The 57257-nt window shown below is 71.4% G+C and carries 47 protein-coding genes and 5 pseudogenes (1 of these 52 running past the window's edge); 24 read left to right on the top strand and 28 right to left on the bottom strand.

Annotated features, from left to right (window positions below):
- Positions 1–615, top strand: the final stretch of a protein-coding gene (locus ACXJMZ_RS16490; RefSeq protein WP_457030794.1) for an RICIN domain-containing protein. 1860 nt of this gene lie to the left of the window's left edge; 615 of the gene's 2475 nt are visible here — the last part of the coding sequence; the start codon falls outside the window, past its left edge; it ends in the stop codon at positions 613–615.
- A gap of 140 nt (positions 616–755) precedes the next feature.
- Here ACXJMZ_RS16490 and ACXJMZ_RS16485 read toward each other — a convergent pair whose 3' ends face one another.
- From ACXJMZ_RS16485 to ACXJMZ_RS16470, 4 genes are all read right to left on the bottom strand, one after another.
- Positions 756–1817 (bottom strand): LacI family DNA-binding transcriptional regulator, encoded by a 1062-nt coding sequence (locus tag ACXJMZ_RS16485; protein WP_457030793.1) that lies wholly within the window; start codon positions 1815–1817, stop codon positions 756–758.
- Between the two features lie 251 nt (positions 1818–2068).
- Positions 2069–3103 (bottom strand): ABC transporter permease, encoded by a 1035-nt coding sequence (locus ACXJMZ_RS16480; protein ID WP_457030792.1) that lies wholly within the window; start codon positions 3101–3103, stop codon positions 2069–2071.
- Entirely contained in the window at positions 3100–4572 is a 1473-nt protein-coding gene (locus ACXJMZ_RS16475; RefSeq protein WP_457030791.1) for a sugar ABC transporter ATP-binding protein, read from the bottom strand. The genes ACXJMZ_RS16480 and ACXJMZ_RS16475 overlap by 4 nt, the downstream gene beginning before the upstream one ends.
- Positions 4573–4721: 149 nt before the next feature.
- Positions 4722–5771 carry a substrate-binding domain-containing protein gene (locus ACXJMZ_RS16470; RefSeq protein WP_457030790.1) on the bottom strand — a complete coding sequence of 350 codons (1050 nt, stop codon included), beginning with the start codon at positions 5769–5771 and terminating at the stop codon, positions 4722–4724.
- A 535-nt stretch (positions 5772–6306) separates the two neighbouring features.
- On the opposite strand from ACXJMZ_RS16470, the gene ACXJMZ_RS16465 reads away from it, so the two are divergent.
- The 6 genes and pseudogenes from ACXJMZ_RS16465 to ACXJMZ_RS16440 all read left to right on the top strand — a co-directional run bounded on the left by ACXJMZ_RS16465 (position 6307) and on the right by ACXJMZ_RS16440 (position 13215).
- On the top strand, positions 6307–7257 hold the full coding sequence (locus ACXJMZ_RS16465; protein ID WP_457030789.1) for a carbohydrate ABC transporter permease: 951 nt from the start codon (positions 6307–6309) through the stop codon (positions 7255–7257).
- Complete coding sequence (locus ACXJMZ_RS16460; protein WP_457030788.1) at positions 7254–8147, top strand: carbohydrate ABC transporter permease; 894 nt, start codon at positions 7254–7256, stop codon at positions 8145–8147. The genes ACXJMZ_RS16465 and ACXJMZ_RS16460 overlap by 4 nt, the downstream gene beginning before the upstream one ends.
- A 59-nt stretch (positions 8148–8206) precedes the next feature.
- A pseudogene (locus tag ACXJMZ_RS16455) lies at positions 8207–9178 on the top strand (ABC transporter substrate-binding protein); the annotation flags it as partial.
- Positions 9179–9578: 400 nt separating this feature from the next.
- A complete protein-coding gene (locus tag ACXJMZ_RS16450) occupies positions 9579–11330 on the top strand; it encodes a glycoside hydrolase family 35 protein (protein ID WP_457030787.1) in 1752 nt (583 codons plus the stop codon).
- A 281-nt stretch (positions 11331–11611) separates the two neighbouring features.
- A complete protein-coding gene (locus ACXJMZ_RS16445; protein ID WP_457030786.1) occupies positions 11612–11908 on the top strand; it encodes a hypothetical protein in 297 nt (98 codons plus the stop codon).
- Positions 11909–12495: 587 nt separating this feature from the next.
- Positions 12496–13215, top strand: a complete 720-nt coding sequence (locus ACXJMZ_RS16440) for a hypothetical protein (RefSeq protein ID WP_457030785.1) — start codon at positions 12496–12498, stop codon at positions 13213–13215.
- Positions 13216–13371: 156 nt separating this feature from the next.
- On the opposite strand, the gene ACXJMZ_RS16435 is transcribed toward ACXJMZ_RS16440, so the two are convergent.
- The 4 genes from ACXJMZ_RS16435 to ACXJMZ_RS16420 all read right to left on the bottom strand — a co-directional run bounded on the left by ACXJMZ_RS16435 (position 13372) and on the right by ACXJMZ_RS16420 (position 15415).
- Positions 13372–14187, bottom strand: a complete 816-nt coding sequence (locus ACXJMZ_RS16435) for an alpha/beta fold hydrolase (RefSeq protein ID WP_457030784.1) — start codon at positions 14185–14187, stop codon at positions 13372–13374.
- A 220-nt stretch (positions 14188–14407) separates the two neighbouring features.
- Complete coding sequence (locus ACXJMZ_RS16430; protein WP_457030783.1) at positions 14408–14734, bottom strand: DUF1048 domain-containing protein; 327 nt, start codon at positions 14732–14734, stop codon at positions 14408–14410.
- Position 14735: 1 nt separating this feature from the next.
- Entirely contained in the window at positions 14736–15092 is a 357-nt protein-coding gene (locus tag ACXJMZ_RS16425; protein WP_457030782.1) for a DUF1048 domain-containing protein, read from the bottom strand.
- The gene (locus ACXJMZ_RS16420) at positions 15089–15415 is read right to left on the bottom strand and encodes a PadR family transcriptional regulator (protein WP_457030781.1); all 327 of its coding nucleotides are present in this window, start codon (positions 15413–15415) and stop codon (positions 15089–15091) included. Before ACXJMZ_RS16420 ends, ACXJMZ_RS16425 begins: the two co-directional genes overlap by 4 nt.
- A 513-nt stretch (positions 15416–15928) precedes the next feature.
- On the opposite strand from ACXJMZ_RS16420, the gene ACXJMZ_RS16415 reads away from it, so the two are divergent.
- The 4 genes from ACXJMZ_RS16415 to ACXJMZ_RS16400 all read left to right on the top strand — a co-directional run bounded on the left by ACXJMZ_RS16415 (position 15929) and on the right by ACXJMZ_RS16400 (position 22206).
- Positions 15929–18445, top strand: coding sequence for an ATP-binding protein (locus ACXJMZ_RS16415; protein WP_457030780.1), 2517 nt, complete (start codon positions 15929–15931; stop codon positions 18443–18445).
- A gap of 966 nt (positions 18446–19411) precedes the next feature.
- A complete protein-coding gene (locus tag ACXJMZ_RS16410; RefSeq protein WP_457030779.1) occupies positions 19412–20233 on the top strand; it encodes an SDR family NAD(P)-dependent oxidoreductase in 822 nt (273 codons plus the stop codon).
- Positions 20234–20251: 18 nt separating this feature from the next.
- Positions 20252–20326 (top strand): 50S ribosomal protein bL37, encoded by a 75-nt coding sequence (locus ACXJMZ_RS16405; protein WP_380150481.1) that lies wholly within the window; start codon positions 20252–20254, stop codon positions 20324–20326.
- A 323-nt stretch (positions 20327–20649) separates the two neighbouring features.
- Positions 20650–22206 (top strand): Na+/H+ antiporter, encoded by a 1557-nt coding sequence (locus ACXJMZ_RS16400; RefSeq protein WP_457030778.1) that lies wholly within the window; start codon positions 20650–20652, stop codon positions 22204–22206.
- On the opposite strand, the pseudogene kdpB reads toward ACXJMZ_RS16400, so the two are convergent.
- The 3 genes and pseudogenes from kdpB to ACXJMZ_RS16385 all read right to left on the bottom strand — a co-directional run.
- Positions 22207–24244: pseudogene (gene kdpB, locus ACXJMZ_RS16395) on the bottom strand (potassium-transporting ATPase subunit KdpB).
- A gap of 376 nt (positions 24245–24620) precedes the next feature.
- Positions 24621–25115, bottom strand: a complete 495-nt coding sequence (locus ACXJMZ_RS16390) for a GNAT family N-acetyltransferase (RefSeq protein ID WP_457030777.1) — start codon at positions 25113–25115, stop codon at positions 24621–24623.
- A gap of 112 nt (positions 25116–25227) precedes the next feature.
- A pseudogene (locus ACXJMZ_RS16385) lies at positions 25228–25503 on the bottom strand (cupredoxin domain-containing protein); the annotation flags it as partial.
- A 239-nt stretch (positions 25504–25742) separates the two neighbouring features.
- On the opposite strand from ACXJMZ_RS16385, the gene ACXJMZ_RS16380 reads away from it, so the two are divergent.
- The 5 genes from ACXJMZ_RS16380 to ACXJMZ_RS16360 are packed head-to-tail and all read left to right on the top strand — an operon-like array spanning position 25743 to position 29616.
- Positions 25743–25985 (top strand): SHOCT domain-containing protein, encoded by a 243-nt coding sequence (locus ACXJMZ_RS16380; protein ID WP_457030776.1) that lies wholly within the window; start codon positions 25743–25745, stop codon positions 25983–25985.
- A gap of 51 nt (positions 25986–26036) precedes the next feature.
- On the top strand, positions 26037–26273 hold the full coding sequence (locus ACXJMZ_RS16375; protein WP_457030775.1) for a DUF2933 domain-containing protein: 237 nt from the start codon (positions 26037–26039) through the stop codon (positions 26271–26273).
- A 35-nt stretch (positions 26274–26308) separates the two neighbouring features.
- On the top strand, positions 26309–26695 hold the full coding sequence (locus ACXJMZ_RS16370) for a hypothetical protein (protein WP_457030774.1): 387 nt from the start codon (positions 26309–26311) through the stop codon (positions 26693–26695).
- A 57-nt stretch (positions 26696–26752) separates the two neighbouring features.
- On the top strand, positions 26753–27028 hold the full coding sequence (locus ACXJMZ_RS16365) for a hypothetical protein (protein ID WP_457030773.1): 276 nt from the start codon (positions 26753–26755) through the stop codon (positions 27026–27028).
- Positions 27025–29616, top strand: coding sequence for a cation-translocating P-type ATPase (locus tag ACXJMZ_RS16360; protein ID WP_457030772.1), 2592 nt, complete (start codon positions 27025–27027; stop codon positions 29614–29616). The genes ACXJMZ_RS16365 and ACXJMZ_RS16360 overlap by 4 nt, the downstream gene beginning before the upstream one ends.
- Before the next feature lie 312 nt (positions 29617–29928).
- Here ACXJMZ_RS16360 and ACXJMZ_RS16355 read toward each other — a convergent pair whose 3' ends face one another.
- Positions 29929–32865 (bottom strand): cation-translocating P-type ATPase, encoded by a 2937-nt coding sequence (locus tag ACXJMZ_RS16355; RefSeq protein WP_457030771.1) that lies wholly within the window; start codon positions 32863–32865, stop codon positions 29929–29931.
- 2 nt (positions 32866–32867) lie between these two features.
- On the bottom strand, positions 32868–33728 hold the full coding sequence (locus tag ACXJMZ_RS16350; RefSeq protein WP_457030770.1) for a universal stress protein: 861 nt from the start codon (positions 33726–33728) through the stop codon (positions 32868–32870).
- Positions 33729–34137: 409 nt separating this feature from the next.
- Here ACXJMZ_RS16350 and ACXJMZ_RS16345 point away from each other — a divergent pair, with 409 nt between their 5' ends.
- Entirely contained in the window at positions 34138–34293 is a 156-nt protein-coding gene (locus ACXJMZ_RS16345) for a hypothetical protein (RefSeq protein WP_457030769.1), read from the top strand.
- A complete protein-coding gene (locus tag ACXJMZ_RS16340) occupies positions 34293–34940 on the top strand; it encodes a CBS domain-containing protein (RefSeq protein ID WP_457030768.1) in 648 nt (215 codons plus the stop codon). Before ACXJMZ_RS16345 ends, ACXJMZ_RS16340 begins: the two co-directional genes overlap by 1 nt.
- Before the next feature lie 37 nt (positions 34941–34977).
- On the opposite strand, the gene ACXJMZ_RS16335 is transcribed toward ACXJMZ_RS16340, so the two are convergent.
- Positions 34978–35229 (bottom strand): DUF1918 domain-containing protein, encoded by a 252-nt coding sequence (locus ACXJMZ_RS16335; RefSeq protein WP_457030767.1) that lies wholly within the window; start codon positions 35227–35229, stop codon positions 34978–34980.
- Positions 35230–35423: 194 nt separating this feature from the next.
- On the opposite strand from ACXJMZ_RS16335, the gene ACXJMZ_RS16330 reads away from it, so the two are divergent.
- From ACXJMZ_RS16330 to ACXJMZ_RS16320, 3 genes are all read left to right on the top strand, one after another.
- A complete protein-coding gene (locus ACXJMZ_RS16330; RefSeq protein ID WP_457030766.1) occupies positions 35424–36149 on the top strand; it encodes an ABC transporter ATP-binding protein in 726 nt (241 codons plus the stop codon).
- Between the two features lie 3 nt (positions 36150–36152).
- Complete coding sequence (locus ACXJMZ_RS16325) at positions 36153–39077, top strand: ABC transporter permease (protein ID WP_457030765.1); 2925 nt, start codon at positions 36153–36155, stop codon at positions 39075–39077.
- 66 nt (positions 39078–39143) lie between these two features.
- Positions 39144–39581, top strand: a complete 438-nt coding sequence (locus tag ACXJMZ_RS16320) for a universal stress protein (RefSeq protein WP_457030764.1) — start codon at positions 39144–39146, stop codon at positions 39579–39581.
- A gap of 13 nt (positions 39582–39594) precedes the next feature.
- Here ACXJMZ_RS16320 and ACXJMZ_RS16315 read toward each other — a convergent pair whose 3' ends face one another.
- Positions 39595–40140, bottom strand: a complete 546-nt coding sequence (locus ACXJMZ_RS16315) for a flavodoxin domain-containing protein (protein WP_457030763.1) — start codon at positions 40138–40140, stop codon at positions 39595–39597.
- Positions 40141–40329: 189 nt separating this feature from the next.
- Between ACXJMZ_RS16315 and ACXJMZ_RS16310 the strand changes: the two genes are divergently transcribed.
- Entirely contained in the window at positions 40330–40839 is a 510-nt protein-coding gene (locus tag ACXJMZ_RS16310) for a flavodoxin domain-containing protein (protein WP_457030762.1), read from the top strand.
- 318 nt (positions 40840–41157) lie between these two features.
- Complete coding sequence (locus ACXJMZ_RS16305) at positions 41158–41799, top strand: Rv1733c family protein (RefSeq protein WP_457030761.1); 642 nt, start codon at positions 41158–41160, stop codon at positions 41797–41799.
- Between the two features lie 21 nt (positions 41800–41820).
- Here the strand turns inward: ACXJMZ_RS16305 and ACXJMZ_RS16300 are convergent.
- The 10 genes and pseudogenes from ACXJMZ_RS16300 to ACXJMZ_RS16255 all read right to left on the bottom strand — a co-directional run.
- A pseudogene (locus tag ACXJMZ_RS16300) lies at positions 41821–42128 on the bottom strand (nicotinate phosphoribosyltransferase); the annotation flags it as partial.
- Positions 42129–42151: 23 nt separating this feature from the next.
- Positions 42152–42382, bottom strand: coding sequence for a hypothetical protein (locus ACXJMZ_RS16295; protein ID WP_457030760.1), 231 nt, complete (start codon positions 42380–42382; stop codon positions 42152–42154).
- A 101-nt stretch (positions 42383–42483) separates the two neighbouring features.
- On the bottom strand, positions 42484–44874 hold the full coding sequence (locus ACXJMZ_RS16290; RefSeq protein ID WP_457030759.1) for a glycoside hydrolase family 65 protein: 2391 nt from the start codon (positions 44872–44874) through the stop codon (positions 42484–42486).
- Positions 44875–45062: 188 nt separating this feature from the next.
- Positions 45063–45584, bottom strand: a complete 522-nt coding sequence (locus tag ACXJMZ_RS16285) for a flavodoxin family protein (RefSeq protein ID WP_457030758.1) — start codon at positions 45582–45584, stop codon at positions 45063–45065.
- A 48-nt stretch (positions 45585–45632) separates the two neighbouring features.
- Positions 45633–46526 (bottom strand): universal stress protein, encoded by an 894-nt coding sequence (locus ACXJMZ_RS16280; protein WP_457030757.1) that lies wholly within the window; start codon positions 46524–46526, stop codon positions 45633–45635.
- A gap of 247 nt (positions 46527–46773) precedes the next feature.
- The gene (locus tag ACXJMZ_RS16275; RefSeq protein ID WP_457030756.1) at positions 46774–47040 is read right to left on the bottom strand and encodes a metal-sensitive transcriptional regulator; all 267 of its coding nucleotides are present in this window, start codon (positions 47038–47040) and stop codon (positions 46774–46776) included.
- A gap of 107 nt (positions 47041–47147) precedes the next feature.
- On the bottom strand, positions 47148–49316 hold the full coding sequence (locus ACXJMZ_RS16270) for an MMPL family transporter (RefSeq protein WP_457030755.1): 2169 nt from the start codon (positions 49314–49316) through the stop codon (positions 47148–47150).
- A gap of 105 nt (positions 49317–49421) precedes the next feature.
- Positions 49422–49811, bottom strand: a complete 390-nt coding sequence (locus tag ACXJMZ_RS16265) for a DUF302 domain-containing protein (protein ID WP_457030754.1) — start codon at positions 49809–49811, stop codon at positions 49422–49424.
- Positions 49812–49929: 118 nt separating this feature from the next.
- The gene (locus ACXJMZ_RS16260; protein WP_457030858.1) at positions 49930–51186 is read right to left on the bottom strand and encodes an NAD(P)/FAD-dependent oxidoreductase; all 1257 of its coding nucleotides are present in this window, start codon (positions 51184–51186) and stop codon (positions 49930–49932) included.
- A 21-nt stretch (positions 51187–51207) separates the two neighbouring features.
- Positions 51208–51750, bottom strand: a pseudogene (locus ACXJMZ_RS16255) (GNAT family N-acetyltransferase); the annotation flags it as partial.
- A gap of 377 nt (positions 51751–52127) precedes the next feature.
- Between ACXJMZ_RS16255 and ACXJMZ_RS16250 the strand changes: the two are divergent.
- Positions 52128–54185 carry a DUF7927 domain-containing protein gene (locus ACXJMZ_RS16250; protein ID WP_457030753.1) on the top strand — a complete coding sequence of 686 codons (2058 nt, stop codon included), beginning with the start codon at positions 52128–52130 and terminating at the stop codon, positions 54183–54185.
- A gap of 707 nt (positions 54186–54892) precedes the next feature.
- On the opposite strand, the gene ACXJMZ_RS16245 is transcribed toward ACXJMZ_RS16250, so the two are convergent.
- The 3 genes from ACXJMZ_RS16245 to ACXJMZ_RS16235 all read right to left on the bottom strand — a co-directional run.
- On the bottom strand, positions 54893–55363 hold the full coding sequence (locus ACXJMZ_RS16245) for a hypothetical protein (RefSeq protein ID WP_457030752.1): 471 nt from the start codon (positions 55361–55363) through the stop codon (positions 54893–54895).
- Positions 55360–56610 carry an IS256 family transposase gene (locus ACXJMZ_RS16240; RefSeq protein WP_457030751.1) on the bottom strand — a complete coding sequence of 417 codons (1251 nt, stop codon included), beginning with the start codon at positions 56608–56610 and terminating at the stop codon, positions 55360–55362. The genes ACXJMZ_RS16245 and ACXJMZ_RS16240 overlap by 4 nt, the downstream gene beginning before the upstream one ends.
- Positions 56611–56760: 150 nt before the next feature.
- Positions 56761–57257, bottom strand: a 497-nt coding sequence (locus ACXJMZ_RS16235) for a pyridoxamine 5'-phosphate oxidase family protein (RefSeq protein WP_457030750.1), incomplete at its 5' end; no start/stop codon positions are given.

Below are 57257 nucleotides of genomic sequence, written 5' to 3'. Positions count from 1 at the left end.
GCCTCCTCCGGTTCCTCCGCCCAGCAGCTGTGGATGCTCTCCGACACCGGCAACGGCCACCGCACCCTGGTCAACAGCGCGACGGGCACCCTGCTCGACGTCTCGGGTGCGGCCACCAACGACGGCGCCCCGGTCGGCGTCTTCCAACCGACCACGGGCAGCAACCAGTCCTGGCAGCTGCGCGGCGCGGCAGCCGACAGCTGGAAGGCGCTGCGCCTGCGGCACAGCGGCAAGTGCGTCGAGGGGCAGAACGCCTCGCCCGCGGCCGGCGTGCCCGTCGTGCAGGACACCTGTGACGGCACGGCCGCCCAGCAGTGGTCGCTGCGCGCGGGCAGCAGCCCCGGCTACGTCTCGGTGGTGGGACGCAACGGCGGCCAGTGCCTGGACGTCTCGGGGATCGCCACCTGGGACGACGCCCCGGTCGTGCAGTACACCTGCAACGACGGTGCCAACCAGCAGTGGTCCGTGCGCACCACCGCGGTCGGGTACGTCACCCTGATGGCCCGTCACAGCGGGAAGTGCCTGGACGTCCTGGGCGCGTCGACCGGCGCCAACGCGCAGCTCGTGCAGCGTCCCTGCACCGGCGGCAGCAGTCAGCAACTCCAGCTCGGCTGACGGCGCCCCGTCGCCACGGTGCACCGCCCGGCCGGGCGGTGCACCTTAGACCCTCCGGCAATTGGGGGGCGTTGCGGCGTCGGGGCACGCACCTCGACGCCGCTCCTTCTCCCACCCCCCCAATTGCCGGGGGGTCTTGCTCATGCTGGGAGGTGGGCCGGCGGGGGAGCGGAACTGGACCGGACGACCAACTCGGGTGTCACCGAGATGAGTCGGGCGGCGGGACGCTCGCCGGGGGGCGCGTCGACCTGGTCGAGGAGCAGCTCCACGCACTGGCGGCCGACCTCCTCGAAGTCCTGCCGGACGGTGCTCAGCGGAGGCGCGAAATAGGCCGACTCGGGCACGTCGTCGAAGCCGACCACGCTCACGTCCTCCGGCACCCGGCGACCCGCCTCGCGCAGGGCCAGCATCAGGCCCAGCGCCATGTGGTCGTTGGCGGCGAAGACCGCGGTGACGTCGGGACGGGTGGCCAGCGCCCGGCCGATCCGGTAGCCGGACGCGGCGGTCCAGTCGCCCAGCTCCAACGGGGGGACGGGGGCTCCCGCGTCCTTGAGCGCGGCGTGCCAGGCGGCGGCGCGGCGGCGCGCGGCGTAGGAGTCCTGCGGGCCGCCGAGGTGCCAGACCGTACGGTGGCCGAGGCCGAGCAGGTGCCGGGTCGCGGCCGTCGCGCCGGCCGCCTGGTCGGTGTCCACCGAGTGGAACCGCCGCTCGGGGTCGCCGTCGGCGACGACCACCGGGACGCCCGAGGTGACGTTGAAGCCGCGCCGGTCGAGGATCTGCGCCTCGATGACGACCAGGCCGTCGACCGCCTGGTCGGTCAGCTGGCGGACGGCCTGCTGGACGGCGTCCTCGGTCTGCTCCTCCGCACAGACCACGTTCACCGAGTATCCGGATGCCTGGGCGGCGTGCGAGATGGCGGCCAGCGTGCGGGCGTTGCCCTGCGCCGCGATGTCGAAGGCGACCACGCCGAGCACGTGGAAGCGGCCCAGCGTCAGGGCCCGCGCGGCGCTGTTGCGCTGGTAGCCGAGCATCCGCATCGCCGACAGGACCCGATCGCGGGTCTCGGGTTCGACGTTGGACCGGTGGTTGGCGACGCGGGAGACGGTCTGCGAGGAGACACCGGCCAGCGCGGCGACGTCGGCCTGCGAAGGCGGGCGTTGCCTGGCTTTGGTGGTGGCGCCGGGCGTCGCGCTGGGTTCCATACCGGTCCTTCCTCGCGTGGCTGCGTAAACATGCTAGCGGAGAGAGACCGACTACCTGCATACGGGCCTCGCACGACAGAGCAGGCTGCCGGTTCCCCCTACCCCCGTAGGGGTGTGGAGAACCGGCAGCCTGCAGGTGGATCGGCCGACCCTCGGCGGCCTTCCACCGATCCGTCCCACCGCGAGTCAGGGCCGCCACGACCATGGGGCGGCCCCCGACGCGACCCGGCGGAGGGACGGAGGATCGGGGATCAGGCGGGCAGTCCGACGGCGCGCTCGCCGCTGCGCCGCTGCTGGATGACGACGGCGACCACCAAGAGGGCGCCCTGGGCGACGTTCTGCCAGAACGAGTTGATGCCCTGGACGGTGAGGCCGTTCTCCAGCGCGCCGAGCAGCGCGACGGCGAGCAGCGTGCCGCCGATCCCGCCCTTGCCGCCCTTGAGGGCGCAGCCGCCGAGGGCCGCAGCGGTGATGGCCTTGAGCTCCAGGCCCTCACTGCCGGAGACGGGCTGGCCGGAGCCGGTGCGGGCGGTCAGCAGGATGCCGGCGACGGCCGCCACCACGCCGATCAGGGCGTAGACCGCGACCAGGTACTTGTTGATGCTGATGCCGGCCAGCCGGGCGGCGGTGTCGTTGCCGCCGATGGCGTAGACGTTGCGGCCGATGTCGGTGTACTTGAGCAGCAGGTGGACGGCGAGTGCGACGACGATCAGGATCCACACCATGACGGGCAGTCCGGCGACCTTGCCGCGGCCGAGGAAGACGAAGACGTCGTTGTTGAGGACGTAGCCCTGGGCGCGGCCGTCGGACAGCAGCTGGGCGAGGCCCTTGTAGGCGGCCAGCCCGGCGAGGGTGGCGATGGTGGGGTCGACCCGCCCGTAGACGATGACCACACCGTTGAGGACGCCGATCAGGACGCCGACGCCGACGGCCGCGGCCATGCCGACAAGGGAGTTGGAGCCGGCCCAGGTGAAGGCCATGGCGCTGACCACGGAGGCGACGCCGACCTGGGAGCCGACCGAGATGTCCAGGCCGCCGCAGATGATCACCACGGTCTGGACCACGGCAAGCAGGCCGGTGATGGTGGCGGCCTCGGCGATGACCTGCAGGTTGGACAGGCTGAGGAAGTTGTCGTTCAGCGCGCCGAACAGGGCGAGCACGACGGCCAGCGCGCCGAGCAGGCTCAGGTTCTGCCCGCCGACGGCGGCGAGCAGGGGGCGGCGGCCGGAGCTGCGGCGCTCGGCGGCCCGGCCCGGTACGGCCGGGGACGGCGTGGTGGTGGTCATCGCAGGGCTCCAGGGGCTGAGGTGGTCGCGGCAGGGGCGGTGACGAGGTCGTCGGCCATGGCGAGGGCGAGGATCGCCTCTTCGGAGGCCTCGGCGCGGTCTAGCTCGCCGGTGATCCGGCCGCCCTGCATCACGACGATCCGGTCGGCGAGGCCGAGGATCTCGGGCAGTTCGGAGGAGATCACCAGCAGGGCGACGCCCTGCTCGGCGAGGTCGGCGATGATCCGGTAGATCTCGGCCTTGGCCCCGACGTCGATTCCCCGGGTCGGCTCGTCCAGGATCAGCACCTTCGGCTTCCGGGCGAGCCAGCGGGCCAGCACGACCTTCTGCTGGTTGCCGCCGGAGAGCTTGCGCACCTCGTGCTCGATGGAGGGGGCGCGCACCCGCAGCCGGTCGGTGTACTCCTGGGCGAGGGCCCGCTCGGCCGAGCGGCGGACGAACCGCCAGCGGCGCAGCCGCTCCAGTACGACCAGCGAGGTGTTGTCCCGGATCGAACGGTGCAGCAGCAGGGCCTGGGCCTTGCGCTCCTCCGGTGCCAGGCCGAGCCCGGCCCGGATCACCTCGCCCGGCCGGCCGGAGCGCAGGGTGGTGCCGTCCAGGGTGACGGTGCCGCGGTGAATGGGCAGGTCACCGGCCAGCGCCAGGGCGAGTTCGGACCGTCCGGCGCCGACCAGTCCGGCCAGTCCGACCACCTCGCCGGCATGGATCCGCAGGTCGATGTCGCGCACGGCGTCGGTGCTGACGCCGCGGACGTCCAGCACCAGGCGGTCGGTGGCGGTGTTCTGCCGGACGAACAGGGTGGAGAGGTCCCGGCCGACCATCAGTCGGACCAGTTCGCCCTCGCTGGTGGTGGCGGCGTCCTGCACCCCGGCCAGCTCCCCGTCGCGCAACACCGCGATGCGGTCGGCGAGTTGGAAGATCTCCTGCATCCGGTGGGACACGTAGACGATCGCGATGCCCTGGTCGCGCAGCCGGCGGATCAGGCTGAACAGCGCGGCCACCTCGTACTCGGAGAGCGAGGAGGTGGGCTCGTCGAACGCGATCACCCGGGCGTCACCGGTGACCGCCCGCATGATCTCCACCAACTGGCGCTGTGCGGGCGTGAGCTGACTGCCGATCAGATCCGGGTCGAGCACCCCGGCGAAGCCCAGCCGGTCGAGGTCGGCGGTCACCCTGCGGTGCAGCTCGGCCCGGTCGAGCAGCCGTCCGGCGCGGCGCGGCAGGGCGCCGGCGTAGACGTTCTCGGCGACCGAGACGTGCGGGATGATCTCCGGCTCCTGCGGGATGATGCGGATTCCCGCCGCTCTGGCCCGGGTCGGCGAGCTCAGGTCCAGCCGGACGCCGTCGAGGGTCACCTGACCCTCGGTCGGCTGGTGGTCGCCGGTGAGGATCTTCAGCAGGGTCGACTTGCCGGCGCCGTTCTCGCCCATCAGGGCGGTCACCTGTCCGGCGGGGAACTCCAGGCTCACCCCGCGCAGGGCCTGTACGGCGCCGAAGTGCTTGGTGATGCCGACGACGGCGGCCGCTCCGGTCCTCCGGCCCGGGCGCGGAGGTGGTCCGCGGCCGGAGGCGGCCGGAGCCGGTCCTGGTCGGGGCCGTCAGGACCGGCTGGTTCGGGTCAGGCGCAGGTGACGCCCGCGGTCTTCCAGGTGGCGGCGTCGACCATGGTGGTCGGGGCGAAGGCCTCGGCCGGGAAGTCCTTGCCGTTCTTGAGCTTGTCGTACATGGTCTGGACGGCGAGGGCGCCGACATCCTTGCCGTTGATGAACAGGGCGGCCTTCATGCCGGTGGGCTTGTCGCCGCTCCAGTTCTTGCAGGCGAGGTAGGCCCCCAGGCCGACACCGATCACGTTGTCGGCGCTGATCCCGGCGTTCTGCAGGGCGGTCACGCCGCCCTGGACGTTCTCGTCGTTGCAGCCCCAGACCACCCAGTGCTTGACGCCCTGGTTGGCGGTCACCGTCGCGGCGATCTTGTCCTGGGCGCCGGTGGGGGTGTTGTCGGTGGCCACGTCGATGTTCCGGACCTCGGTCCCCACCGCGGAGTCGAACGCCGCCTTCGCGGCCTTCACCCGGTCACCGCACACCGTGACGTCCTGCTTCCAGGCCGAGACGACCCGGGTGTCGGCCGCGCTCCAGCCGGCCTTCCTGAACTCCTCGGCCGCCCGCTTGCCGACCTCCCCGCCCATCTGCTGCCCGCTGAAGCCGATCCGCGGCACCAGGTTCTCCTTCGCACACGAGGCCGGGTCGGGGCCGGCCGCGCAGATCTGGTCGTCGGAGGTGAGCAGGGCGACCTTGGCGTCCTTCGCGAGCTGCACGACCTGCGGGCCGACGGCCGGGTCGGGGACCACGATGATCACGCCGTTGGTCTTCTGGGCGACGGCCGACTGGACCTCGCTGATCGTCTTGTTGGCGTCGCTGCCCAGGTTCACCACCTTGAGGTCGACACCGAGCTCGGCCGCCTTGGCCTTCGCACCGGCCGCCTCCCCGACGAAGTACTCCTGGTCGCCCTGCTTCTGCAGGTAGGTCATCGAGATCTTGCCGCTGACCGGTGCGACGGACGCGTCCGCGTCGGATCCGGCGCTCCGGCCGGTGGAGCAGGCGGTGGTCAGACCCAGCGTCAGGAGGAGGCCGGCGGCGAGGGCAGCCCGGCTGCGGCGGTTACGGATCATGGGGGAACTCCTAGGTGCGTGCGCCGACAGCGGCGCACGGTGAGGGGAAGGAGAGAGAGGGAGGGGCCGCTGAGGGCCGGTGGCCGGGGCGGCCCGTACGGGCGGAGGACCACGGCAGTAACCACGCAAGAACGATCAGAATCCAACACGTTCAAACGCGATGGAAGCAATGTCGCCCGCCTCGGAGGTCGCCGTCAAGGCGGAAAACCGACCGATACGCGCTCGTAACCTTGCCCACCAGGGGTCAACTCGCCGGTAACCAGCCGCTCTTGAGGCTCGCCCCGGGGGTCGGCTGCGCCCGGCGGCACCGCCCGCCATCAGGGAATTCGTCCCGGCGGGGGTGGTCGGATGGCCCTGTTCGGGTGTCCTTCGCTCCGGCATTGCACAGGTCGACCCCGGAGGTCCCGTGTGACAGGGCAGTTTCATCACGAAGACGCATCACGCCGTGACGAGCACTTGACTGGCCGACTGTTGGCGGTCAAGACTCAGCGCCAGCTTCATGTTGGCGTAAACATCACCCGTGAAGGGCACTACCGTGAGCACGTCGAACCCCCCGGCCCCGGCCACTACGGACCGACCAACAGGACGGCCCCGCAAAGCGTCACGTTCCAACCGGCTCGGTCACGGGTCCTTCGGCTACGTCTTCTTCGCCCCGTTCCTGGTCGTCTTCGTGATCGGCATCGCGGCCCCCCTGGCCTACGCCGCGTACCTGAGCCTGTTTCAGGACCGGCTGGTCGGCGGCAACGTGTTCGTCGGGTTCGACAACTACACCCGGGCCTTCGGGGACGACCTGTTCCGGACCGGCCTCTGGCGGGTCGCCCTGTTCCTGCTGGTCCAGGTCCCGGTGATGCTCGGGCTCGCCCTGCTGGCGGCGCTCGCCATCGACAGCGGGCGGCTGCGCTGGCCGGCCCTGTTCCGGATCGGGATCTTCGTCCCGTACGCCGTCCCGGCCGTTGTGGCGTCCCTGATGTGGGGTTACCTCTACGGCGACCGCTTCGGTCTGATCCGTCAGATCGGCGACGCGCTGCACGTCGACGTACCCCGGCTGCTCAGCGACTCGTGGATGCTCACCTCCATCGGCAACGTGGTGACCTGGGAGTACGTCGGCTACAACATGCTGATCCTGTACGCCGCGCTGCGCACCGTGCCGCAGGAGCTGTACGAGGCCGCCGAGATGGACGGGGCCGGCGAGTTCCGCAAGGCCTGGAGCATCAAACTCCCCGCCCTGCGGCCGGCCCTGGCGCTCACCACGGTCTTCTCGATCATCGGGACGTTCCAGCTGTTCAACGAGCCGAACGTGCTGCAGTCCCTCGCGCCGGACGTGATCTCCACCAGCTACACACCCAACATGTACGCCTTCAACCTGGCCTTCAACGGCCAGCAGTTCAACTACTCGGCAGCCGTCGCCGTGGTCCTGGGCGGGGTGACCGCAGTGGTCGCCTACGCCGTGCAGGTCCGGTCGATGCGGAAGGAACAGAGCCTGTGAGCGCCAACACCCCCCTCCGCGGCCGACCACGCGCCCGGCGGTCGAGCACCGCGCTCACCGTGGCGATGGGCCTGATGCTGCTCTACGCGCTGCTGCCACTGTTCTGGCTGGTGATGTCCAGCACCAAGGACACCGGGTCCCTCACCACCAGCTTCGGGCTCTGGTTCGGCGACGGCTTCCACCTCTTCGACAACGTCTGGAACGTCCTCAGCCACGACGACGGCATCTACCTCCGGTGGTTCGCCAACACCCTGCTCTACGCGGTGGTGGGGGCCGGCGGAGCCGCCCTCATCTCCACCGCGGGCGGCTACGCGCTGGCGAAGTACCGCTTCCGCGGCCGGACGGCGCTGGTCGCCCTGGTGCTCGGCGCGATCGCCATCCCCGGCACCGCGCTGGCGGTCCCGACCTACCTGCTGTTCAGCAAGCTGGGCATCATCGACACCCCTTGGGCGGTCCTGCTGCCCTCCCTGGTCAGCCCGTTCGGCGTCTACCTGATGCGGGTCTACGCCATCGGGGCGGTACCGGACTCGATGCTGGAGGCCGCCCGGATCGACGGGTCCGGCGAGATCCGGACCTTCTTCACCATCTCGCTGCGGCTGCTCGCCCCCGGCTTCGTCACGGTGCTGCTGTTCTCGCTGGTCGCGACCTGGAACAACTACTTCCTGCCGCTGATCGTGCTCAGCGATCCCGAGTGGTTCCCGCTCACCGTTGGCCTCAACCAGTGGAACTCGCTCGCCACCGGCGCGGCCGGCAGCGGCGCCACCACCACCGGCTTCTACCCCCTGGTGGTCACCGGCAGCGTGCTGGCGATCATCCCCCTCGTGGTCGCCTTCCTGTTCCTCCAGCGCTTCTGGCAGTCCGGCCTGGCCGCCGGAAGTGTCAAGGAGTGACACCCGGTCATCCCACCCTCCTCCTCGCTCTCCCACGATCACAGCAAGGAAGTCCCGCCATGACCCGTGCCATCGTCCCCTCCCGCCGCAGACTGCTGGCCCTCGTGCCGGCCGCCGCACTGGCCCTCAGCCTCGCCGCCTGCGGCTCGGACGCCACCAGCCCCGGCACCTCCGACCCGGCCGCCGCGCTGGACACCCCCACCACGCTGACCTTCTGGACCTGGGCGCCCAACCTCGACAAGACGGTGGCGATCTTCGAGCAGAAGTACCCCAAGATCAAGGTCAACATCGTCAACGCCGGCCAGTCGGCGACCGAGTACACCAAGCTGCAGACCGCCATCAAGGCGGGCAGCGGCGGCCCCGACGTCGCCCAGATCGAGTACTTCGCACTGCCCGAGTTCGCGATGTCCAAGCGGCTGGTCAACCTCAAGGAGTACGGCGCGGCCGGCCTGGAGCCCAAGTTCACGCCCTCGGCCTGGTCGCAGGTCGCCGTCGGCGACGGCATCTACGCCATCCCCCAGGACACCGGCCCGATGGCGATGTTCTACAACAAGAAGCTGCTCGACCAGCTCGGCATCGAACCGCCGAAGACCTGGGCCGAGTTCGAGACCGCGGCGATCAAGATCAAGGCCTCGGACCCGAAGCGCTTCATCGCCTCCTTCGACCCGGGCGACGCGGGTGGCCTGGACAGCCTGCTCTGGCAGGCCGGCAGCCGTCCGTTCCAGCAGAAGGACGCCACCTCGGTCTCGGTGAACCTGCAGGACCCGGGTGCCAAGAAGGTCGCCGACCTGTGGACCTCCCTGATCAGCCGCAAGCTCGTCGACCCCGTGCCGGGATGGACCAACGAGTGGTGGCAGTCCATGGGCAGTGGCCAGTACGCCATGTGGATCACCGGTGCCTGGGCGCCCGGCAACATCGTCTCCACCATTCCCGACACCGCCAAGGACTGGCGGGCGGCGCCCGTTCCGCAGTGGAACGCCGGTGAGAACGTCTCCTCGGAGAACGGCGGCTCCGCCGTCGCGGTGCCCAGCACCAGCAAGAACAAGGCCGCCGCCGCGGCCTTCGCGATCTGGCTGAACTCCGACCCGGAGGCCGCCCGCTCGCTCTCCGAGAACGGCCTGTTCCCCGCCACCACCAAGCTGCTCGGCGACCCCGCCTTCCTGGAGAAGCCGCTCGCCTCGCTCGGCGGTCAGCAGGCCAACCAGGTCTTCGCCGCCTCCTCGGCCGGCGTCGGCAAGGGATGGGGTTACCTGCCCTACCAGGTGTACGCCAACTCGGTGTTCAAGGACACCGTCGGCCAGAGCCTGGCCACCGACACCAACGCCGGCCTGGTCGCCTGGCAGAAGCGCCTGCCCCCCGACCGGTCATTCCCACCACCGCGCGCAGGCGGCACCGTTGCGCCGAACACCGAACTCCCAGGAGCAGCAGCTCATGCCCGTCCTGCAGATCACCGACGAGGGATTCCGCCTCGACGACGAGCCGTTCCGGATCATCTCCGGCGGCCTGCACTACTTCCGCGTCCATCCCTCGCAGTGGGCCGACCGGCTGCGCAAGGCCCGCCTGATGGGTCTCAACACGGTCGAGACGTACGTGCCGTGGAACCTCCACCAGCCCCGCCCCGACGAGTTCCGGCTGGACGGCGGCCTCGACCTGCCGGCCTTCCTCGACCTGGCCGCCGCCGAGGGGCTGCACGTGCTGCTGCGGCCCGGCCCGTACATCTGCGCGGAGTGGGAGGGCGGCGGTCTGCCCTCCTGGCTGCTCGCCGACCCCGGCATCCTGCTGCGCAGTCAGGACCCGCGCTATCTCGCGGCGGTGGACGCCTACTTCGAGCTGCTGCTGGCACCGCTGCGGCGTCACCTGTCGACGAACGGCGGCCCGGTCATCGCCGTCCAGGTGGAGAACGAGTTCGGCGCCTACGACGGCGACCCCGCCCACCTGGTGCACCTGGAGCAGCTGCTCCGCCGCCTCGGCGTCGACGTCCCGCTGTTCACCTGCGACCAGCCCGCCGACCTGGCGCGCGGCTCGCTGCCCGGGGTGCTGGCCACGGCCAACTTCGGCAGCCGCGCCGAGCAGGGCCTCGCCGCACTGCGGGCCCACCAGCCGAACGGGCCGTTGATGTGCACCGAGTTCTGGATCGGCTGGTTCGACCGCTGGGGCGGGCACCACGTGGTCCGCGACGCGGCCCAGGCCGCCCAAGAGTTGGACACGCTGCTGGCCACCGGCGCGTCGGTCAACCTCTACATGTTCCACGGCGGCACCAGCTTCGGCTTCACCAACGGCGCCAACGACAAGCACACCTACCGGCCGACGGTCGGTTCCTACGACTACGACGCCCCTCTCGACGAGGCCGGCGACCCGACCGAGAAGTACCAGGCGTTCCGTCAGGTGATCGCCAAGTACGCGCCGGTCCCGGCCGAGCCGATACCCGGCCCGGCCGCCAGGATCGGCGCGGCTGGTGTCCAACTGACCAGCAGCGCACCGCTGTTCGCGAACCTGCCGGCCCTCGGGGCCGCCGTTCGCGCCGAACGCCCGCTCACCATGGAGCAGTTGGGGCAGGACTTCGGTTACGTCCTGTACCAGACCGCGCTGCCGAGCGCCGGGCCGGCCCTGCTGGAGGTGGGATCGGTCCGCGACCGCGCCCAGGTCTTCGTGGACGGCCAGCCGATCGGCGTGCTGGAGCGCGAGAACCACGAGCGGGCGATCGCCTTCACCGTGCCCCGGGCGGACGCCGTCCTGAGCGTGCTGGTGGAGAACCAGGGCCGGGTCAACTACGGCTCCGGCGTCCACGACCGCAAGGGACTGCTGGGCCGGGTCCTGCTCGACGGCACCGAACTGACCGGCTGGAGCAGCCGCCCGCTGCCGCTGACCTCGCTGGACGGACTCGCCTTCGCCGAGACCGGCACCGCGCCGGTGGGGCCGACGTTCCACCGCGGCACCGTGCGGATCGACGAGGTCGCCGACACCTTCGTCCACCTGCCCGGCTGGACCAAGGGCAACGTCTGGATCAACGGGTTCCACCTCGGCCGCTACTGGTCCCGGGGCCCGCAGCGCTCGCTCTACGTGCCCGGCCCCGTCCTGCGTCCGGGGTCGAACGAGATCACCGTGCTGGAGCTGCACGCCGCCCACCGCGCGCTCACCGTCGAGCTGCGCGAGACCCCGGACCTCGGGCCGACGGAGGAGTAGCCCGCCGCCGGGCTGCCCGCCGGTTGCGGACCGTACCGCGMCCGGCGGGCGGACCGACGCTCCTTGCCGGCGCCACGCAAAGGCGTGATGAATAGGGAATATGAGCCCAAAGTCGGTCGACGCGCCGGGCCACCGAGCCCGGGGCGGCCCCGCGAAGCTTGGCCCGGAAGGTCTTCTTCCTCCAGCTGGTCCTGACAACCCTGCCGTCTTTCGCCATTCGCCATGACAAGTGGTTCATCCCCTTCGGGTGGATCGGCGGCCTCTCGCGGAGACGGTCCACCGTGACGGTCGGACCGGAGGCGGTCCGGGTCCGGATGGGGTGGGCGTTCCGGGCCGACATAGCGCCGGGTTCGATCGTCGAGGCCCGCCGGGACGGGCGCAGGGTGTCCGGATGGGGTGTGCACGGCTTCGGAGGGCACTGGCTGGTCAACGGTTCCTCGCACGGCATCGTCGTACTGGAGTTGGCACCGGAGGGCCGCTGCTCCGTGCTCGTTCTGCCGCTGCGGCTGCGGGAGCTGAGGATCAGCCTGGTGGCGCCGGAGGAGTTTCTGGCAGCCCTGCACGCTGCCCGGCCGTGAGCCACCGGAGGTACGGGGCCCTGCCAACGGGGCGTCAAGATCGGCCGGAGCGGCGCCAAGGGAGCGCAAGGAAAGCGGATGGCGAGCTTCCGGGGCGTAGTTTCCTCCTTGAGGACGCGGGGCTGCTCCGTTGCGGAGTGGTTCCGTTCCACGCCGATGGAGAACTTCACCGGGACACCGTCGGCGGCCAGGTGATGAGGAGGGCGCGAGAGCGGTTCATTTTCGGCTGTACGGGGGGCGGGGCCGCCAGGGGTGGCGGTCTCGAGTACAGCCAGAGCCGTTCCGCGCCCTCGGCCGTTTCCGGGCAGGCCGCGCCAACGATGCGTCAGAAACCGGCCGCAGCACGTCAAGGCCGCGTCAGGGGCGGCAGTCGTCGGGCCCGCCGGTCGTAGCGTCGGCGGGCAGGTGATGCTGCCCCGCGGTGCTTCCGGGGGAACGCCGGCGGTCCGCCGGCGAGGGAGAAGGCGCGCGGTCATGCCAGTGGGGGTACCGGTCGGACCGGTCGTATCGAAGCAGGCCCGAGCGGTCGACCCGGCGCCGGGCAGCCCCGGCACCGCGGATCCGGCCCGTCGGATTCCACCACCGAGATGGACCCGTCCGCCGGCCCGCAGGGGGTGCGGGCCSCCGACCTCGCCTTCGCACTCAGCGACATGGATGCCCAGGCCGCCAACCTCCTGCTGGTCGGCGCCGATCCCGACTGCACGGTCCTGCGCAGGCAGACCCTCGACACCTACGAGCAGCGCCGCGCCCAGGCGACCGGGGATCTCCAGCGCGCCGCCGAAGCCGCCGTCGGAGACCCGGCGGGACAGCTAGCCGTACAGACCGTGCCGGCCGAACTCGGCCGCTACGAGGTGCTGGTGGCGCGGGCCCAACTGCTCGCGGAACAAGCCGGATCCCCGGCGGCCAAGCCCTCGCCCCCAGCACTGGAGGCCTACCGCCAGGCCACCGACCTGCTCCGGCAGAAGCTGCTGCCCGCCGCGGAACAGGTGACCGCCGCAAACGCCGTCACCGTCGAGCGGATCCACGCCGACGCGCGGGCCCGGCTCAGCGCGATCACCGAGTCGTACGCGTTGCTCTTGGCGACCACCAGGTGGTGCTCGGCCCGTGTCGTGAGGCTCAGGCCGGGGGCCAGCGTGAGGACGGTCAGCAGGGCGCTCCGCTGTCTCGCGGCGACCGCCGCCCTCGCGCTCGCCACGGCGCTGATGCACGCCGAGGATCCCGAGCCTGTCGAACGCACCCTGGTCGGACCGGTCGCCGTATGTAGGCAAGTTGCCCATGCTGTGCAGCTGCTGGAGCACGAGACCTGATGACGGCCGCGTAGTCCTTGCTCGGACACCAGGGAGCAAGTAACCCGCCGGCAGCTTTCAGTGGGTCAGATCCCCTGTGTCTCTCGTTGTCGTGCGCCTCGTTGGGCCGAACGAGCGCATCCGATGTAGCTGTCGTCAGTCCGCCGGCCGTGTTCTTCAGCGCTCGCTGCGGTCGAGAGCGGCGACCTCACGTACGGCATCGGCGACGGCGCGAAAGTCCTTACGCAGGATCGCACCGTGGTTGCTGGGGACCTTCGCACTGATTTGGATGTTGGGGTTGCGTTCGGTCACCGCAGGGAGGCTGGTGCGTATCTGTTCGTGCTCACCCTGACTGCCGAAGGACTCACCCGAGGCAACCACGTACCGCGCCGGGACGGTGATGTCGTCAAGGACGGGGCCCAGCTCGCGCACGCGGGCGAGCCTGCCGAGCTCGATGTTGCTGTTCGCCATCTCTTCGGCGTTCATCCGCGGGGTCAGACCCGTCGGGCGCAGCAGCGGCATGAACCAGCCCCACCGCCGAAACGCTTTCCGGATCCCCTCTTCCATGTCCTCGGTGAGCCAGTCGTACGGCTGTGCGCCTTCGACCAGGACCGCGCCCACGGCGCGGTCCGGATTGCGGCTGGCCCAGTGGGCCGCGACGAACGCTCCGTAGGACCAGCCCACCACCAGCGCCCGGTCCACGCCCCGGGCCGCGAGCACGGCGTCGACATCCCGGACGGCGGCCTCGAACGAGTAATCCGCCGAACGCTGTGACTTCCTGCCGCGGGCCCGCTCGTCGTAGGTGATGTGCCGCCACCCTGCGCCCAGGTCGGCAATGACCCGCCGCCAGTATCCCTGCGTGGCGAACTGGCCGTTGAGGTAGACCACGGGGATGCCGGAACCGCCGGTGTCGGTGACGGCCAGGGCCGTATCGTCGACCGGCACCATGCCGGTCCACTTCGAATCGGTTGAGGATGCGCTGTTGTTGGTCATTGCGTTCCACCTGGTTGTGTGAGTGTGTCTGGTCCGACTTCTCCGGGAGGTTGCCGGCGTTGGCCTGGCTGAGCCAGGTCTCGCCGGCCCGCTCGACCACCTCGGGTGGACGGGATCTGCGGCAGCTTCTGACAGCCGGTCGGCCCGCGTCTGTTCGCGCTGCGCCGATGCGAACGAACCGCGCGTGCGGGCTGCGCCCACTGGCATGAGGCGACGGGTATTACTTCGTGGCCGTGCCGGGTTCCCCGCTGATGGACTCCTGATAGACGTCCGCATAGGTGCGTGAGTCCTTGATCAGGTCGTCGCAGAACGCGGCGACGTCCTTGCCGATGAGTTCCAAGACCCCCTTGCCCGCGGCGGCGCCCTCCTCGAAGAAGTCGACGATCCCGGGGAGCAGGGGCCCGTCAGGCAGGTCGATCGGTCCGACCTTGAAGAGGTACTTCTGAATCTCCTTGTAGACGATCTGGTAGTCCGGCGGGAGCGCCTTGACCCGAGCCATGTGCGCCCGCCACTGCTTCTTGCCCTCGATGATGTCCTGGATGCTCACGTCAGCCTCCCAGCCGGCTCAGTTTCCTTGCGACGTTCCTGTTCAACTGCTCGCGCCAGCGGTCGCGATAGGTTCGAGCCCCTTCTCCACCGACCAGCGCCGTACAGAAGCCTCGGATGTCGTCGCCGAGCACCTCGTGGACGCTCTGCCCGTCCGCCGCCGTTTCTTCGAGCAGCCCCAGGGCGGCGTCGAGGATCGGCATCAGGTTGCGGCCGGTGAAGCCCGCATGGGGGAAGAGGTGGCTCTTGATCTGTTCCCACGCCGCCCGGTAGTCGTCCGGCAGGGCCTCGGCCCGGGCTTCGAACCGCTTCCACTCCCTGGTGAGATCGCTGCCTGTGATGGTCTCCCAGAAGTTCATCTCCCGCCCTCCTTGAGCCTGTTGATGCGTGATGAGACGTACTGCCATTTCGCCCAGAACTTCGCGAGTTCCTTGCGTCCGGCGTCGTTGAGCGCGTAGAACTTGCGCGGCGGACCGACCCCGGATGGTCGTTTCGTCACCTGGACGAGTCCGTTCCTCTCCAGTCGCAGCAAGATGGTGTACACCGTCCCTTCGATGACGTCGGTGAAGCCGAGCTCGTTCAGCTGGCGGGTGATGGCGTACCCGTAGGTGTCTTCGCTGCCGATGATTTCGAGCACGCACCCTTCGAGCGTGCCCTTCAGCATCTCCGTCAGGTCGTCCATCGCGAGTCCTCCTCGGCCTAGCGGTACTGCGTAGTACCGAGTACCACTATACGGTACCACCGAGTAGTGGTGGATGTCAGCGATCGGCAAGCACGGACCGGACTTTGCGATCCGCGAAGCGAAGGAAGATCTCCGCACACCGCGAGGTGCGCCATCGGCAGCATCTCCAGGTCGGCGGGCGCCGCCCCAAGCTGACTCCGGATCAGGCCGAACTGCCCAGCAGCTCTACGACGCTCGCGAGAAGAACGTCCAGCAGATTGACGGAATGTTCAACGTCCCCCGCTCCACGGTCTACGGACACCTCGACCGCGAGAAGACCGTGCCCCGCCGGCCGAGGAAGACCGCCGTGGCAAAGCCCTGAAAGGTACCGATGGGTTACTTGCTCCCTGGTGCCGGCCGTGATGTACCCGGACCGCTCCTGAGGTCCGTTCCGGCCCGAGCCCGTTCTGGCCAGTGGTCGGCGACCATGGGGAGAGGACCTCGGATCGGCATCCGGCTGGAGGGAGTGCTCTGGTGGCCGTCGGCGGAAGACTGCGGGTCTACCTGGGGGCGGCGCCGGGGGTGGGCAAGACCTACACCATGCTCGCCGAGGGCCGGCAGCTGCATGAAGGCGGCCTGGACGTCGTGGTCGGTTTCGTGGAGACGTACGGGCGGGTGGGGACCGAGCAGCAGCTCGGGGACCTGCCGGTGCTGCCGCGCCGCACGGTGCGGTACCGGGGCCTGGAACTCGGGGAGCTGGATCTGGACGGGATACTGGCCCGCAGGCCGGCCCTGGCCCTGGTGGACGAGCTGGCCCACACCAACGCGCCCGGCAGTCGCAACACCAAGCGCTGGCAGGACGTGCAGGAGTTGCTCGGCGCCGGGATCGACGTGGCCACCACGCTCAACATCCAGCATCTGGAGAGCCTCAACGACGTGGTGGAGCAGATCACCGGGATCGCCCAGCACGAGCAGATCCCGGACGCCGTGGTGCGCACCGCCGACCGGATCGAGCTGGTCGACCTGAGCCCGGAGGCGCTGCGGCGGCGCCTGACGCAGGGCGACGTCTACCCGCCGGACCGGATCGACACCGCGCTGAACAACTACTTCCGGGCCGGAAACCTCGGCGCGTTGCGGGAGTTGGCGCTGCTCTGGTTGGCCGACCGGGTCGAGGACGAGCTCGCCGACTACCGCGCCCGGCACGGCATCAAGGCACCGTGGGAGACGAAGGAACGGATTCTGGTCGCCCTGAACGGAGCGCCTCAGGGCGAGCACCTGATCCGTCGTGGCGCGCGCACCGCCGCGCGGGTGCACGGCGAGCTGATCGGCGTGTACGTGCGGATCGACGACGGCACGGTGCGCGCCGAGCCGCCGGAGCTGGCGGGCCAGCGGCAGCTCCTGCGGGAGCTGCACGGCAGTTACGTCGAGGTCAGCGGCACCGACATCGCCCGGGCGCTGGTCGACTTCGCCCGGGCCGAGAGCGCCACCCAGATCCTGCTGGGCCCGACCGGCCGCACCCGGCTGCGGGAGCTGGTCAGCGGCTCGGTCATCAACCGGGTGGTCCGGCTGGCCGGGCCGATCGACGTGCGGGTCCTGCCACCGCCCACGCCGGAAATGCTCACCGTTCCGCGCTCACCGGGCCGGCGGCGGCCCGCAGCCGTACCGCCGCGCAGACGGTGGGCGGGCTGGCTGCTGGGGCCGGCGGGAGCGGTGGCGCTGGCCGCGCTGCTGGCGCCGACGCGCGGCTCGCTGGGCCTGTCCGGGGTGCTGCTGTGCCTGCTGCTGGTCGTTGCGGCGACGGCCCGCCTCGGTGGTCTGGCACCTGCCGCCGGCGCCACGGTGGCGGCGGCGTTGGCGGCCGACTACTTCTTCACCCAGCCGTGGCACAGCCTGGTGGTCGAGCGCACGGCCGAGGTGGTTGTCCTGCTCGTCTTCCTGGCCGTGGCGGGGATCATCAGCCACCTGATCGACAACCTCGCCCGGCGCTCGCAGCAGGCGGCCCGCGCCCGGGCCGAGGCGCAGGCGCTCGCCCGGCTGGCCGGTGCGACGGTGCACTCGGGCGCGCTGACCCTGCCCGACCTGCTCGGGGAGTTGCGGCGCACCTTCGGGCTGGACGCGGCCGGCGTCCTGAACCCGGCGGGGGACGGCTGGCAGCCGGGGGAGTCCTCGGGCGGGCCGCTGCCCGCGCGGCCCGAGGACGCGGCGTTCGCGGCCGAGCTCGATCACGGGACGGTGCTGGTCCTGGCCGGCCCGTCCCTCAGCGAGGAGAACACCCGCCTGCTCGGTCCGTTCGTCACCCAGCTGCGCCTCGCCCGGGAGCGTGAGCTGCTGGGTCAGGAAGCGGCCGGGGCACAGGCACTGGCTCGAACCGACGCGCTGCACACCACGTTGCTGGAGGCAGTCGCGCACGACCTTCGCACGCCGCTGGCCGCGATCAAGACATCGGCGGGCGGCCTGCTGGCCCCCGACATCCGGCGGCGTCCGGAGGAGGTCGGGGCACTGGCCCAGGCCATCGACACCGAGTCGGACCGACTGTCGCGGATGGTCGCCAACCTGCTGGACCTCAGCCGCCTGCAGGCCGGGCAGCTGCCGGTGACCGTGCGGCCGGTGGTGGTTCGGGACGCGGTCGAGGCGGCGGTGACCGGTCTGCCGGGCACGGGTGTACCCGTCGTGATCGAGGTCGCCGGGGACCTTCCGGACGCCGAGGCCGATCCCGGCCTGCTGGAGCGGGCGTTGGCCAACGTCCTGACGAACGCGCAGACCTGGTCACCGCCGGGCACCCCGGTGCGAGTCGACGCCGGCCTGGTCACCGACCGGGTGGAGGTGCGGGTCGTCGACCGGGGGCCGGGCATCCCGCCGCAGGAGCGGGAGCACCTCTTCGCACCGTTCCACCGAAGTGCGGTCCTGGCCGAGCACGGACCCGCAGGTGCAGGTCTGGGGCTGGCCGTTGCCAAGGGCTTCACCGAGGCCGGAGGCGGTGAACTCACCGTCGAGGACACTCCCGGCGGTGGGACGACCTTCGTCTTCAGCCTCCGCAGGGCAGCACCGTGAGGTCAGGACGGCCGGCGTGCGCCTTCCCGGGGCCGCGAGGCACGGGCGTACCGCGCCGGCTACGAACCGGTGCGCTTCGACCGGTCAGCTGACGGGTCGTCAGTCGCCGTCGAAGTGGCCCGGGACGGAGCCCCCGCGGCAGTGGGGGCGCCCAGGGCGCGCCACACCGTGTTGTCGAGTGGACTGTCGGCGAGCCGCCGGGCGAAGGCCAGGAGCAGGGTGAGGGCGGAGCTATGAGGGCGGCTGGAGGCCATCGGCGAACGGGTGCGCAGAACTCCGGGAGCTGTCACGGTGACACCGCTTTCACGAGGCGCCGGTGGGTCCGGGCCCACATGGCAGGAGAGGCGCGACAGACGCGCAGTCGTTGACGAGAACCTGTCCAACGCTACGTCGGGTCATCCGACAGTCGCCCGTTCCTGACGCCTCGTTGACTGCCGGGAGCCGCTCTTTGACGCTGCCTTGACGTCTCCGAGGGCGTGGCTGGCGTCAGCGGGTTCGAGGCGCTCCACCGCCGCAACGTCTGGCACCTGCCGACCGGTCCCACCCCGAATCGGTGAGCGTGTGTGCGTGTACCGCTCTGATGAGCCGCACACGAAACGCCCCAGGGTGACAGGACATCAAGGATTCGTCAGGGCAGGCGGGCAGCCATTGCCGGGGCGATTCGGGTGCACTTGAATGAGCGTCATGAACCGCTCGACACGCCACCACGACCGCCCGCCACATCCGCGGGCGCTGGCTGTTGTCGCGGTCCCCGTCGCCCGGTAGCGATTCCTCCCCGGAACCAGTTCCCGGACGCACCGCGGGCGGGCCGCTATGGCCCGCCCGCGCCGCTCTTCACACGCCCCGGGCAGGGATGAACAAGCCGCCCGGTCGGCAATGCCGCCGTACACCTCTCGCACTTCCCGCACCCGGCGCGCGCATGCCGCGCTCCGCTCCCCGGGAGTGCCAGCCACCCTTGGATGGGTCATGTCCGACGCAGTTCTGTCCGCACGTACCGCTCTGGTCACTGGTGCCTCCTCCGGCATCGGCTGGGAGACCGCCCGCCTGCTCGCCGCGCACGGTGCCACCGTCATCCTGCACGCCCGCACTGCGGACGAGGGTGAGAACGCCGTGGACCGGCTGGTCGCCGCCGGTGCATCACGCGACCAACTCCGTATGGTTGCAGCGGACTTCACCCGTCTCAGCGAGGTGGCCGTGCTGGCCGCCACCGTGGTGACGGCTCACCCGACGCTGGACCTGCTGGTGAACAACGCGGCCGTGATGGCGCCCGAGCGCTGCATCCTCACCGAGGACGGCAACGAGGTCTCGCTCCAGGTCAACTTCCTGGCCGCGCACCTGCTGGCCCGGCTGCTGCGCGCCCCGCTTGTGGGGGCCGGCGGCACGGCGCGGATCGTCAACGTCTCCTCCTCGCTGCACCGCACCGCCTCGATGAACTGGAACGACCCGCACAGGGTGAAGAAGTACTCCCGGGTCGCCGCGTACGCGCAGTCGCAGCTGGCGCTGACCATGGCCGCCCGCGACATGGCCCCCGAGGGCTCCGGCATCACCTCGGTGAGTGTCAACCCCGGGCTGTGCGACACCGCGCTGCTCCCGCTCTACGGCCGGGTCGGCGCACCCGCCGCCGACGGTGCGGCGGCCGTGGTCAGGCTCTGCCTGCCCGACTTCCGCCTCACCAACGGCGAGTACTACGACGGCGGCGACATCGCCCCGACCGCCGTCGCCGTGCACGAGGAGCGCTCGCTGCGCCGGCTGGCCAAGCTCGCCGACCAACTCGTCACCCAGCTCTGACCCCGGATCAGGAGAAGCATGTCCAAGCGCGCCCGTAAGAAGAAGGCCCGTCGCAAGAAGAAGGCCAACCACGGCCGCGGCGCCTGCCGCTAGGCCCGAGACCACCCGATGCCGCGTGCCACCGGCATCGGGTGCTTGAAAAGCTGCCCCGGGGCGCTGCCCGTTTACGGCCGGAAGGCCGGCGGCGCCTCGGGGCAGTGGCATGTGCGCACCCCGATCTGTGCAGTCACGAGGCAGGCAGGGCGTTGCGTTCGCGGGAGTTCTGTTGATGTGCGGATGACGTCACGTACGGCCTTCTTCACACGTTCTTGATGCCGATATGATGGCGACGGTGTGCCGGGAAGACTGGTCGGCGGGGGGACGGGCCGCGACAGTCGCGGTGGCGCCCCTGGGAGTCTTGACCGGGGGTTGTGCAGGTGCGCGGTGTCGGAACGGTTCTGTTCCTTGTGGTGCTGGCGACGGTCGTTGCGGTCGGGGCACGCCGGTGGCGAATACCCGCACCGTCCCTGCTGGTCCTCGCGGGGCTGGCGGTGGCGCTCGTGCCAGGTACCCCGGCCGTTCGGATCGCGCCCGAGACCATCGGCCTGATCGTGCTACCGCCACTGCTGTACGCCTCGGCGGAGGAACTCTCGGTGCGCGACCTGCGCACGGTGTGGCGGCCCGTCACCGCGCTGGCCTTCGGCCTGGTGCTGACTTCGGCCGCCGCGGTGGGTGCGCTGGCCGTTGCCCTGACCCCGCTGACTCCCGCGATGGCCTTCGTGCTGGGGACGGTGCTCGCCAGCACCGACCCGGTCGCGGTCACCGCGCTGGGGCGCAGGCTCTCGCTGCCCGGCCGGGTGCAGGCGCTGGTGCAGGCAGAGAGCCTGTTCAACGACGCGACCTCGCTGGTGCTGTTCAAGGTGGCGGTCGCCGTGGCGATCGCGTCCGGAGCGGTGGGCTGGTCCGATGCGGGCGGGGAGTTCGCCCTGCTGGCCGGTGGCGGCAGCGCCGTCGGAGCGGTCGTCGCCGGCGTGGTCAAGCTGATCCGGCGGCGGACCGAGGACCCGGTGCTGGAAACGGTCATCGCACTGGTCACCCCGTACGCGGCCTATGTGCTGGCCGAGTCCGTGCACACCTCCGGTGTGACGGCGGTGGTGGTTGCCGGGGTGATGCTGGGCAACTCCGGACACCGCCTGAGCGATGCCAGGATCCGGCTCCAGGTGCATGCGGTGTACGCGGTGGTGGTGTTCCTGCTGGAGAGCGTGGTGTTCAGCCTCATCGGTCTGCAACTACCGACCCTGGTACGTGACTTGCCGAGCGATTCGGGGCAGTGGCCGTTGCAGGCGCTGGCGATCGCGGTGGCGCTGGTCGGCCTGCGGGTGCTGTGGATGCTGCCTCTGTCGGCCGTCGTCAGCCCCCGCAGCCGGCGGCCGTCCTGGCGACTTGCCTCCGTCGTGACCTGGGCGGGCACCCGGGGTGTGATGCCGCTGGCCGCCGCCCTGGCGATCCCGATCGCCGCGGAGGACGGTACCGCGCTGCCCGGGCGGCCGTTGGTGCTGGTGCTGACCACGGCCGTGGTGGTCTTCACTCTCGTCGTGCAAGGGCTGACTCTGGCGGGCGTGGTGAACCGTTCGGGGCTTGCGCTGGAGCCCGAGCACACCGAACGAGAGGAGGCCGTCACCCGGGACGGCCTCACCCGAGTGGGCCTCGATCACCTGGACCAGCTCGCCGACCTGGAGGCGCTGCCGGAGACCGTGCTCGCCCGGATGCGCCGTAGTCTCACCGCCCGACTGGACCACTCGGCCGACCAGTCCGACGGTTCGCCGGACACCGAGGCCTCCGTCTACCGGTCCCTGCGTCGGGAAGTGATCGCCGTGCAGAACGCCGAGCTGCGCCGCCGCTACGACGAGCACCGGGTCAGCTCCACCACCCGGCGGCGGCTGCAGCGGGATCTGGACCTGGAGGAGACCGGGCTCGGCGGGCCTGACAGCTGATCAGCCGAGGCCGGGGACGAACTGCAGCAGTAGGTCGATGGCTTTGATACCGAGGAACGGGACGATCAGTCCGCCGAGGCCGTAGACCCGCAGGTTGCGGCGGAGCAGGTCGGTGGCGGAGGAGGGCTGGTAGCGGACGCCGCGCAGGGCGAGCGGGATCAGCGCGACGATGACCAGGGCGTTGAAGATGATCGCGGAGGCGATGGCCGAGGTCGGGCTGTGCAGGTCCATGACGTTGAGGTGGCGCAGGCCCGGGTAGGAGCCGGCGAACATCGCGGGGATGATGGCGAAGAACTTGGCGACGTCGTTGGTGATCGAGAAGGTGGTCAACGCCCCTCGGGTGATGAGGAGTTGCTTGCCGATCCGGATGATGTCGATCAGCTTGGTGGGGTTGGAGTCCAGGTCCACCATGTTGCCGGCCTCCTTGGCGGCCGGGTGCCGGTGTTCATCGCGACGCCGACGTCGGCCTGCGCGAGGGCGGGGGCGTCGTTGGTGCCGTCGCCGGTCATCGCGACCAGGTTGCCGGCCGCCTGCTCCTTCCGCAGGTAGGCGAGTTTGTCCTCGGGGTGGCTTCGGCCAGGACGTCGTCCACGCCGGCCTCGGCGGCGATGGCGCGGGCGGTGAGCGGGTTGTCGCCGGTGACCATGACGGTGCGGATGCCCATCCGGCGGAGTTCGGCGAAGCGCTCGGCGATGCCCTCCTTGACCACGTCCTTGAGTTCGACGACGCCGAGCGCCCTGGCACCGTAGGCGTCCTCCACGGAGACCAGCAGGGGGGTACCGCCCGCCGCCGCGATCCGGTCCACCACGCCCTTGGCCTCGGCCGGGAGCCGTCCGCCGGAGCGCACCACCCACTGCGCGACGGCACTGGCCGCGCCCTTGCGGATTCGGCAGAGGGTGCCGCTGGGGAGTTCCAGATCCACCCCGCTCATCCGGCTCTGGGCGCTGAACGGGACGAAGTACTGTTCGCCCAGCTCGCCGGCAGGCCGGGGCGGCACCCAGTACTGACGGTTGGTCAGCTCGACGATCGAGCGGCCCTCGGGGGTCTCGTCCGCGAGCGAGGAGAGCTGGGCCGCCTCGGCGAGCTGGGCGAGGGAGGCGCCGGGGAAGGGGTGCAGGGCGACCGCACGGCGGTTTCCGTAGGTGATGGTGCCGGTCTTGTCGAGCAGCAGCACGTCCACATCGCCGGCGGCCTCGACCGCGCGGCCGGAGACTGCGACCACGTTGCGCTGGACCAGGCGGCCCATGCCCGCGATGCCGATCGCCGAGAGCAGCGCACCGATGGTGGTCGGGATCAGCGCGACCAGCAGCACGATCATCGACTGCGGGGCACCCGCGTAGGTCGCCATCGGCTGGAGAGTGACCACCGCGATCACGAACACGATGGTGAGCGAGGCCAGCAGGATGTTGAGGGCGATCTCGTTCGGCGTCTTCTGCCGGTTCGCACCCTCGACCAGGGCGATCATCCGGTCGATGAAGCTCTGCCCCGGCCGGGCGGTGATCCGGACCACCAGCCAGTCGGAGAGCACCTTGGTCCCGCCGGTCACGCCGGTCCGGTCGCCGCCGGACTCCCGGATCACGGGGGCGGACTCACCGGTGATCGCCGATTCGTCCACGGCGGCGACGCCGTCCACCACCTCGCCGTCGCCGGGGATCACCTCACCGGCCCGCACCAGCACGATGTCGTGCAGGAGCAGGTGCTCGGCCGGGATCTCCTCGTGCCGATGGTCCGGGATGCCGACCCGCCAGTGCAGCAGACGCCGGGCGGTGGTGCCGGCCTGGGCCTGCCGGAGGGAGTCGGCATGGGCCTTGCCCCGGCTCTCCGCGACGGCCTCGGCGAGGTTGGCGAAGACCACGGTCAGCCAGAGCCAGAAGCTGATTACCCAGGCGAACACACTCGGGTGGATCACCGCGGTCAGAATGGTCAGGGTGGAGCCGACCTCCACCACCATCATGACGGGGTTCTTCGCCATGATGCGGGGGTGCAGCTTGCGCAGCGCGGCGGGCAGTGCGGCGCGGAGCTGCCGGGCGTCGATCAACTGGCGGGGTGCGCGGGGCGGTTACGTCGGGCGGTTGCTGGGCGGGGTGGCCGCCGATCGTCGATCGGGGCGGCGGAACAAGTCCTGGTTTCGGCTCGCGGGGTCCGGCCGAGGGGAGTCCGTTCTGGCCGCCGCCCAGCTGGGGGGAGTCCGGCCCGCCGAGGCCGGTGGAGTTCCGGGGTCTTGTGTACAGGCCGAACGGTGCATCAGTTCCGGTACCTTCCAGGATGGTCCGTGGCGGACGGCAGGGCGGGGGAGCGGCCCAGCGAAGCACTGCCCGGCTGGTCGGCCGGCCCGTTTTGACATCGTCTTGGCGGCCGAGGGGCCGACCTTGACAGAACACTGACGCTGCCCGGCCCGGATATCTGACGAAGAGTCAGGAGCCGGGCCGGGCCGGGCCGGTCCAGTACACGACCTCGTTCCGGACCGGCCGGAAGCCTGCGGCTGCGGCCAGGGCGCGGCTGGCGAGATTGGTCTGGGAGGCGGCCCAGGTGGGCGTCAGGCCGTTGGCCCGAGCCGCGGCGGTGGCGGCGGTCACACAGGCGAGGGCGAGATCGAGGCGCCGGAACGCCGGGTCCGTCGCCACCGCGACATCGAGGTGCTCGCGGCCGACCAGGTACCCGCAGGCGACCGTAGCCAGAAAGGGGCCGACGAAGGCGCCCCACGCGAATCCGCCACCGGTCAGCGCCTGGTGCCCGCCCCAGGTCTGCGAGATCCAGTGCGGCTCGGTCGGACGCTGCCCGAGTGGGGTGCAGCGGATTGCGAAACGGTCGAAGCGGGCCGTGTCCGAGGGCTGCAACGGGCGGGCCCAGTCCGCGATGTACGGCGACACCGGTCGTGGCGGCGCCTGCTGTACATAGACGGTGCGCACCCACGGCGTGACACTGGTGAAAACGCGCCCGAGGAGGGGGAGGAAGCGGTCCGGGGCGGTGAACTGGCCACGTCCGAAGGGAGCCAGCGCTGCCGGGCGGCCCCGCCTCGGTCGGGACGAATGCCACCGTGGTGCGTTTGAACGCCGGCAGCGCCGCGCTCACCCGCAGGTCCGGGAAGACGACCCGGGAGGTGCACTCGCCGCTCTCCTGCCGGTCGAACACCAGCTCCGCGGGCACACCCTGACGCAGGCGGATGACATCCGGCCGATAGCCGCCACGCACCGTCACGTCCACCCGCTGAACCCGGCCCTCCAACCGCGCGGCCAAGGCCCGGCGCGGCCCGAAGAAGAACCAGCCCAGACCTGCGATCAAGACGGCGGCGACCATGACCACCACCACGTGGGCGACACCCATGGCGCACCACCTCAGGCCCGGTTCCAGTCCTTCCACTGTGCTCTCGCGAGCCTCGCCCGGGTAGGGGCCCGCCGGCCCGGTGGCATGGGACCGGACGGCCCATGCCGGCCACCGGCCGGAGCGGGAGCATGAAGGTGAGAACAGGAGCATCAGCCCCGGTTCGCCAAGAACGAGGACAGGTGAACGTGATGATGTACTGGGACAGTCACGGCATGAGCGGGTGGGGATGGTTCGGGATGAGCCTGAGCATGCTGCTGTTCACGGCGCTGCTCGTCGTCGGTGGTGTCCTGCTCTTCCGCGCGCTGAGCCGCTCGGACACCCACCCCACGGCGCCGCCCGCCGCGCCCGGACCCACGCCCGAGCAGCTGCTCGGGGAGCGGTTCGCCCGCGGCGAGATCGACGACCAGGAGTACCGCAAGCGCCTCAGCGCGCTGCGCGACGCTGCCAGATCATGAGTTCTGCGCGCCGAGCACCAGCGCGCGGCTCGCGCCCCCTGGGAGCCTGCCATGAGAAGCAACAAGAACTACGGCCGGTACGCCATTGCGATCGCCATCGCCGTCGTCGGTGCTCCAGCCCTCGGCGTGCCGGTGGGCACCATCGCGCTGCTCGGCATCGTCGCCGTCTGCCCGCTGATGATGTTCTTCATGATGCGCGGCATGCACGGCGGAGGCGACGACCACCGCCAGGACACCGACCAACTGCACAAGAACAACGACCGGCACCACCGGACGGGCGGCCGGTAGCTCGGCCCGCACATGCCGAATGAGGTGAGAGCAGCATGGGTGCCGTCCTCGCGATCACGTTCGCCGCACTGATCCCTCGCAGCGGGGTCTACGACTCGGCGCGCCTGGTCAGCCCGGACGAGCCCCGCCGGCCACCACTGGCGAGGCTGCGCGTCCGACGCGCCGCGCTGGTGGCCGCCGAGCAATGGTGCACCGGGCTACTCGTGTACGTCTACGTACGCCTCGCCGACAGCGAAGAACGCGAGGTCGCTGCTGAGTTCGGCCCCGCCTGGGACGCCTACGCGGCCCACACACCGGCGTTCTGGCCCTGCCTGTACCGCCGCAGCGGTCCGCCCGGCCCTGCTCCCTCGGCCGGTCCGCCCCTCGCGGACGGTGTTGGCCTGGGGGAGCCTTGGAGTATCCGAGAACGTGCCGGACCGTGACGGCTCTCAGCGCGGGCCGACAGCGCGTGTACCGATCTGCAGCATGGTGCTCAGGAGGTGATCGTCGTGGACGCTCCGCTTCCGGCGCCGGTCCGGGTGGAGGCCTGGTTGGACCTGCCGCCCTCGCGGTGGCTCTGGCTGAGGGACTCTCGCGGGATGGTGCTGGTGAACTGGTGGTTACCGGCGCTGCCGCAGTATGTCGTGGTCGGGTTCTTTCTGGGCGGCTTCCGCGAGGGCGGTGGGCTGATCGGACTCCTTGCGCTGTACGCCGGTATGGCGCTCGCCACCACCGCCCGCTACCCGGCCGGGCGAGCAGAGCGGGGTGAGCGGTGACGCGGGCCGCCACCCACCGTGCGGGGCTGACCGAGGAGCAGGCCGCCCGGCTGTTGGCCGAGCACGGGCCCAACGAGGTTGGCGCGCCGTCGGCCCCGCCGCTGTGGTCCCGGGTCGCCGCTCAGCTGCGCGACCCGCTGATCCTGGTCCTGCTCGCCGCGGTCGCGCTCACCCTGGCGACCGGTGACCACGCCGATGCGGTCGTGATCGGGTTGGTCATCCTCGTGAACACCACCGTCGGGGTCACTCAGGAGATCCGGGCGGCCAACGCGGTGGCCGCTCTGTCGGCGCTCTCCGCCCCCTCTGCGCGGGTGCTGCGCGGCGGAGAAGAGCGGGAGGTGGCCGCCGCCGGTGTGGTGCCGGGTGACGTCCTGCTGCTCGCCGAGGGGGACATCGTCCCCGCTGACGCCGAACTGGCCGAGGCTGCCGCGCTGTTGGTGGACGAGTCGATGTTGACGGGCGAGTCCGTCCCGGTGGAGAAGGACGTGCATGGCGAGGCCGGACTCAGCGCGGGTACGACGGTGCTGCGCGGCCGGGCGATCGCCACCGTCACGGCCACCGGTGCGGACAGTGCACTCGGCCGGATCGCCATCTCGCTGCGGCCACGCCCTCAGCCCACGCCGTTGCAGCGTCGGCTGGCCGGGCTCGGCCGGGTGCTGGCCCTGGTCACCGTCGGGCTGTGCCTGGTGGTCTTCGTGCTGGGGCTGGTGCGCGGCCAGGCGCCCGAGGCGATGGCCGTCACCGCGATCAGCCTCGCCGTGGCAGCCGTACCCGAGTCGCTGCCCGCCGTGGTGACGCTCGCGCTGGCACTCGGCGCCCACCGGATGGCCCTGCGGCACGCCGTCGTCCGCAGGCTCTCGGCCGTGGAGACGCTGGGCTCGGTCACCGTGCTCGCGACCGACAAGACCGGCACGCTCACCGAGGGCCGGATGGTGGTCGAGCGGCTGTGGGCTCCCGAGTGGAAGGCCACGCTCACCGGTTCGGGCTACCAGCCGGTGGGTGAGGTGCTGGCCGAGGGCGCCGAGGCGCTGCTCGCTGCCCGTGCTCTGCTACGGGTGACCGCACTGTGCAACGACGCGGCGCTGCGGCCGCCGGAGACGGGCGACGGGCAGTGGACCGCCCTCGGCGACCCGACCGAGGCGGCACTGCTCGTGGCCGCGGCGAAGGCCGGTTGCGACCTCGACAGCCTGGCCGAGGCGTATCCCCGGGTCGACGAGCTGCCCTTCGACAGCGTTCGCAAGCGGATGGCCACCGTGCATCACACCCCCTCCGGGCAGCGGGAGATCTGCCTCAAGGGAGCCCCCGAGGCCGTACTCGATCCGGCCGTGCTCGACGCGGGGCCCGCCCTGCTGGACGAGGCCCGGCAGGCGGCCGCCCGGCTGGCCGCCGGGGGCTACCGCGTGCTGGCAGTCGCGTCGGGACTGCGGGACGAGGTCGCCGGTCCGGTGGAGTCGGGGCTGCGGCTGCTCGGGCTGGCCGCACTCAGCGATCCGCCCAAGCCGGCGGCTGCCGCGACCATCGCGGCCTGCCACCGGGCCGGTATCACGCCGGTAATGATCACCGGGGACCACCCGGCCACCGCTCAGGCGATCGCCGACCGGATCGGGCTGCTGGAGGACGGGGAGGGTGGTGGCCGGGCGAAGACCGAGGTGGTCACGGGTCGGGAGCTTGCGGCCGGGGCCGTGCCGGACTTGGCGCGGGTGCGGGTCTTCGCGCGCACCGATCCGCAGGCGAAGCTCGACCTCGTCGAGGCCTGGCGCGCGGGCGGGGCGGTCACCGCGATGACCGGCGACGGCGTCAACGACGGCCCGGCGCTGCAGCGGGCGGACATCGGGGTGGCGATGGGACGGCGCGGTACCGAGGTGGCTCGACAGGCCGCTGATCTGGTTCTGGCGGACGACGAACTCGCCACCGTGGTGGCGGCGGTGGAGGAGGGCCGCCGGGTCTACGACAACATCCGGCGCTTCTTGCTCTATGCGCTCTCCGGCGGCGCGGCGGAGATCCTGGTCATGCTGCTGGGCCCGTTCATGGGGCTCGCGGTGCCGCTGCGGGCGGGCCAGATCCTGTGGATCAACCTGCTCACCCATGGGCTGACCGGTGTCGCCGTCGGTGCGGAACCGGTCTCCGCCCGGGCCATGCGGCGGCCGCCCCGGCCGCCGGACGAGCATGTGCTGGGGGCCGGACTGTGGCAGCGAGTGCTGCGACTGGGCGTGGTGGTCACGGTGGTCGCCCTGGGCGCCGGTCTGTGGGCCGAGGGAGCCGGACACCCGTGGCAGAGCGTGCTCTTCCTGGCCCTGCTCGCGGCGCAGCTCGGTGTGGTGCTGGGCCTGCGGGAGCGGCTGTTCACCAGGGCCAACCTGTTCCTCCCGCTGGCCGTCCTCGCGTCGGCGGGGCTTGGCGTCGCGGCGCTGTATGTGCCGTTCCTCCGGGGCGTGCTCGAGACCGAGCCGCTGTCCTTGGCCGACGGCGGAGTGGCGGCAGCCGCCGCGCTGGTGGCCTTCGCGGCAGCTCGGGTTGGTGGTCGGCCCGGTCGCCGGTTGAGGGAACGGGTCGGCCACGGCCCTACTCGGCGATCAGGAGCAGGGTAGTTGTATCTTGCACGCAATTACGGTCCCGGCGCCGCCGATGAGCGCCTCGCTGCCGGCCGATGGAGGTGCCGGGCGTGGATAGAGGTCGGAGGAGTCGGTGAGGCGGGTGGCGAGGTCGCGGTGACGTTCCCGGTGCCCATGGCGATCTGGTTGCGGCACATGACGTCGCGGAACTTGTCGTTCCGCTCGAACCAGTCGGTCGGAAAGTCGCCGACCTGGTAGGTGCCGTTGCCCAGGGCCCAGGGTTCGGCGATCCAATCGGTACCGGTGCCACCGGAGTTGGGGTGCGCGGGCTTCAGGGCGGTGATCCGGTCAGGGTGTGCGGCGCCCGTGCTCGGCGGCGACCCTGCGGGCGTGGGCGATGATCTCGGCGGCCGCGTGCTCGCTGACGCCCAGCGCGTGAACGAGGCGGTGGGCGGTCCAGCCATGGCGGGCGAGCAGCACGGCCAGCGGGTGATGGACGGGTTCCTCCGAAATGGGCCGGACGAGGACGGGCGGAGCGGGCACGGCCGGCACCGGGAAGGCGCCCGCATGGCGGCGGACCAGGGCCCGGCGCAGCTCGTCCGCGCCCCAGACCACGAACGGGAACGGTGCCACGATCGCGAGCTGCGCCGGGGTGAGTGCCGCGGTGCCGAACACCTCGTGCAGGGCGGGGAGGTAGACGATCGCGGCGGCGAAAGCCAGCGAGAAGGCGATGCCGCCGAGCAGCTGCGGGTTGCTGAGGACACCGACCGATCGGAGCGAGGCGTGCTCAGTGCGGGCCGCGAAGGCGGTGCCGATCTGGCAGGCGACGATGCCGAGCCAGACGACCGTGGTGGCCCGCTGGTAGGTCAGATGCAGTGGGGTGCCCACGCCGGTGGGATCGCCGGGGTGCCAGCCGCCCGAGGTGAGAGTGAGGAAGTAGCCGCCCATGACCAGGGCGGCCGAGATCAGGCCGAGGAAGCCCCAGGAACGGGCGAGCATGGCCCCTCTGATCACCCGCTCGTTGCGGGGGCGCGGCGGACGGTCCATCAGCCCGGGTTCAGCCTTCTCGCGGCCGAGGGCAAGAGCCGGCAGGGTGTCGGTGCCGAGGTCGATGGCGAGGATCTGCATCACCGTAAGCGGGAGTGGGATCGCGCCGCCGGCGAGCGCGAAGACCAGGAAGGGGACGACCTCGGGGACGGCGTGGGTGAAGATGTAGACGATGAACTTCTGGATGTTGTCGTAGGTCCGGCGCCCGGCCTCCACCGCGGCCACGATGGTGGCGAAGTTGTCGTCGGTGAGCACCATCGTCGCCGCTTCGCGGGCGACGTCGGTCCCGGAGCGGCCCATCGCCACGCCGATGTCGGCGCGCCGCAGGGCGGGGGCGTCGTTGACGCCGTCCCCGGTCATCGCGACGGTGTGGCCCTCGGAACGCAGAGCCTCGGCGATCCTCAGTTTGGCCTCGGGCGAGGTACGGGCGAAGATCACCTCCTCACCGCGAGCCAGCAGCGCGTCCAGCCGGTCGTCGCCCATCGCGTCCAGCTCTGTGCCGGTGACGATCCGCATGCCGCGGTGGCCGATGCCGACCTGGTCGGCGACGGCGGCAGCGGTCAGCCCGTTGTCGCCGGTGACCACGTGCACGGTGATGCCTGCCCGGTGCGCCTGTTCGATGGATCGGGCTATCTCCGGCCGGGGCGGGTCAGCCATGGCGACCAGGCCGATCAGGCACAGCGCCCGCTCGGCCTCCTCTCTGCGGGCGGGCGGCGGCTGCCCGGACGCCAGCGGCCGTCGGGCCACCGCGAGCACGCGCAGTCCACGCGCCGCCAGGCGGCCGATGGCATGCACGACCTCGGTGCGGTCGGCGGCAGTGAGGGGGTGCTCGGTGCCGTGGTCCAGCAGGCCGGTGGCGTGAGTGAGAACCTCCTCCGGGGCGCCCTTGGTGTGCAGGACGATCCGGTCGCCCCGGGTGTCGGCGGTGGTCATCAGCTTGATGTGCGGATCGAAACGGAACACCGCCTGGCGCTCGAGGTCGCGTTCTCCGGGCGGCCGGGGCGTGCCGAGGCGGTCGGCGAGGTCGAGCAGGGCGAGTTCGGTCGGGTCGCCGTGGCCGGCCGCCGGGTCGGCCGTGGTGCAGGCGGCTGCCGCGTCGGCGAGCAGGCACAGGTCGGCTGAGGCCTCCGGCACCTCGTCGACGGAGAGCTCACCGCCGGGGATCCACACCGCGGTGACGCGCATCCGGTTCTCGGTCAAGGTTCCGGTCTTGTCGGTGCAGATCACGGTGGTCGAGCCCAGCGTCTCCACTGCGGAGAGCCGCTTGACCACGGCGCCTCGGCGGGCGAGGTCGCGAACCCCCGAGGCGAGGGCGAGGGTGATGGTCGGCAGCAGGCCCTCGGGCACGTTGGCGACCAGCAGGCCGATCGCGAAGGTGACAGCTGCTGCCAGGGACAGCCCGGCTGCCAGGCCCATCGGCAGGAACGCCAGGCCGACACCGACCGCGATCAGCGCGATCAGCCGGGCGGCTCGCTTGACCTGGTGCTCCAGCGGGCTCTCCTCGCGGCGGGTGCGCTGGCTCAGGGCGGCGATCCGGCCCAGCTCGGTGTGCATACCGGTGGCGGTGACCACGGCCAGGGCCTGGCCGCCGGTACAGGCGGCGCCGGAGAACAGCAGGTCGCGGGCGCCCAGCAGCGGGCCGGATCCGTCCACGAACTCGGAGGAGCGAAACACCGGGACCGACTCGCCGGTCAGCGCGGACAGGTCGACCTCCACGCCTCCGGACAGCAGCCGGGCGTCGGCGGAGACCTGATCGCCCTCCTCGATCACCAGGACGTCACCGGGCACCAGCGCGGCCGCCTCTACCTCACGACGGCGGCCCGCCCGCACCACCGTGGCCTGCTCGGGCAGGAAGCCGGCGAGCGCCTCCACGGCCTGCTCGGCCTGACGCTCCTGGACGAAGGCAAGCAGCGCGTTGAGAACGATCACCGCCAGGATCGCCACTGCGAGCGCGGGCGCGCCGCTGACGCCGGCAAGGATGGCCGCGAACGCCAGCAGCAGCGCTAGCGGGTGGGTGAACTGCTGCGCCAGCTCCCGGGGCCAGAGCCGACCGCCGCGCCGGGTGAGGGCGTTGGGCCCGTACACCGCCTGGCGACGGGCCGCTTCGCGTTCGGTCAGACCCTGTGGGGAGGTCCGCAGATCGCGGAAGAGCAGGGTGAGCGGCTCGCGCGGGTCCGGGATCCCGGTGTCACCAGGCTCCGCGGTCTGGTGGATACGGCCCGCCTCGTCGGTGGGCATGGTCAGGACGGGACCGTGATGACCGGGCAGTGGGCGCGGTGCAGCAGCCCGTGCGGTACTGAGCCGAGTCGCATTCCAGCGAATCCGCCGCGGCCGCGGCGCCCCACCACGACGGCGAGGGCGTGTTCGGAGGCCTTGGCCAGTTCCTCGACCGGGTGGCCTCGGATCACCTCGTGGGTGAGGTGCACGTCGGGGAAGGCAGCGGTCCGCCCAGCCGTGGTCTCGGCCAGCTGCCGCCGCAGCGTCTGGACGGCCCCGTGCTCGTCGAGGTGGGCGATCAGCTGTGACTGCCACACCCACACGGCACGCAGCGCGGCGCCCCGGCGGGCCGCGAAGTCGAACGCGACGTCGACGGCTGCCGCCGACGACTCGCTGCCGTCGACGCCGACCACCACGTAGGACGGTTCCTGGGTGACGTGCTCGGGCTCGCCCACCACGACCACCGGGCAGTGCGCCTGGGCGCTCACCGGAACGGCCACCGAGGAGGCGCTCAGCAGCTCCTCGAAGCGGCTCATCCGACGCGAGCCGAGCACCACGAGTTCGGCGTGCCGCGACTCCCGGCACAGCACCTGGGCCGGGTTGCCGACGGCGAGGGCCGTGGCCGGTTCCAGCTGCGGGTGCCGCTCGCGGGCGAGCACGGAGGCCTTGTCGAGCGCCTCGTCGCCGAGCGCGCTCAGCGCCTTGTGGTGGCGGTCCTCCTCGTAGCCCCGGATGTCGTGGGTCACCGGTGGTACGGCGTGGATCAGCCGGAGCGGCCGCCCGCGCCGAGCGGCCTCGTCGGCGGCCCAGGTCACGGCCATCGGCCCGGGGGTGAGGGCGTCGACGCCGAACACGATGGGGCGGCGTTCGCTGGTGGCTGTCATGGCTCCTCCACCGGTGTGCGGGGCGGCGACCGTCGGTCGGGCGCTTTGCCCCTATCGGCACCGTAGGACCTGCCGGCGCCGGCCGCGAGGGCCGGAAGGCCCACGGCGGCAGGCCGATCAGTGCCCGGAGAGATGCGGGCGAGTGGCCCCCGAATCAGGGCTTCGCGCCGCTCGGCCCGCACGTGGTCTGCGATGCACCGTGGAAGCAGCTCGCACCAGGGGGCGATGCAGCCACGCGGAGGTGAGCGCGACGATCATCTCGGAAGCCGCAGAGTTCCATCAAAGGAGACCAGGTGTGGGTGCGCCGTGAATCGTCGTACGGTGCAGCCGAGGACACATTGGCACGACAGCCACGGCGTGCTGTGAACCGCCTCCGACCGCTGAGTCGGGGAGCAAGGAGATGTCGATCATGGCCGAGCCTTCGCCGACCCTCGCCGAGCTTCGCCTGCCGGACGCCGCCGGAGGAGCGGCACCTCTGCTGCGTGACAGCCGGCCGTGGCGTTTCCGTCCGGTGCCGGACACTCAGGGCCTGTACGACCAGGCCGATCAGCAGAGGAGTTCGTGATGGGGCACCGAACCGTGGGCGAGATGATGACCCGCGAGGTCATCCGGGTCGTACCGCAGACCGGTTTCCGCGAGATCGTGGCTCTGCTCGGGGAGTACGGCATCACCGCGGTCCCGGTGGTGGACGCCGAGGACCGGCCGCTGGGCGTGGTCTCCGAGGCCGACCTGATGCGCACTCAGGCGCTACAGGAGGATCCCGCCGGTCTGATGCCCCCGCAGCCGGCCCCGGAGACCGGGCCGACGACCGCGCGGGAGCTGATGTCGAGCCCGGCCATCCGCACGACGCCCGACGCGAGCGTGGTCGCGGCGGCCCGGCTGATGGAGCGTCACGGGGTTAAGCGGCTGCCCGTAGTGGACGAGGAAGGCCGGCTCGTCGGCATGGTCAGCCGGGGCGACCTCCTGCGGGTGTTCCTGAGGAACGATCTGACGATCCGCCAGGAGATCGTGGAGGACGTGCTCGGCCGGACGGAGGGCGTCAGCCCGGCGGCGGTCGGAGTCGAGGTGGAGCAGGGCCGGGTGGTGCTCAGCGGTTCCGTCGAGCCGGCCTACCTGGTGCCGATCGTGCTGCGGTTGTGCCGGGCGGTGGACGGCGTGGTGTCCGTCACCGACCGGACGGGCAGCCCGAGGCAACCAGCCGCCGACCGCTGAAACTGGAGGGGTCGCAGGCCACCACGACACCTCGCGCTCAGTCCGCAAATGTGTGGAGCGACTGCGGGTCGGTTCGGCTGGGCGTCTCCTCGCGGTCGCCGTGCGGGTAGTGGTGCAGGTGGGCGTCCGGGCCGGGGAAGAGCAGTGAGATCCGCCCGTTGTCCGACCAGAGCACCTCGTAGGGCGGGCTGCCGTCCGTGTGGTGCACGGCGACGATCCGGCCGTCGCGGCGCGGTGTACCAGGGCGAGTGCCCTCCACGATGACCCGGTCCCCGACGCTGGCCTTCATGGTCGCCTCCAGGTGTCCTCGTGCCCGGGCGTCCGGGGCGGCCCACCCGTACCTCCCAGTGGAACCGCCCGGCCCCGGCCCGTACCAGGGCCGAACGGACCACCCGGACGGGCCGACCAGACCTTGGGCGGGCCGCCGGCCACGGCGAGGCTGGAGAGCAGGGAACGTCCCGTGCGTACGGCGAGGAGGCGGCCATGGACACCCGGACGAGCGACGGACACCGCCCGCTGCTGGCCGCCACCGGAGTCCGTAAGGTCTACCGGACCGGAACGGTCGAGGTGACGGCGCTGCGCGAGCTCGACCTGACCGTGCAGCGGGGGGAGCTGGTCGGGGTGATGGGCCCCTCGGGCTCCGGCAAGACCACCCTGCTCAACTGCCTGTCCGGCCTGGACGACATCGACGCCGGGCGGGTCGAGGTGGAGGGCCGTGACCTGTTCGCGATGTCCGACGCCGAACGCACCGAGCACCGGGCCCACACCATGGGCTTCGTCTTCCAGGCCTTCAACCTGATCCCGGTCTTCTCCGCCGTCGAGAACGTCGAACTCCCGCTGCTGCTCACCGGTGTCGCGCCGCGCGAGGCCCGCGCCCGTGCCACCGCGATGCTGGAGCGGGTCGGGCTCGAGCGCCGGGTGGATCACCGGCCGAGCGAGCTGTCCGGCGGCGAGCAGCAGCGCGTCACCATCGCCCGGGCCCTGGTCGCCCGTCCTGCCGTGGTCTGGGCGGACGAGCCGACCGGCAACCTCGACAGCGCGATGGCCGGCCAGGTGATGGACCTGCTGACCACGCTCAACCGCGACGAGGGCCAGACCATCGTGTTGGTCACCCACGACGAGGCGATCGGCCGTCGGCTGCCTCGCCTGGTGCGGATGCGTGACGGCCGGCTGGTCTCCGACACCCGGAAGGTCGAACTGGTGGGCTGATCGATGTACCCGAACCTCCTGCTCCCGCTCCTTGGCACTCTCGGCGTCGCCCTGCTGGCACTGCTGCTCGTGGCCGTCCGTCAGCCGGTCGTCCGGCGGCTGGCGCTGCGCCAGGTCGCGCGGCGGCGCACCGAGGCAGCGCTGGTGATCAGCGGCTCCGTCCTCGGCACCGCGATCATCGTGGGCGCCCTCGTCGTGGGGGACACCCTGAACTTCTCGGTTCGCCAGGAGGCCTACCGCACACTCGGACCGGTCGACGAACGGATCGTCAGCACCGATGCCTCGGCCGGGCGCGMCGTCGCCGCCCGGCTCCAGTCGCTCGCCGCCGACCCCGACGTCGACGGGGTGCTGACCGCCCAGGTCACCCAGGCCGCCGCCACGAACGGCAATGGCTCCACTCCGGTTGCCGAACCCCGGGTGCTGGCTTGGCAGTTGGACCTCGACTCGGCCGCCCGCTTCGGCGCGGCAGGCGGTGGCTCCGGGCTGAGCGGCCCGGCGCCGCCGCCCGGGCAGGTCGTCCTCAACGAACCCCTCGCCCACTCCCTCAAGGTCGGCGCGGGACAGCTGATCACCGTGTACCTCTACGGCCAACCAGTCGACTACACCGTCGCCCGGGTCGTCCCGCAGGAGGGCCTCGCCGGTACGGGCCTCGGCGGCCGGGTCAACCGCAACGTCTTCCTGCCCCCGGGCGCGCTCGACGCCGCAGGCGACCAGGCCCGTACGGTGACCATGGTGTCCAACCGCGGCGGCGTCGAGGCGGGTGAGAAGCTTACCGACCCTGTCACCGCGAAGATCCGCACCGTGCTCGGCCCGGACGCCGCCCGCGCCGCCGTCGACACCCCCAAGCACACCGTGCTCCAGCAGGCCCGGGAGACCGGAGACGCGCTCGGCGCGCTGTTCCTGATGATCGGCAGCTTCAGCATCATCGCCGGTGCGCTGCTGCTGGTGAACATATTCGTGATGCTCGCCGAGGAGCGGAAGGCCCACCTGGGCATGCTGCGTGCGATCGGGCTCAAGCGCTCCCGGCTGGTCGGCTCCTTCTCCCTTGAGGGCGCCGCCTACGCCCTGGCCGCCGTACTGCCCGGGGTGGCCATCGGCATCGGCGTCGGCTGGGGCGTGGCCGTGATCGCCGCCCAGATCTTCCGCAGCTGGTCGGTGGACGGCAGCGGCCTGGACATCGCCTTCGCCATCACCCCGACCAGCCTGCTCAACGGCGCAGCGCTCGGCCTGGTGATCGCCCTGGCGGCGATCGTCGCCACCAGTGTCCGGATCAGCCGCTTCAACATCATCGCCGCCATCCGCGACCTGCCCGCCGACACCGGCCGCCGAACGCGCCGCAGACTCCTGGTCGTCTCCAGCGCCCTCAGCGTGCTCTGCGCGGTGGCCGCCGTACCCGCGATCGCCCGCAGCCAGGCCGAGCAGACCTACCTGCTCCCCGCCCTGGCCGTGGCCCTCGCAGTGCCCGCCGCCCGCCGGGTGATGCCGCGCCGGGCGGCCACCAGCCTGGCCGCCGGACTCGTCCTGATCTGGACGCTGGTCGCCAGTGTGGTCCGCCCCGCCGTCTTCGACTCCCCGTCGATGGCGGTCTACGTCATCCTCGGCAGCCTCGCCGCGTTCTCCGCCGTCGTCCTCGTCAGCGAGAACCAGCGCGCCTTGGTACGCCCGCTGCGCCGCCTGATGAACCGGCCCACCCAGCAGGGACTGGCCGCCAGACTCGCCGCTGCCTACCCGCTCGCCAAGCGATTCCGCACGGGCTCGACCCTGGTGATGTACACCCTGATCACCCTCGTCCTGGTCCTGCTCACCCAGATCTCCGGGATCATGAACGCCAGCGTCGACCGGGCGGTAGCCGACGCCACCGCCGGCTACACCCTGCGGCTGGACTACAACCCGCAGGCGACCGGAGGCGACCCGCTGGCCGGCTTGCGCTCCGCCGCGTATGCGGGACAGGTCTCCGGCGTCACCCCGCTGCTCAACGCGCGCGGCCAGTCCACCGACCCCGGTCACCGCACCACCAAGCCGCTGGAGACGGCGGTGGTCGGTGTCCCCGCCGACGCGGCCACCGGCTTCAGCTTCCATGACCGCCTGCCCGGTTTGCCGGACGACCCGGCCGTATGGGCCGCACTCGGCACCCACCCCGAGTATGTCGTCCTGGACAACTTCTTCGGCCACACCGGCGGGCCCAGCGGCAAGTTCTACGCCCCGGGCGACATGCTGACCCTCACCGACCCGGTGAGCGGCCGCACCGAGCAGAAGACCATCGCCGGAGTCCTCGACAGCGGCCTCGCCTTCTACCCCGCCATCGGCAGCAGCGCCACCGTCTACCCGCTGGTGGAGGGCTCGGCGAGCGTCACCGGGCAGTTCGGCCCGCAGGCCCAGACGGCCAGCGCCCTGGTGCGCACCGCACCCGGCGTCACGCCCGAGGAACTGGCCGGCCGACTCCAGGGCGACCACCTCTCGGCCAGCCTTGTCGCCACCCCGATCGCCGCCGATGTGGAACGGTTGTTCGCGGCCAACACGGCTTTCTTCCGGCTGATGCAGGGCTTCCTGGCCCTCGGCCTGGGGATCGGCATCACCGGCCTCGGCGTGGTCATGGTCCGCGCCGTCCGAGAGCGTCGGCGCACCATCGGCGTGCTGCGCGCGCTGGGCTGCCAGGCACGCACGGTCGAGCGGTCGTTCCTGTGGGAGAGCGGCTTCATCGCACTGGAAGGCGTTCTGCTGGGCGGCCTGCTCGGGGTGCTCACCACCTGGCTGATGTACCTGAAGAGCTCCGCCTTCAGCGGCCTCGAAGGCGGCTTCCCGATCGAATGGGGCCCGATCGCCACCCTGGCCGGCGTCACCCTCGCGGCCTCTCTGCTGGGCGCGCTCGGCCCGGCCCGGCACGCCGCCCGGATCAGGCCCGCCCTCGCCGTCCGCCTCCCGGACTGACCGGATGGACGGATGCCCGATCCGCGTGCAGCGTGGAAGTGGTCTCCTCGAGCGAGGAGGTGCGGAATGGGCAGCGAAGAGTCGGCTCCCCGCGTCGTGGTCGGCCTGGACGGCTCCCCGTCCTCGCACGGCGCGCTGCGGTGGGCGGTGCGGCAGGCCGAACTCATCGGCGGTGCGGTGGACGCGATCACCGCCTGGGAGTTCCCGCCCATGTACGGCTGGTCGGCGCCCGCCGTCGACGCCGACCTCGACGTGCAGGTCGCCCAGCAGCGGTTGGACGACGAGGTGCGCGAGGTGCTCGGTGAGGACCGGTCGGTGGAGGTGCGTGCGCGGGTGGTTCGGGCCAACCCCGCGGAGGCGCTGCTGGACGCGGCCGAGGGAGCCGAGCTCCTCGTCGTGGGCAGCCGGGGCCGGGGGACCTTCGCCCGTAGCCTGCTCGGCTCGGTCAGCCAGCAGTGCGCGCTTCACGCGACATGCCCGGTGGTCATCGTCCGGCCTCAGTGACCGGACCGGTAAGTCACTCCACGGTGCCGTTCACCAGGGCCCGGGCGATCCCGTCGGCCCAGGTCTCGATCTCGGCCCAGTCGCGGTGGTCGCCGTACCGGCCCCCCATCACGCCGAACACCAGCCGGCCGACGGGCGGCCAGTGCGCTGGTGCCACCGCGCCGGCGAAGTCATGCTGACCGCGCGGGTGGACCGCCGCCTCCAACTCGGGCGGCAGCTCCGCCTGACGACGCCTCGCCTTCAGTCGGCGCAGCCGACGTGCGACGGCAGGGCGGAAGGCGCTGGTTCGCTCGCCCACCAGGCTCACGCTGTACAGCCAGACCCGGCAGCGGGCGAGGGCGTCGGCGTTCCGCCGGACGGACTCCACGGCCTCGGGCAGCCACTTCCCGTCGTGGATGGCGCTGCCGAGCACGACGGCATCGAAGCCGCGCGGATCGGTGCGCCGGTTGAGCGGTTCCAGAACGACGTGGTGGCCGTGGCCGCCCAGCACCGACGCGATGCGTTCCGCGACACCGCGCGTGGAGCCGTGCGCGCTCGCGTATCCGACGAACACCTTCATGTCGTGCCTCCCGGCTTGGTCTCCGCAGTTTCCAGCACAGCGCGCTGCCGGTCCGTCGCGGCAGGGCCGGTCGCCCCCGGGTGCGGGGGCGTCCGGCCCTGGTCGGGGCGTCCCGCGCGGGCGGATGCTGGACGTGTCGGCCGCGTCCTCGAGGGCGAGCAGCGAACCGGTCATGATGGGAGGTCTGTGATGGAGAAGCAGCGGATCCTGGTGGCGTACGGCAGCAAGCACGGCGCGACGGCGGGTATCGCTGAGGAGATCGGACAGGCCCTGGAGCAGGACGGCTTCGAGGCCGTGGTCGTCCCCGCCGCCGACGTTCTGGACGTGGCGGAGTACGACGCGGTGATCCTCGGCAGCTCGCTCTACGCCGGGCACTGGCACCGCGACGCGCTGCACTGCGCACATCGCAACGCGGAGGCGCTGGCGGAGCGGCCGGTGTGGCTGTTCAGCAGCGGCCCGGTCGACAGCTCGGCCGAGCAGCACGAGATCCCGCCCGTGCGGGCCGCGGCCAAGGAGATGGAGCACCTGCACGCGCAGGGACACGTCACCTTCGGCGGCAGCATCACGGCGGAGACGCCCGGTTGGATCGCCCGCGCCCTGGTCAGGCACGGCAAGGGCGGCGACTTCCGCAACCCCGAGCAGATCCGCACCTGGGCCCACGAGGTCGGCAGCGAGTTGCGCTCCCGTGGCGACGCGTAGCGGACCGGCGGACTGCGGTAGGAGGCGGGTCCGTGCCCCTGCGATCCAGCTCGGCGAACTGACCGAGCGCTACGGCCGGACCATCGGGTCGACCAGCCTCGCTCGCTGTGCCGGCCGGGATCGCGGCCGCGTTCGCCCTCCTGGCCCGCTGCGACCTCGCTTTCGTGACGAGGCCGGGTCGCCGAGAAACCAGGCCGACCGGCCCACCTCTCGGCCCGCAGGGCCCTACGACTGGGCCCGACCGCGAGCCAGACTTCCAGATGAGGAGCACGCCGGACGCCACCGGCGTACGGTCGTTCGGGATCCAGGAGGCGCGCCATGACCACCGCGTCCGCACCGCACAGGCGGGCCGCCGCGCACAATTCCCTGGTCTGCCACCTGCGACGCGCCACAGGCCGCGAGCACAACCCGCTGTGCCGGCGGACCGACCGAGCGCGCAGCCGCCTGCTGTGTGGCGCGTCGCTCGCGCTGGCGCTTTCCCTGGCGCTCGCCACGGCGATCACGCTCGTGCTCCTGCGAAGCATGGAGTCCGACGCCCGGCAGACGGCGCCGCACCGGCACCAGGTGACCGCCACCACGCTCTCCGCCGCCGTCGACGACCCGGCGCAGGTGGCCGCATCTGCCCATGCCCAGGCAGCCTGGGACTACCCGTCGGCTAGCCCGAGCAGTGGCACGGTGGAGGTGCCGAGCGGTACCGCCGCCGGCACCGCGGTGCAGATCTGGGTGGACGACGGTGGTGCCGCCGCCGCTCCGCCGCGACAGGCCGCCGACATCGCGGTGGCCGCAGCCGGCTACGGGGTCGGGGCACTGGCCGGTCTGTGGGCGGCGATCGGGATCGGCTACGTCGTCCGCCGCCGTRTGCTCGACCACCGGGCCGACCTGGCCTGGGAACCCGCGTGGGAGCAGGTGGAGCCGCTCTGGTCCGGCCGCAGCCGCCGCCCGGAGTCAGGCGACCGGTGACAGTCCGACCAGGTTGACCGACAGCGGCTCCCCGGCCTGCACGGTCCGGCCTTCCGGAACGGCCCGCACCTCGCCGGCGAAGCCGAGCCCGAGCAGTGTCCCCAGTTCCCGGGGCGGCCGAGCGCGAACGCCACGACGTCGTCCTCGTCGACCCGCAAGCCTGTGAGGAAGTCAAGCGCGGGTTCGAGCCCCGCCGCGACCAGGAACCCCCGGCCGGGCGACAGCCTCCGGACGAACAGGCTGAAGGTCGCCGGAGCGGTCATGCCTTCCAGCAGGTACGAGTGGGCCATCGTCACCTCGTACAGGTCGGTGATCCTTGCCCGTGACATCGCTCGGCCATGTGGCAAGGGGTCTACGGCGGCGGCACTTCGAGCGGGCGGCGGGCGTCGTCCGCGTTGGCCAGTTCCTCCAACCGGGCCCGGTACTCGGCCTGCCCGATCCGGCCCGCCAGCAGCGCCGCGGACACCTGCTGCTCGGTCTCGTCAGCGGTGGCCGGGGGCGGTACGGCCGCGGCTCGCGGGCGGCCGAGCCGTCTCAGCCCCGCTGCCAGTAGGTTCAGGACCCGGACCAGTGCGGCGATCATCGCTGCCACCTCCTGCGGAGATGCCTACCCGACCAGCGTCCCACCTCGGGTCCGCGCTGCCGACCGGGGGGGGGAAGGGAGCAGTGCGGCGGTACACCGGCTTACAGCGAGAAGGTGTGGGTCTCACCCGGGCGGACGGTCGTGGCGGTGCCCCGGACGCGTACCTGGACCGGCTTCTGGCGGCTCTCGCGAAGACTGACCGTCATCGTGGCCCTGTCCACCGCGACCGTCACCCCCCAGTGGCCGCGGTAGCGGAGGTCGAGTTCGAGGTGGCCGAGCGCGTGCGGCAGCCGGGGGTCCAGCCAGAGGGCGTCCTCGCGGATCTCCAGGCCGGTGTAGCAGCGTTGCAGCAGGTCCACGGTGCCGGCCATGGCGCCCAGGTGGATGCCCTCGGCGGTGGTGCCGCCCTGGAGGTCCTGGCGGTCGGCGGCGAGCGCGTCGCGGAAGAACTGCCAGGACGCGCGCCGGTCCGACCGGGCCAGCACCCAGGCGTGCACCACCGCGCTGAGAGTGGAGCCGTGTACCGTGCGGCGCAGGTAGTAGTCGACGGTGCGGCGCAGCAGCTCGTGTCCGGCCGGGTAGCCGAGCCGGCGCAGCAGGTCGCGTACCTCGTGGGCGGAGAAGAGGTAGAACAGCATCAGTGCGTCGGCCTGCTTGGACGCCTTGTAGCGGTTGACGCTGTCGCCCTCCGCCTCCAGGATCCGGTCCAGCCGCTGGAGGTTCGGGTAGTGGCGCCGGTAGCGGTCCCAGTCCAGTTCCGCCAGGCGGTCGTAGCCCTCGAACTGGCTCAGCACGCCGTCGTGGAACGGCACGTGCAGGCGGCGGCGGACCTCCTCCCACCGGTCGAGCTCCTCCCGGTCCAGCTCCAGTCGTTCCAGCAGTTCCTCGCGCCGGTACTCCGGCAGCGTGTCCACGGCGTCCTGGGCGCGGGCCAGGACCCAGGAGGCCAGCACGTTGGTGTAGGCGTTGTCGTCGAGGCCTGGCCGGTCGGTCCAGGGGTAGCCGTCGTGGTACTCGTCCGGGCCGACCACGCCGCGGATCGAATAGCGCTCGCGCACGGGGTCGTACGTCGCCGCCGTCGCCCAGAACCGGGCGATCTCCAGCAGCATCTCGGCGCCGGTGGTGGCGAGGAAGTCCGTGTCCCCGGTGGCCTGGTAGTACTGCCAGACGTTGTACGCGACGGCCGAGCCGACATGCCGCTGCAGGTGGCTGTGGTCGGGCAGCCACCGCCCCGAGAGCGGGTTGAGATGAAGCTGCTGTGACTCCTCCCGGCCCTCGCTGGCACTCTGCCACGGGTACATCGCGCCGCGCAGACCGGCGTCGCGGGCGTTCTGGCGGGCGGCGTCCAGGCGGCGGTGGCGGTAGCGCAGCACCGCCTTGGCGAGTTCGGGAAAGCGCAGGTTGAGCAGCTGGAGGACGAACAGTTCGTCCCAGAAGACGTGCCCTCGGTAGGCCTCGCCGTGCAGGCCCCGGGCGGGCACCCCGACATCGAGGTCCACGGAGTGCTCGGAGTAGGTCTGCAGCAGGTGGAACAGGTGCAGGTGGAGCGTCCCGACGCCGTCGAAGTCCACATCGATCCGGCACCGCCGCCACAACTCCGTCCAGCGGACCGCGTGTTCGCGCACGAGCCGGTCGAAGCCTGCGGCCCGCGCGGCGAGTAGCCGGGCAGACCGCAGCGGTGCACCGACGGCCGGGTCCCGGGAGGTGTACACCGCGACCGTCTTCTCGACGGTCACCGGCACACCCTCCTCCGCCTCCAGCGTCAGGATCTGCGCCACCCAGCCGTCCCGGATCTCCTCCGTGCGGCCGACCGGTACGGGGGTGCCGTTCCGGTGGGCGCGGGTACGGGCGGCGAAGGCGAGGCGCAGCGCCGACGCGGTGGTGGCGACCTCGAGCCAGAGGACGCCGTCCTGCTCCACGCCCTGGCCGACGGGCTCGAGATGACGGCCGGTCAGGCCGCGGTAGCGGGCGACACCGCTGTTGGTGATGGTGCCGTCCAGGGCGGAGCGGACCTCCAGCCGGCCCGACCAGTTCTCCGGCAGCAGCTCGGTCTCCAGGGCCAGCAGGTGCGGTTGTGCCTGGCTGGCGATCCGGCGCTGCACCAGCCGGGTGCGGCGGCCCCGCGCGTCCACCACCAGGGCGTGCCTGGTCAGGACCCCCTGCCGCAGGTCGAGCTCCAGGCGCTGGGCCTCGGGAGGTCCGGTGAACCACTCCCCGCCCGCCGGCCGGAAGGTCAACGGGAGCCAGTTCGGGCAGTTGACCAGATCCTCGTTCTCGACCGCGCGGTCCCCGATCATCGAGGTCGTCCGGTCGTAGCAGCCTGCCAGGTAGGTGCCGGGGTAGTGGACGCCGTCGGCCTCGGACTCGGGCGCGGCCGCCCGGCTGACCAGATAGCCGTTGCCGACCGCGCAGAGCACCTCGCGCACGCCCTCCGTGGCCGGGTCATAGCCCTCGTACGTCAGCCGCCAGGCGTCGGTGGACGGTCGGCGCATCAAGGCACCTCCACGAGCGGAGCTGGAGTTGGGACGTGGGAGTGCCACGCTAATCCGGGCACCGCGCCCCGGCATCCCCGGCGGGGCTCAGCGCTCGTTCCCCGGGCTACGACCACGGGACAGGAGGCGTGCTGGGCGCAGTGCCGACCGACCGAGCCGAGCGCGCCTGACGAGAGCCGGACACGGCGTCAGACCAGGCTCGCGCCCCAGGCCTTGGCCCGATCGAGCTCCCTGGCTCGCAGTGGCCCTTCGGCGTCCTCAACGATGAAGCCCTCCGGCTCCACCATCACGTCGTAGTGGTGGTGCGAGAGCCGGCGGGCGATCCCGTTGGCCGCGCCGCCGGCCATCCGGAAGTCGGCGCGGGTGTCGAAGGCCGCCGCATGGGTGCCGGGCTCGGTCTGCGGCAGGTCATGGAACCAGGAGCGCAGTCCCGGGCTCTCGGCCACCGCCTCCGTCTCGTGCGGGGTCTCGCCCTTCCCGGCGGCGGAGTGCGCAAGCCTGCGGCTCATGCCGGTGGACATCCCGTGCATGTGGGTCGGGCCTCCGACCACCAGCAGGTCGGCCGCCCGGGTGACGTCCGGTCCCGCTTCGGAGACCGGGACGCAGCTGACCGACGCCTCCGGCTCGGCCTGGTGGACACCCTCGGCGATCGCCTCGGCGATCTCGCGGGTGTTGCCGTACATGCTCTCGTACACGATCACTGCCTGCATCGGTGTCTCACCTCAACTCTCTTCATCCTGCCCCGGGGTGTCGGGGCGTCAGTCGAACGGAACGACCACCACCGGGCACGGTGCGTGGTGGACGGCGGCGTGGGCAACCGGTCCGAGATGCGGACCGAGGGGCATGCGGCGGGTGCGGCGGCCGACCACCAGCAGGCCCGCCTGCGGTGTGGCCTCCACCAGGGTGAGGGCGGCGCTGCCGAGCACGGTCGTGGTGGTGACCTCCACCTGCGGGAAGCGCTCCCGCCAGGGCTTCAGCGTGTCGGCGAGCTTCTGCTGCTCGGCCGCCGACAGCTCTGCCGCCAGGTTGCCGATCGCGGCGAGGGCCAGGTACTCGCCGCCGTTTGGCGGCCCCCAGGCGTGCACGACGCGCAGCGGCGCCGACCGGAGGGCGGCGGCCTCGAAGGCGTAGCGGATCACCTCGTCGGCGCGATGGCGCAGGTCCAGTCCGAGGGTGACCTCGCGGTACGGGGTGCCGGTCGAGGGCGGGCCGTCCGTCCCGGGGAGGTGCTCGTCAGCGGCGGTGGCACCCGCTCGGATGACCACCACCGGGCAGGAAGCCCGTCCCAGCACCTCCTGGCTCACGGAGCCGATCAGGAACCCGCGGAACCTGCCGAGCCCACGGGAGCCGAGCACCAGGAGCGAGGCGCTCTTCCCGGCCGCTTCCAGCACGGCGGCCGGGGTGTCGGGGATGTGCGCGGCGCTCACCTCGACGCCGGAGAGCAGCGCGCGGAGCTCGACCTCCTTGCGGGCCAGCCGCTGCTTGGCCCATCGCACGGCATCATCGCTGCCGAGCACGTGCGCCCCGTGCCAGGGCCAGGCCTGGACCAGCTCCAGTGGCTTTCCCCGGCGCCTCGCCTCGCGCGCCGCCCAGTCGGCGGCGGCCACGCTCTCGGGCGACCCGTCGAATCCGACGACGACCGGCCCGTTCATGATGCCCTCCGCAGCGTCGAAGCGGCCGGTCGGCCCGCTCGCCACGCGGGGCGCTGGTCGTACTCGCTCATGGCGTTCTCCCTGGGTGCCTGCGGATTCCCGCACTCCCAGTCTTCCCGGGACGGTCGGCCGCCAACGGTGCCGTTCGGCCCCATCCGGGCGGCGGGAGGTCCCGACTCGCGAGGTGCGCCGCCGGTCGTGTCCTGACGTGCCGGGAGGGCTCACGGGCCCGGCAGCGGCGGGAACGTCAGGCGAGGGTGAGGAAGAGCTTCTCCAGCTCGGCCTCGCTCATCGGCGGGGTGTCGCCGTCGGCGGTGGCCATGCATTGGCGCATCCCGCTGGCGACGATCTTGAACCCGGCCCGGTCCAAGGCCCGTGAGACGGCGGCCAGTTGGGTGACGATGTCCTTGCAGTCGCGGCCGGCCTCGATCATCGCGATCACACCGGCCAGCTGGCCCTGGGCGCGGCGGAGCCGGTTCAGCACCGCCCCGACGGCGTCCTCGTCAACCTGCATGGTGCACCTCCGCTTTCGATCGCCCCCTGCATGGTACCCCTAGGGGTATCGAGCCCCGGTCTGGCAGGGGTACGGGGCGGTGGGGCCGCCCCGTACGTACCCGGCGGTCAGCCGTGCGCGAAGGTGATCTTCGGCAGGGTGCGGTCCAGCCAGGCCGGAGTCCACCAGGCGGCCCGCCCGGTGAGCCGGAGCAGGACCGGCAGCAGGACGAGTCGGACGAGCGCCGCATCCAACAGCACGGCCGTCCCGAGGACGATGCCCATCTCCTTCGGCGGCAGCGGTCCGGAGAGGGCGAAGGTGAAGAAGACGGCCACCATGACACCGGCGGCGGCGAAGATCACCCGGCCGGAGTGGGCGAGCGCGCCGACCATGGCCTCGCGGGGGTCGCCGCTGCGTTCGTAGTGCTCCTTGGCGGAGGCGAGCAGGAAGACGGTGTAGTCCATGGCGATGGCGAAGATCATCGCGAAGAAGAACACCGGTGCCCAGCCGTCCAGGAAGCCCTGCGGGTGGAACCCGAGGAGCCCGGAGCCGTGGCCGTCCTGGAAGACCAGCCGGGCGACGCCGAAGGCCGCTCCGGTGGACAGCAGGCTGGCGGCGGTGCCGAGGGCGGAGATCAGCGGAGCGCGCAGTGCGACCAGAAGCAGCAGGAAGCCCAGGCCCATGACCACGCCGATGACCAGCGGGGTCTTCTGGGTGAGCAGGTGCTGCAGGTCGAGGTTCTCCACGGCCGCGCCGCCGACCAGAGTGTCGTGCGGGAGATCCGCACGCAGGGTGTCGACGATGGCGCCGAGTCCCGGGTCGGAGGGGTCGACGGCGGGGACGGCCTGGATCATCGACCAGTTCGAACCGTCGGCGGCCGCCTGGGCCGGCATCACGCCGGCGATACCGGGGGTGACGGCGAGCTGAGCGGCGACGTCCGGGGCGCGTTCGGTGGGGGTGAGAATCTGGAGGGCCCCCGGTGCCCCGGCGCCGAACGCCTGCTGAACGGCGGTGTAGCCGGCGCGGGCGCTGTCATGGGCGGGGATGACGTCGATCGACGGCATGGCGGTGCGCAGTCCGACCACCGGTGCGGCCAGGGCCACGAGTGCGGCCAGGGCGAGAGCCCCGTACCGGACCGGCTGCCGCCAGAGGCGCTCGCCCCAGGCGGCGAAGCGCTGCGAGCGGTGCTCGCCGGAGCGGACCCACGGCAGGGCGAGAGCGTCGACGCGGTGGCCGAGCCTGCCGAGGACCGCGGGCAGCAGGGTGAGGGTGGCGGCGAGGACGAACAGGACGGCGAGCATGATGCCGCCGGCCATCGACCGGAACGCCGGCGAGGGAACCAGCATCACGGCGGAGAGGCTCACCAGCACGGTCGCGCCGGACAGCAGCACCGCCTTGCCGGCCGTGTCCATCGTCTCCGCGACGGCCTCGGCGCTGCCCCTGGAGTGCCGCGTCCGGGCGCTGCGGAAGCGGACGACCAGGAAGAGCGCGTAGTCGATGCCCAGGGCGAGGGCGAACATCATGGCGAAGTTCATCGCCCAGATGGAGACCGGGAACAGGTGGCTGATCAGGACCAGGGAGCCGGCCGAGGCGGCCAGCCCGGCCATGGTGAGCAGCAGCGGCAGTCCGGCGGCGACCAGGGACCCGAAGGCGAGGACCAGGATGGCGAGGGTGACCGGCCAGGACATGATCTCGGACTTCATCATGGCGTCGTGGTTCGCCTTGTTGAAGTCGCTCCACAGCACCGAGGCGCCGGTCGCGTGGATGCTGATCCCGTCCGACGAGAGCGCATTCAGTGGTTGCTTGAGGTCGTCCGCCGCGCGGACCATGTCGTCCGGCGACGCCTTGGCTCCTGCGAGCAGGATCGCCGTATGGCCGTCCTGGCTGATGGTGGCGCCGGGCTGCGGCGGGACGACGGTGGAGATCCTCGGGTCGGCGGCGGCGACCGCACCTGCCCTGGCGATGACCTGCTGGACGGCGGGATCGGCGACCGGTCGGTCGGCGCTCACCACGATCTGCAGAGCGGTGGAGGCGTTGCCCGCGAAGTGCTGCTGGGCCAGCTGACGGACCTTCACCGAGTCAGAGCCGTCGGCCTGCCAGCCCGCACCGGACAGCGCGGAGGTGACCTGCGGCGCGAAGGCGCCGAGGGCGAGCACGACCAGCAGCCATCCGGTGAGGACAGCCCGGAAGTGGTGGAAGGACCACACTCCGAGGCGCCCCAGTACACCGAGGCGGGTTGCCGGGGGCGATGGCGGCGTCGGCGGAATGTCGGTCAGGGCGGTTTCGGGGGCGGTCACGCGGCTCTCCTGTGGGGCAGGCCCGGGATATACCTCCCGGGGTATCCATCGGGGCAGGGGGCGGTACGGGCCCGTGGGCGATCGCCAGGGCCGGTCGGGCGGGTCTCAGTCGTGCAGGGAGTTCATGGCGGCGCGCAGGCGGGCTGCGGCTTCGTCCGCCATGGGTCCAAGGGCGGCCGCGTCGCTGATCTGCGCCATCACCGCGGGGTCGACGGCTTCCACCACGGTCCGGCCGTCGACCGAGCGCACCACGACGTTGCACGGCAGCAGCAGCCCGATCTGCCGGTCGGCCGTCAGTGCGCGGTGCGCCAGGGGCGGGTTGCAAGCACCGAGGATGAGGTAGTCCTCCATCTCCTCGCCGAGCTTCGCACGCAGGGTGGCTTGGACGTCGATCTCAGTCAGGACGCCGAACCCCTGTTCCGCCAGGGCGTCGCGGACGCGGTCGACCGCCTCGGCGAAGGGGAGGTCGAGGGTGGCGGTGATGGCGTAGTCCATGGGTGCCTCCGGTCGTGGTCCTTTAATACCCCCCTGGGTATCGGAGCGTACATGCCCTTCCGGGCGGCCGCCAAATACCCCCCGGTGTATCCGGGCGGGCTTGGTGGACGTCGGTCGCTCAGTGGGACGGGCCGGCGGCGAGCACGCGAGACATGCCGTCGAGGGCCAGCTGCATCGCTCGCCAGGGGAGGCCCTGGTGGAATGGGCGCCCGGCTCGGAACTGGACCGGCAGGTAGACGCCGAGCGCCTTCTTGCCGAGCCGCCACAGCGGGGATGTCCCGACCCGGTACGCGCCCCCCGCTCCGCGCGCGACGCGCACCGGGTGCGCCGGGTCGCCGGACAGTTCGAGCGGGACCTGGGCGAAGGTGGCGCTGTCGAGCGTTTCCATGACGCACATGCTCGTCGGGACGAACGGCTTCGGCAGCCGGGACGTCGACGGAGCGATGACGGCCGCGAGGTCGTCGGCCACGGCGTCGGCCTGCAGGAAGGCGAGGAACGCCTGCTTGACGGGGAAGTCGCCAGCGTCGCCGGGTGCGTAGATTTCGGGGTGCCCGACGAGGCGACGGGTGGACGGCTCGGTGGTCAGGAAGCCCCGGTCGTCGCGGGCCAGGGCGGGGTAGTCGACCGCGGCCACGTACGGAGGAAAGGAGACGAGCAGGTCGAACGGGCGGATCGTCCCATCGGTGTATGCAACCTCCTGCTCGCTGACCTTCACCGCGACGGCGTCGGTGTGCCCGTGGACGTCGCGCCGGGCGAACTCGGCCTTGACCACCTCGTGCAGGCGCGGGCCGAAGGCCTGGATGTATCCCGACTCGTAGGTGGGCCAGGTGAGTTCGACGCCGTCGCGGACGGCCGACCGGCGGAGCCAGGTGTCCAGCATCAGCACGATCTCGTAGAGCGGTCCGGCGCACTTGTTGTTCGGCGGTACCAGGAACAGCACCCGCCGGTGTCGTCCGGCCCGTACGGCGGACTCGAGTTCGCGCAGGTGTCCACCGAGGGCACGCATCTGCTGGGGGGTCCAGATGGTCTGCGCGTGTTCCGCCAGACCGGGCACTTCCTGCGAGCGCATCGCCGCACCGGTGGCGATGACCAGGAAGTCGTAGCGCAGCCGGGTTTCGTCGGTGAGGCCGACGGCGCGGGCATCCGGATCGACCTCGGCGACCCGTCTCTCCTGGAGGGCGATCCGGCGGCGGGCGAGCGTCCCCGGCAGCGGGATGCGCAGCGAGTCCTCGTCGCGTCCGAACGGGATGTAGATCGTGTTGGGCTTGAACAAGAACGAGTCCTGGTCGGCCACTACCGTCAGCCCCACGCGCTCGCCGACTTGTCGGCGGAGGGCGAACGCCGTTTCCAGCCCGGCGAAGCCTCCGCAGAGCACCAGTACACGCGGCTTGGCGGATTCGGTCCGGGTGAGTTCGTACTCGATTTCGCCGTGCTCGGAGCCCTCGATCGCCTCCGGCCAGTCCCCGGTGAAGTTCCTGACGAAGGACAGGCCCGATTTCTCCATGACGCGACGGGAACGGGTGTTGACGGCCATCGTGTTCGCCGTGACCCGCTCGACCTCCATGTCCGTGAACCCCTTGTGGATCAGGGCCCGGGATCCCTCGGTGGCATAACCGTGCCCCCATGCCGCCTGGTTCAACCGGTAGCCGAGTTCGACCACGGCGGTGCTGTGCTCCTCCACCGGCCGGAACTCGAACCAGCCCAGGAAGGTGCCGGTGGTCTTCACCTGCGCGGCTCAGTAGCCGTGGGTCTCCCAGCACGGGTAATCGTGCAGGAGCCGGGGCAGCGTCCGCGTCTCGATCGCCTGGCGGCTGGTGGGACGGCCACCGTTGATGAAGCGCATGACCTCGGGGTCGTTGTCCAGGGCGAGCAGGCGGTCGGTGTCGGCCGCCGTGAACGCGCGCAGGACGAGCCGGTCGGTCTTCAGGAAGTTGGCCATGCCGCGATCTTCACCATGGGATGGCCGGGCCTGCCGCCGATTTTCCGGCCGGCGCCAGGGGTGGCGTTCATGCCGCTCGGGCCTCGGGTCGTTCGACCAGGACGCCCCGTTCGAAGGGCAATCAGGTGGCTCCCGGGGATCATGTGCGTGTCCGCGTACGCCGAATTAGGAGCATATGAGAGCTTTCCGACATTGTCAGGATTACGGAGGGAAAGCAGCATATGCGCCGTAATGGGTCGACCAGGGGGAGGTATGGAATCCCCAGATGGGCACCGGCGGTCGCGCTGGCGGTCGGCGTCGCGGCTGCATCTGCCGGGCTGGTGCCGTCCGCCGATGCACTCAAGGCGGAGGACCGTGCGCCGCGTGCGAAGTCTGCCGTGACCGCCGCGGGAGAGGCCGGCGGTTCGCGGGCCCCGCGCACGGCCGGAGTTCCGGCGGCACCTGTGAAGGTGTACGACGAGGACTTCGAGAACGTCGCCGCGGGCTCGGAACCGGTGCTGCTGTCCTCGTACAAGGGCGCGTCGGGCGAGACGTACACCGCCGACCCCGCCTGGCTCCAGGACTGCAACGGGTGGGTGCTGAACAAGACGGACTCGGCTGGCTTCGGGCAGGGGCTGAGCGAGTGCCAGGACGCGTTCTTCTGGGACGAGCTGCGTGACATCACCGCGGGGATCGGGTCCTACGAGGGGCGGCCGGTCCCCGCGTCCAACCACGCCGTGGCCGGGTTCACCAAGAACCAGGCCGTCCCGGTGGACGCCGTGGAGTTCCGGACCGTCGAGCCGATCCCCCTGGGCTCGGCCAACCGGTTCCTCACGGCGGCGGTGACCTCCGGCGCCGGGAACTGCAACCTCGTCGGGCCCAGGCTGCAGTTCGACCTGGTCGACGGCACCACCGAGTACCCGGTGACCGACGAGCCGATCAACCCCTGCACCGACACCGACCGGAAGGAGTACCCGGGGGTCCAGAGTCCCGTCTTCGTGGTGCACAAGGCCGCCGACAAGCCGAAGCTCTATCCGGGGACTTCGGTCGGCGTGGTCATGCGCAACGCCGAGACGACGCCGGTCGGCAACGATGCGGCGTTCGACGACATCCAGGTGCTCGATGTGACTCCCCAGGTGGACAAGTCGTTCTCGCCGTCCCCGGTGGCGGTGGGCGCGACCTCGACGCTGACGTTCACGGTGACCAACACCTCGGACCTGCTCGCGAAGCAGGGCTGGTCATTCACCGACCACCTGCCGCCCGGTCTGACCGTGGCCGGCACGGCGAAGCTCACCACGAGCTGCACGAACGGCAAGGTCGCCGCGACCGCCGGGGGCACCTCGGTCGACCTGTCAGGCGACCTGGACGCCGGCCAGGCCTCCTGCACCCTGAGCGTGGACGTGACCTCGGGCACGGCCGGGACCTACCGGAACTGCGCCGACAACACGTCGGACCTGGTCGGGGTGCTGCCGCCGGCCTGCGCCACCGTGGTGTTCGACACCCCCCAGTACGAGATCACCAAAACGGCGAACCCGGCTGCGGGCAGCAGTATCGCGCCGGGCACCAAGGTCGCCTACACGGTGGTGGTGCGGAACACCGGCACGCTGCCGGTGGACGCCACAGCGGTCGACGACCTCAGCGGCGTACTCGACGACGCGGTCTACGACGACGCCGGCGCCACCTCCGGCACCGTCACCTACGCGGCGCCGAAGCTGTCCTGGTCGGGGACACTGCAACCGGGGCAGAGCGCGACGGTCACCTACTCGGTGACGGTGAACACCCCGGACACCGGTGACCGGAAGCTGGACAACCACGTCACCGGCGACCGCCACTCGAACTGCCTCACGGGCAGCGAGGCCGACTGCAGCAGCGACCTCACCGTCGGGGGCCTGGTCGTATCGAAGACCGCCGATGCCTCGTCAGCCGAGCCCGGTCAGCGGGTCACCTACACGCTCAAGGTCACCAACCCGAACGGGAGCACATACACCGGGGCCACGGTGACCGACGACCTGACGAACGTGCTGGACGACGCGACGTGGGGCAACGACGCCACCACGACCTCCGGCACCGTCACTTACGCGGCCCCGGTGCTCTCCTGGACTGGCGACGTACCCGCGGGCCGAACCGTGACGATCACCTACTCGGTCACAGCCGACAATCCCGACATCGGCGACCACCGGCTCGACAACACGATCGTCGGCCCCGCAGGCTCCAACTGCGCCGTCGGCTCCAGCGACACCGACTGCTCCACCCACGGAAAGGTCGCCCCGAGCCCGAGCCCGAGCCCGAGCGCCAGCCCGCGTCCCAGCCCGAGTCCGAGTCCCAGCCCGAATCCGGCCCCGCTGCCCGACACCGGCGGCAAACCCCTCATCCGGTATGCGGGTCTGGCCGCCRCCCTCGCCCTCGCTGCCGGAATCCTCCTCACCGCCGTCGTGCGCCGCCGGAGCCGCAGCTGAACCGATCCGAACACCGGTAACGACCCGGCAGCCCCCGCGCCACCCAGCCCGGGGGCTGCCCCGCGCCCGAGAGGGAGGTGAAAGCGCGGCTGAGCGGAACACGGACGGAGGCGGCAGTTGGCGGCATGCGGGAAGGTTGGCGGTGGCTGCTGACAGCCACCCCGTCTCCGGCAAACAGCGCGCAGCTCCCACGCCGACGGCCGATAATCCCGATCAGCCGCTGGGCGAAGACAAGCTGGATTATGCCGCGAGCGGCATATCGTCCTCGCCGCCGGGGACAGCACGAGGCTGGCTGGCTGTACGCCGTCGAGTGCTCGGGCGAGGGCGAGGACGGCATCGCCGGCGGACTGCTTGAAGAGGTGGCCGTAGAGGTTGATGGTGGTGGTTGTTATGGCCGCCCGTCCCGCGTTAGTGAGGGCTGTCGGGCGCGCCGTAGGCGTCGGCGATCAGCTCGGTGGTGCGCAGTCGGGCTTGGACGGAGTGGCCGACGCTGCCGATCATGAGCTCGTCGGCTCCGGAGTCCCGCTGGACCTGGTTCAGGTGGGGTGGTGACCTGCTCGGGGGTGCCGTGTGGGACGTGGTTCAGTCAGCTGTCGGCGGCCTGGCGTTCCTGGGCGTCCCACTCCCTCCGCGGCCGTCGTCGCCGAGATAAGGGAGTGGACCGACGAGCAATAGTCAAGGCACTTGTGGATGGGTTGACGTGTAGTTCAGCGCGAGCCCTGCTGCTTGATGTTGGTCTTGGCGGTGTTGCGGATCCGCTTGGTACGTCCGTGTTGGGCGAGGATCTCGATGGCGTCGGTGTTCGACGCGGCGGCCGCTTTGAGCTGAAGCCAGTCGGATGAGTCGAGCAGGACGTCCGGGTGCCAGGCCCGATTCAGCGTGATGGCTCGGAAGAGCGACCATTCCCGCAGACGCCGGGTCAGCAATGAATGGTGGACCGCGACCTGGGCCATCGAGGCGGCCCAGGGTTCGTAGGCCGGTCCCGGGTGGAGTTCGGTGGCCCGGCGGTCCAGGTGCCGAAGGATGGCGGACTGGGCCATCGCCTGGTCCGGGTCGGTGAGGACTTCGCTGACCAGGTGGGCCTCGTCGGCGTCGGTGACCTGCTCCAGCGCGCTCAGGTAGGCCCAGAAGCGGAGGTGCTCGGCCGGCTCATCCCGCGAGGCATCGTGGTGATTCATGCGGCCTGCTCCTGTCGCTCGACAAGGAGGCCGTTCTCGAATCTGGCGCCGGCGCGGACCAGGGGGACCAGGTGGGCGCCGGTGATCGCGCGCCATCGGGCCTGGGCGGACTCCACCAGCTTGAACACCATCGCGAGTGCCGCGGCCGGGCTGCCGGCGCCGCGTGTGACCCTGGTCCGGAGCTTGACCGTGGAGAACGTTGACTCGATCGGGTTGGTGGTCCTCAGGTGGATCCAGTGCTCGGCCGGGAAGTCGCAGAACGCCAGCAGCTCCTCGGCATCATCGGTGATCTTCGTGACGGCCTTCGGCCACTTGGCGCCGTAGGTGCGCGTGAACGCCTCGATCGCCCGCTCGGCGTGGGCACGGTCCTCGGCGTTGTAGATCTCCTGCATGGCCTTCGTCGCGACCGGCTGTGAGGACTTCGGGAGGGCATTGGTGACATTGCGGGCCTTGTGGACCCAGCACCCTTGATGCCGCGCTGCGGGGAACACCTCGGCCAGAGCCCGCCATAGCCCCATCGCGCCGTCGCCGACCACCAGCTCAGGGTCGCGCATGCCGCGTCGGCGGCAGTCGCGCAACAGGTCCGCCCACGATTCGGTGGACTCCCGCAGCCCCTCTGCGAGCGCGATCAGCTCCTTGGTGCCGTCGATGCGGACGCCGAGCAGGACCAGGACGCACGAGTGCGCTTGCCCGAGCCGGACCTTGGGGTGGACGCCGTCGGCCCACACGTAGACGAAGTCGCGGTCCGACAGGTCCCGTTCCTGGAAGGCGGTGTGGTCGTAGCCCCACTGCTTGGTCAGTCGGGTCACTGTGGCTGGCGACAGCCCGGCGGCCGAGCCGAGGAACTGCTCCAGCGCGGGAACGAAGTCCCCAGACGACAGGCCGTGCAGGTAGAGCAGCGGAAGCACCTCGCTGACCTTGGGCGACTTGCGGCACCAGGGCGGAAGGATCTTGGAGGAGAACCGCTTGCGCTCGCCGGTGGACTCGTCGATGCGGCGGTCGTTCACCCGTGGCGCGGTAACGTCGATCGGGCCGGCCGCCGTGACCACGGTCCGGGGTCGGTGGTGGCCGTTGCGGACCACCAGGCGGCGACCCGCCTCGTCGGTCTCGGCGGCCAACTCGGCTATGTACTGGTTGACTTCGGCCTCCAGCGCGGCGGCTAGCATCCGGCGGGCGTCCTCGCGGACGATCTCGTCGATCAGGGAGCCGGACTGGGTGGAGCCGTCGTCGGTGACTACGCTGAGCACGGGCGTGCCTTCCCGACCCGCGCTGCAACGCGGGCCTACTCGGTGACCATCACAGGATCATTCGGGAAGGTACGCCCTCCGCACGCCATCCCGGAACCGATCCACAAGTCTTGAGCATTGCTCGGCTTGGCGGCCATCGTGGTACTCCCTTCAACTGCTGTGAGCCGACCGCCAGCACCGGCTGGGGGTCGGCTCGGGGGTCGCGGTCCTGTGCGCGCGTAACGTTTCGGTGGTACGGATTCGGCGGCCGGTGATCGCGGTCGGCGTGATCCTCAGCCAGGTGTCGCGCTGTCCTCCTGCCCACGGCCGGGGGTCGGCGTGCTTTTTGAACCACGTGACGGCCTCCGGGTCGGTGACCTGATGAGCCGTGCCGGTGACGAGAACGCTCCAGCCGCTACTGAACGCCTCGTCGAGCCGGTCGACCTCGAAGGCGACCCGGCTGCCGGCGGCTGTGGCGAGGACGCTGTCCGCAGTGGTGCGGTAGAGCACGGTGCCGTCCAGGACGCGGTAGTTGGCGGGCAGAACCAGCGGGCCGTCCGGCGTGGACAGGGCGACCCGGCCCACGCCGCCGGGCGAGAGCTTCGCCCAGCACTCCGAGGGAGCCAGTTCCTCCAGCACCGGATGGCCGGCCGGGATGGCCGGCCGGG

The sequence above is a fragment of the Kitasatospora sp. P5_F3 genome (assembly GCF_054049135.1).
This window is presented reverse-complemented; position numbering and strand designations above follow the sequence as displayed.

Coding starts and splice junctions, on each gene's coding strand:
- ACXJMZ_RS16480 (WP_457030792.1), bottom strand. CDS start 3,103: ATGACCACCACCACGCCGTCCCCGGCCGTACCGGGCCGGGCCGCCGAG.
- ACXJMZ_RS16265 (WP_457030754.1), bottom strand. CDS start 49,811: ATGGACTACGCCATCACCGCCACCCTCGACCTCCCCTTCGCCGAGGCG.
- ACXJMZ_RS16355 (WP_457030771.1), bottom strand. CDS start 32,865: ATGCCCACCGACGAGGCGGGCCGTATCCACCAGACCGCGGAGCCTGGT.
- ACXJMZ_RS16275 (WP_457030756.1), bottom strand. CDS start 47,040: ATGCAGGTTGACGAGGACGCCGTCGGGGCGGTGCTGAACCGGCTCCGC.
- ACXJMZ_RS16410 (WP_457030779.1), top strand. CDS start 19,412: ATGTCCGACGCAGTTCTGTCCGCACGTACCGCTCTGGTCACTGGTGCC.
- ACXJMZ_RS16450 (WP_457030787.1), top strand. CDS start 9,579: ATGCCCGTCCTGCAGATCACCGACGAGGGATTCCGCCTCGACGACGAG.
- ACXJMZ_RS16310 (WP_457030762.1), top strand. CDS start 40,330: ATGGAGAAGCAGCGGATCCTGGTGGCGTACGGCAGCAAGCACGGCGCG.
- ACXJMZ_RS16370 (WP_457030774.1), top strand. CDS start 26,309: ATGGGTGCCGTCCTCGCGATCACGTTCGCCGCACTGATCCCTCGCAGC.
- ACXJMZ_RS16315 (WP_457030763.1), bottom strand. CDS start 40,140: ATGAAGGTGTTCGTCGGATACGCGAGCGCGCACGGCTCCACGCGCGGT.
- ACXJMZ_RS16485 (WP_457030793.1), bottom strand. CDS start 1,817: ATGGAACCCAGCGCGACGCCCGGCGCCACCACCAAAGCCAGGCAACGC.
- ACXJMZ_RS16335 (WP_457030767.1), bottom strand. CDS start 35,229: ATGAAGGCCAGCGTCGGGGACCGGGTCATCGTGGAGGGCACTCGCCCT.
- ACXJMZ_RS16285 (WP_457030758.1), bottom strand. CDS start 45,584: ATGCAGGCAGTGATCGTGTACGAGAGCATGTACGGCAACACCCGCGAG.
- ACXJMZ_RS16280 (WP_457030757.1), bottom strand. CDS start 46,526: ATGAACGGGCCGGTCGTCGTCGGATTCGACGGGTCGCCCGAGAGCGTG.
- ACXJMZ_RS16345 (WP_457030769.1), top strand. CDS start 34,138: ATGGCCGAGCCTTCGCCGACCCTCGCCGAGCTTCGCCTGCCGGACGCC.
- ACXJMZ_RS16245 (WP_457030752.1), bottom strand. CDS start 55,363: ATGAATCACCACGATGCCTCGCGGGATGAGCCGGCCGAGCACCTCCGC.
- ACXJMZ_RS16380 (WP_457030776.1), top strand. CDS start 25,743: ATGAGCGGGTGGGGATGGTTCGGGATGAGCCTGAGCATGCTGCTGTTC.
- ACXJMZ_RS16290 (WP_457030759.1), bottom strand. CDS start 44,874: ATGCGCCGACCGTCCACCGACGCCTGGCGGCTGACGTACGAGGGCTAT.
- ACXJMZ_RS16470 (WP_457030790.1), bottom strand. CDS start 5,771: ATGATCCGTAACCGCCGCAGCCGGGCTGCCCTCGCCGCCGGCCTCCTC.
- ACXJMZ_RS16320 (WP_457030764.1), top strand. CDS start 39,144: ATGGGCAGCGAAGAGTCGGCTCCCCGCGTCGTGGTCGGCCTGGACGGC.
- ACXJMZ_RS16425 (WP_457030782.1), bottom strand. CDS start 15,092: ATGAACTTCTGGGAGACCATCACAGGCAGCGATCTCACCAGGGAGTGG.
- ACXJMZ_RS16420 (WP_457030781.1), bottom strand. CDS start 15,415: ATGGACGACCTGACGGAGATGCTGAAGGGCACGCTCGAAGGGTGCGTG.
- ACXJMZ_RS16435 (WP_457030784.1), bottom strand. CDS start 14,187: ATGACCAACAACAGCGCATCCTCAACCGATTCGAAGTGGACCGGCATG.
- ACXJMZ_RS16330 (WP_457030766.1), top strand. CDS start 35,424: ATGGACACCCGGACGAGCGACGGACACCGCCCGCTGCTGGCCGCCACC.
- ACXJMZ_RS16350 (WP_457030770.1), bottom strand. CDS start 33,728: ATGACAGCCACCAGCGAACGCCGCCCCATCGTGTTCGGCGTCGACGCC.
- ACXJMZ_RS16375 (WP_457030775.1), top strand. CDS start 26,037: ATGAGAAGCAACAAGAACTACGGCCGGTACGCCATTGCGATCGCCATC.
- ACXJMZ_RS16295 (WP_457030760.1), bottom strand. CDS start 42,382: ATGATCGCCGCACTGGTCCGGGTCCTGAACCTACTGGCAGCGGGGCTG.
- ACXJMZ_RS16340 (WP_457030768.1), top strand. CDS start 34,293: ATGGGGCACCGAACCGTGGGCGAGATGATGACCCGCGAGGTCATCCGG.